This window comes from Polaromonas sp. P1_F1 (assembly GCF_056405795.1).
Map to the genome: position 1 here is coordinate 509153 of NZ_JBFUBJ010000003.1, position 55809 is coordinate 564961.

Sequence of the window (55809 nt, forward strand, 5' to 3'; positions counted from 1 at the left end):
GCAGCGAACTGCATATCTGCAACCCACATGGACATCAAATCCATCGCGGGTACCTGTAGAGGCGGCACCAACGGTTCGGCTCCAAATAGATACTTCTCGTACCCATCCTCCGCAAGGGCATTGGTGCCTTGGCGCGAGATCAGTTGATCAAAATTGAATGTCATAAAAATCCTCTTTTCTTGATACGCTGGTGCATTGCCTTGAGTCTGAGACAGACCCAAGTTCCGCAAATATCTGGGTGGCTAAAAAACTCTCCCGCTACACAGTCGTACTAAATCCGACAACCCTCTGATCCACATACCCGAGCGTTTTCCAAGCTCACTGTCGCTTGAGACTCTTCTGCTGCCCTTCGAAGTGCTTGCTCAAACACCTCGATCGGCTGAGCTCCTGATAGGGAAATTTTTGAGTTGAAGACGAACAGGGGAACACCACCGGTAATACGCTTTGCCTCGGCTTCATCGCGCTCTATTGCTGCAATTGATTCATACGAATCAAGATTTAGCCGCTCGCTGAGGATTCCTGATTGCAGGGCAATTTCCTGAAGCGGGTCACGATCGAATATGTTGAAGCCTTCAGAGGTAAAGGCGTGGAAAATCCGTTCAATGAGAAGGCCTTGAAGCGTGGGCGATGCAACAGACTTGACGAGCGCATGCACATTCGTGGTATCACCAAACTTCATGTTTGAGAAGTTGTAATTCAACCCATCCAGAGCCGCTTGTTTCGAAACCATGGCCATCAACTCCTCCGCCGCCTGAACACTTCCAAACTTCTTCGCAAGTGCAGCCTTAAATCCTATGGGCACCATCCCCGGAGATAGGCGATACGACTTGTATGTGGGGGCGACTTGGACTTCCTCTGCCAAAGCCTTAGCAACGCTCTCGAAACGTCGCTTGGCGATCCAGCACCACGGGCATACAAAATCCGACCAGATTTCAACTTTGACTAGCTTCACTTTTTTTCTCTCAAAAGAAATGCAACCCCATAAAACAAACCGATTACTTGGTAGTTTTTATATTCAAAAAAATGGGTGCACAGCAGGTAAATGATTGCCATTATGGCGCAACATTTCGATATTCCATGCCTTTATCGTACCAACTAGATGGTTTGTTTTTGTAGGTGGAATCCCTGAAACAAAAGAGTCGACATTGCGATATGTTCGGTCCCGTTGAGCAAAAAATGTCTCAACCTTTACGGTAATTTTCTAAAAATTGGAGTGTCGTTATGCAAATGAAATTAAAACTGACGGTAGTGGCCGCTCTCGCAACTTTGGTCGGCATGGCCTCGGCCCAGGATGTCGTGGTCAAGATTGGTCATGTGGCGCCTCTGTCTGGCTCACAGGCTCACTACGGCAAAGACGTTGAAAACGGTGCGCGCATGGCTGTTGAAGACCTGAACACGCAAAATATTGTTATTGGCGGCAAAAAAATCAAGTTTGAAATCGTTGCTGAAGACGACGCGGCCGATCCAAAACAGGGCACGGCTGCCGCACAAAAACTTTGCGACTCCAAAGTCGCCGGTGTGGTCGGTCACCTGAATTCGGGTACGACGATTCCCGCTTCCAAGGTTTACAACGATTGTGGTATTCCCCACATCACGGGCGCTGCAACCAACCCCAATCTGACCAAGCCCGGCTACAAAACCACCTACCGCATCATCGCCAACGACAACGCCCTCGGCGCTGGCCTGGCTTTCTATGCTGCCGATGCACTGAAGCTGAAAAAAGTCGCCATCATTGACGACCGCACCGCCTACGGCCAGGGCGTTGCTGAAGTCTTCAAGAAGACCGCTCTGGCAAAAGGCATGACCGTGGTGGACGAGCAGTTCACGACCGACAAGGCCACTGACTTCATGGCCATCCTGACCGCTGTCAAGGCCAAAAACCCAGACGCGATCTTCTTCGGCGGCATGGACCCACAGGGCGGCCCGATGCTGCGCCAGATGGAGCAGCTCGGCATGAGCAATGTGAAGTATTTCGGCGGCGACGGCATCTGCACGGCTGAGCTGGCCAAGCTGGCTGCCGGCGCCAAGACCATCGGCAATGTGGTGTGCGCTGAAGGTGGTGCATCGCTGGCAAAAATGCCAGGCGGCGAAGCCTGGAAAAAGCGTTACGACGCCAAGTACCCTGGCCAGTTCCAGTTGTACAGCCCGTACGCCTATGACGCCACCTTCGTTCTGGTCGACGCCATGAAGCGTGCCAATTCGACCGATCCAAAAGTCTACACCCCTGAGTTGATCAAAACCAGCTACAAAGGTGTCACAACCACCATCGGTTTCGAACCCAATGGTGAGTTGAAAAACCCGGCCATCACCTTGTATGTCTACAAAGATGGTAAGAAATCCGCTCTGAACTAAAACTCACTCGGAAACAAAAACCACCGTCAAAGGTGGCGTGCTGAATCGCCCCGGATTCTGAGGAGGCTCTTTTCTCTGAGAGGATTGAGCCATGAGCAAGACAACCAAGAAATTTTCACAGAAGTACGAGAGCGCGCTGTACGCATGGTGCGCGAGCACTGGGGCGATTACCCCTCACTGTGGACGGCCATCGAATCCATTGCCGGGGGTGCGGACAATTACTTGGACTGCTTTATGCCGGAAATCCAAGGCTCTTTCGGTACCCAATTAAGCGCTACCTGAAATCGGCCAACAGGCCCTCTTGAGGTGCGGGCGCGAGATGGTCGTTCATCTGATATTCATGCGCTGCTCACGCCGCTGTAACCCGGAGTTCAGAACGTGTTCATGCCGCTTTGGTGAACTCTAGTTCTCGCCGCAGCAACACAGGTTGCGGGCGGGGCTAAACCACTTCAATCAAAGAAATCCATGAAAAAATTTACCTGTATTGCTGTTGCCAGTTTCCTGATCGGAGGAGCCATCCTGCCGGCCGCAGCCAAGGGCCCGGTGGTCAACCACGCCATCTCCGAAACCGAGGTGCTGGCTGCTCAGCAAGCCTGGTGCAAGGCGTTGATCGATATCTCGACGGTGAACACCACCAGCGGCCAGCCGGCAGCCAAAGCCCTGGCCGAGAAAGTAATCGACGGTGCATACGGCTACCAGATGGGGGCGGTACTGTTCAAGCCGACCTTGACTGAGGTACCCCAGACCTTCCGCACTACCCGAGAGGGAGCGCTCTCCTATTTCGTGGGGGGTAACCCGGCATACCCCAAGGACACCGGCTTCGCGCTGAAGGGGTGGACCAAGTGCGAGATTTCCAATGCCGCCGTTTTCATCACCGGCGACTCAGCCAGCACCATGGGCAACGTGATGTTCACGGGCAAAGACGGCAAGGTGACCACCGTAGACAAGACCTGGGCCTTCGCCAAGGACGATGCGGGCAAGCTGCGCATTATCGTGCACCACTCCTCGCTGCCGTTTAGCGGCAACTGATCTGCCCGCACGGCACTCAAATCAGTCTGTCGTGGCATCCAACCGGTAACCAAAGCCGCGCACGGTCTTGATGAGCGCGAGCGCGTGACCTTCGTCGATCTTGGCGCGCAGGCGGCGCACATACACGTCGACCACGTTGGTCAGCGGATCCTCATTGGTGCCCCAGACGTTGGAGAGAATGCGTTCGCGGCTGTACACGCGGCCGGGCGCGCTCATCAGCAGCTCCAGGAAGGCCAGTTCGCGTGCCGTGAGCGCGATGGGGCGGTCTGCGCGGCTGGCCTGCATGCGCTCCAGGTCCAGCACCAGATCAGCCACCTGCAGGGTGCTGGCGCGCGAGCGTTGCTCGCGGCCCCTGCGCAGCAGGGCCTCGATGCGGGCCAGCAGTTCCTCAAACGCAAAGGGCTTGGTCAGGTAGTCGTCCGCGCCCAGGCGCAGGCCATTGACCTTGTCCTCGGTGTTGTTCAGCGCGCTGAGCATCAGCATGGGCATGTGGTGGCCTTCGGCGCGCAAGGTCTGGCACAACTCCAGGCCGCTCAGGCCGGGCAGCATCAGGTCTAGCAGCAATAGCACGCCGGGTTCGGCGCTGCGTGCCATGGCCAGGCCCTCGGGACCGGTGCGGGCCAACTCCACGCGGTAGCCTTCGGCACTCAGCCCGCGCACCAGAAAATCGGCCACGCGCGCGTCGTCTTCCACTACGAGGATGTTCACGACTGTCCTCCTTGCCGGGCACTTGTGGCATCCGCTGCTGAGCGTGGCTCGGCGGGCGCCAGCGGCAGCGCGATGCACACCACCGTGCCGTGCTGCGGCTCGCTTTCGATGTCGATGCGGCCCTGATGCGCTTGCACGATGGCTTGTGCAATCGACAAGCCGATGCCCGTGCCATCGGCACGGTGCGCGCGCGCCCTGCGGCCGCGCACAAAGCGTTCGAACACGCGAGGCAGCTCGTCCGCATCAATGCCGATGCCCTCGTCGCGCACCAAAATCTCCACAGCTCCCAGCGCGCTCCGCAGGCTCACGCGTACTGTGGTGCCACGTTCCGAATAGTGCACCGCGTTGTCCAGTACGATCACCAGCGCCTGGCGCAGCCGGTCAGCATCGGCATACACCGTGACCGCCCCACTGGACAGCGCATCAACTCTCTCGCCATCCTCTTTTTCGTCGGACAAACGAAAGAGAAGCTCAACCTGCACTCCATGTGATGAGCCCAGGGCGGCAGCCTGCTCCGCCGCATCGCCCAGCAAAGCGCGCAGGTCTACGGGGGTTGGCTGCATCACCAGTTGGTCGGCCTCGGCTTTGGCGATCAGCATCAGGTCACGGATCACATGGGTAAGCTGGTTCACGCCGCCCACGATGCGCGTCAACGCCTTCCGGTACTCATCGCCCGGTTTGTCGCCACCGCGCAGCGCGATCTCGGCCTCGCCGCGGATCGTAGTGGCGGGAGTGCGCAGCTCATGGCCGAGGTCGGCAAACAGTTGGCGGCGACGCTGGTCCAGGCGCTGCAGGGTGTCGTGGGCAGCGCTCAGTTCGCGGGTGCGGGCCTGCACGGCATCTTCCAGCCCGCGCCGTGCTGCATCGGCCTCGGCGCGATGCTGCTGCAGCTCTGCCGCCATGGCGTTGAAATGCTGGGCCACGCGGTCGAATTCGTCGTTGGAGCCGGTGGCCACGCGGTGGTCGAGCGCCCCGGCTTGCAGGGCCTGCGTCCCTTGCAGCAGACGGTCCAGCGGGCGCTGCAGGCGTCCCTTGAGGTGCAACGCCAGCACCACCGCAACGACCAGGGTGATGAGCGCCATGCCGACGGCCTGCGCCCGCAGCACGTCCAGCCCACGCTCGGTGGCGGCGCGCGCCACAGGCACGGCCGTGCGCTGGTGCGCAATGGCGCCGTTGATCAGCTCGCGCAGGTCGCGCCCGCGCGCCATGTCGAACACCTGGGTAAGTTCGGTCCAAAGGGCCGGAAAGTTGGCGCCTTTCTCCAGTGGCACCAGCTGCGCCAGCCGCGCCTCCACCGCCTGGATGTTGTCGCGCAGCAGCTCGGTCACGCCCACGAGCTGGGGCACCTCGGCCGGCATGCTCACGCCTTCACGGCGAGCTAATTCGTTCCACAACGCCAAGTCGCGTCGCACCAGGTCATCGAGGTTGGCGGCGCTGGCGTACATGGCAGCCACCAGGCGCTCGCGCTGCTCCGGCTGGGCATCGGTGTTCATCAGGCGCTGCATGGCCCATACCCGCAGTCGCTGCTTGTTGGCCGACAAATCCAGCAGTTCGGACTGGATGTCGCTCGCCAGGCGGCTGTGCTGGGCATAGTCATTGACGCGGTTGGCCCCCCAATACACAAAGGTGGCCTGGATACACACCAGGGCCACCAGGGCAGCAAATGCCAGAGAGAGTCGTGCGCGGTACATGGTGGGCCAGGAGAAAGGGGGAAGGCCTGAATTATGAGGCAGCGGTGAGGCAGTGATTTTTTCATCCTGACCTTCGGCTCCGCGGGTGCCACATCACCTTGAAGTGCTAGGCTGACTTTGGGCTGCTGCAGCCCCAGGGGGTCACTCTAAATTGAGTCAAACTTCAGCGGATTCATGCGCTGTTCGCCCATAGACAAAAACTATGCCATAAGCCATCAGGCCATACGTGGGCGAATCCTAGTGGCAACCCGAGCGAAACTCTATTGGCGTGCATCCAGCTTCCCGCCTGAAGAACTTGGTGAAGTTGCTGGAGTCGTCGAACCCCAACTCGTCTGCGATGCTGGCGACGGGCTTCCCTGTGTGCGCAAGCAATCGTTTGGCTTCCAGCGAAATCCTGTCCGCCACATACGCTTTGGCGCTAACCCCCGCGACACTCATGGTGACTCGAGTCAAGGTTCTGGTCGTGCAGCCGATCGCATCCGCGTATTGGGCCAGCGTGTGCCACTTGGCAAACGATTGATCCACGAGAAGCCGAAATCGCCGAAAGCGATCCAGCTCTGAAGGTTTGGCGTTGCTGCCGCTGCGTTGTTGCTGGTGCGCGAGAACCAGCCGAAGGAGAACGACGCAAAGCTGGTGCAACAACAAGGCCTCGGCCTCCGGCTTGCCGGCTTGCAAGCGCCCGTCCAGGTGCATCTGCGCGATGGATTGCCGCAGCACCCGCGCCTCGGCACTGTCGAGGGTGAGCTGTACAGGCAGCTCGGCCACTGCCTGAATCAGGCCAGGTTTGCGCGTTTTTCCCTGAGATGCAAAGAGTTGTTCAGGACGAAATAAAACAAGCCAGCCGTCCCAGGGCGTTTCGACGTCGAACTGCTCGACCTGAGACGGCTGCAGAAGCAGTGCAGTTCCGGGCCGACAGTGGATGGGTTCAAAGTCCACCACATGTGTGCACTCGCCGCGAGTGACAAAAATCAACTCATGGAATTCGATGCGGTGCGGGCTGCGCAGGTCCGCTGCAGGCGCACGAGCGCGCAGGTCCCGCATGGAAATGATCTCGATATCGAAGGCGTAGTCAGCCGGCGGCGCGTAGGCGATCCGCTCCAGCGTATTTCCCGTCTCCTTGTTATTTCGACTCATGTCCGATTATTACCATTCCCCGGCAGCTTTCCACCGTGACGGCAGAACGAATGAAACCTATAGTTTGTCCAGACGGTTCCTGGCGAAATGCAGGGCCGACACTCAACCCAGCTAACAGAGGAAGCCATGACCACCCCGATCGAAATTGCACAAAAGTACATTCAAGCCGTTCAATCCGGTGATCAAGCCGCGCTAGGCGCTCTGCTGGCGCCGCACATCGTGTGGCACCAGCCCGGACACAACCGTTTCTCCGGCACGCACCAAGGCCTTCAAGCCGTAGGAACCATGATCGGCGGAATGATGGAGATGTCCAAAGGAACATTTGCGATCACCCAAGCGCATCGCTACATGGCTAATGGCGCCTGGGTCACCGTGGAGCTTGAGTTCAAGGGGCAGCGCGATGGCTTGCTACTGTCCCAGCAAGGCATCGACCTGCTTCGCGTCGAAGAAGGCAAGATCGTTGAAGCCAGGCTGTTCTCGAGTGATCCCGAGCAGGAAGATGCTTTCTGGGGTGTCTGACTGTTGAATTCCGTCGAAATCTGACTCACTGGGGGTGCGGATAAATACTTGGACCGGTTGATGGGATGGGCGAAATCAAGGCAGCGGTGTTCGTCGCTGCAATGCTGCTGGGCATGGGCCTCTTCGAACTGCTGGAGCGACGCGCAGCGCTCGCGCCTCAGAAAGCTTGACCCATGAGCATGGCGTGGACCTGGACGGCCGTTGGCGCGACCGCGGCCGTGCACCTTCTGTACGAGGCGCTGCTCATCCTGCTCCAACGGCGCCAGCCTGAACGCCTCGCACGGGCGCGGCACGCCAGCTTGCGAGAAGAATGATTCCTCGCGGTCTCTGTCCAGAAAGAGTCGGAGAGCCGCCTTTTGCCGGGTGCATTGATCGTGGCCGACAACGCCGACCGGAGCCCGGACTACCTTACCCGGATGCGTTCGCCCGGCAGTGGCTACCTGTCCGTGTCGTTCGGCGAGGACGTGGAGTTATCGATGCGGCTTGGCTGCTGAATTCCGCTGAGGTCTGACCCGAGGGTAGATTTCGACGGTACTCAGCATATAAATGTATGCGACAGCATACAAATTGCACCCAATGTCTATCATGGGTGACATTGCTCGCTCCGGAGGGCCCACCGCCAGCTGCTGCAGCACCCAAGGAAGGTCAGCGCCAACAAGCGATCCCTACGCTGAACTGTTGACCACTCGGCTGGAATCCAGTCAGATCCGCCCAGCCTGGGCAAAAAAACTAGAACGAACTCAGCAAAGTGGGAACGTCCATTCCCAATGCTTTGCACCAGATTTCCAGCTCGACCACGTCCAGCCTTCTACTCCCTCGTTCGCACTTGCTTACCCAGGACTGGGTGACGCGCAATTTTTTGGCCAATTCAACCTGGGTCATGCCGCGTTCTTCCCTGGCAGCGCACAAAGCGGCAAGAAACTGCTTATAGCGCAAGCTGTATCGGGTTTTGAACATGTTAGCCATGGCTGGCCAACTATCCCGATTAGTGCAAAATAGTCTAAATTCGACTATTTTTACAATCCAACAGACGACTACCCCGCGAAAAATGACCAGGCGTAGAAAAAAGCTCACTCACCAACTCTCAATTCCTTGCAAAGATTTCTATGAAAAAATCCTTCAAAAGCCGTTTTGTCGTTGCCCTACTGGCCGCAGTTTCTTTGTCTGTCGCAGCCCAGGAGCTGTATGTTTCCAGCAGCGCCGAGCATCGTGCGTCAGCCGATGCGGTAACTGGCATGCCGCAAACCGCAACCCTGACGGCCGGCGGCTACCCCATCTGGCTGCCTGGCGAGGGCTGGACGCTCCTGTCTGCGACGCCGTCCAAAGGCTTACTGAATAAGGACAACCCGAGCACTGGTGAGTATGTTGTGAGTCGAACCAACTTTGTGCGCATTGAGCAAGGCGTAGTGCGTGACGTTCAAAGCGTGCGGGTTTCCCACGTCGAGAACAAGAAGCACACTTCCTGGACGAACCCAACGCCGTGCGGCGGGGGCGCAGGCGCTCAGGACATCTACGGCGTCGTGCTGAGTGCTGAACAACCGACGTTCACCCGCGGCACCAATTGCGCATTTGTCTCCGTTAACAAATACCAGTCCGGAGCGACGCCCGACATCACGCAACCGCAAAATGCAGCACCTCTTCAGAAACAGGCCATTCGTGTTGGGGTTCTCCGAGACGGCATGAACTCAAAGAAGCTTGACGTGACCTTTGACATCTTCCCGGATTCCGAAGGGTTCACCGGTGGCTGGAGCAAATCGGAAATTGCAGCCGATCCCATCAAGAGCCAGTTCATTGCCCACCTCCAAAGATGGGTGAAGACCCTTCAGGCTGCGGTCGACCAGGCGTATGAGGGCAAGCCCGACGCCTATAAAGAAATGGTGAGCTGGCGTGTCGGTGCCACGCTTTCAAAGCAGTAGTCGAAGGTCACCCCAGATTCTGCTGGAGCCCAGAGTGCTGTGAAATCCCCTGGCGAAATCGTTTTGTTCTGCGGCGACCCGCACGGGCAGTTTGGCCATATCCTGCGAACTGCCGACGAGTTGCGCGCATCAGCAGTCATATTGCTGGGGGACATGGAGCCAGTGCGGCCGCTGCACGAGGAGTTGGCACCGATTTCCGACAAGCTCTGGTACATCCACGGCAATCACGACACCGACAGCGAGCGCAACTGGGATCACCTCTGGGGCAGCAAGCTCGCAGACAAAAACCTCGACGGCCGGGTGGCGACCCTGCCCAATGGCATCCGGATCGCCGGCTTGGGTGGCGTATTTCGGGAAAGTGTCTGGTATCCCAGCCTGCCTACGCCACCAAAATTTCGCAATCGCCAAGAGCATATCCAGGCCACGCCGCAGCAGGACCGGTGGCAAGGCGGTGTGTCGCGCCAACACTGGTCCACCATTTATCCGGACGAACTGGATCGTTTGTCCTTGATGCAGGCGGACATCCTCATCACCCACGAGGCGCCGGGTTATCACCACAACGGTTTTGAAATCCTGGACACCCTGGCGCAAAGCATGGGTGCCAAGGTGACAGTGCATGGGCACCACCACGATAACCTGGATAGCTCCGACCGATGGGGTCAGCAGGGCTTCAGGAGTTTCGGCGTTGGCTTGCGGGGTATTACCGCCATCAACGCGGACGGAAACGCCGCCGTGATCGTCCCCGGCGAGCTGGATGCGCAGCGGGACTTCCGGCAAAAAATACCTGGACGTTTTCAAGAACGCGCCGCCATGAGCCCGATTCTCTTTCTTGACTTCGACGGGGTGCTGCATCCGGAGCCACTCATGGCTAAAAAAAAACTGTCTCAACTCCCTCTCGTGGAAGCAATCCTGCGGGACTTCCCTTCCGTCGAAATCGTCATTTCCTCAGACTGGCGCCTCGATTGGTTCAATGAAGGTGAAGCGGTTGCTGTATCGAACATGCGCCGGCATTTTTCCCCAGACATCGCCTCACGGGTCATCGGAGTCACGCCATTTTTAGGCCGGCGTGAATCGCGAGGTCTGGCTCCGCTGCCCTACCCGCGCGAGGCCGAATGCCTGAAATGGCTTAAATCGAATCGGCCAGCCTGGACTCCATGGATGGCTTTAGATGACCGCGCCTGGTGGTTCTCACCCGGCAGCGTCAACCTTATGCCGATCAATAAAGGCGTCGGATTCACGCCGTCCGATGAAGACGTGTTCCGCGAGCACCTGACGCGGATCACGAAACACCCGATGGACACCAGTAAGGAATATATGACCCTGTTTCTTGACTTCGATGGCGTCCTCCATCCAGACGTTTGCGATAGGGAGAGCCGGTTTTGTAACCGCGATCGGCTCCAGAAAATCCTGCGTGATTTCCCGGAAGTCGACATCGTGTTGACAACAACCTGGCGCCTTCGCTTTCCATTGGACTCTGCAGGCGACACCCTGAAGCATTATTTTTCTTACGACATATCAGAGCGCATCGTCGGAGTCACGCCTGACTCCAAGGATCTGGACCCTCGACAGTTTCCGGATGGCCTGGAGCTGTACCCGCGGGAATGGGAGTGCATCGCCTGGTTGCGTGCCAACCGGCCTTACAGCCCGCACTGGCTGGCCCTGGACGACAAGGCGTATTTGTTTCGGCCTTTTTGCAAGAACCTGCTGACCATCAATCCGGCGACAGGGTTTGTTAGCGCAGACGAGCGCCGGTTGCGCCAGCTGCTGCGCGAGCGAAAGGACATGCCATGATTGGACCAGATGTCGAACCTCCCCACCCAACCGTCGGCAGCGAGAACCGTGGCCGCTTTGCACATTTATATGGGGTGCTGACAGCCCAAGAAATGGCCGATCATCTGAAGTGTTCGCCGGAGGTGGTTTACGAACGCGCGGTTGCCGGTGAATTCATTTTCCTTTCGTCTCCAAACCGAGTCGATGACCGGCGCTATCCTGCGTTTCAGCTCAACGAGCGCCTGGACAAGTCACTGCTGACGCAAACCATCCAGAAATACCTAGAGGCCGATGTCAACTCGACCCTGCTCTGGAGCTTCTTGCGAAGCCCGCAGAAGATATACGCCGGTTTGACTCCCATCGAAATGCTGCTGGGCGGTATGCCGCCCGAATACGACACGCTAACGCCCGAGGAGAGGTCGGACGTATTCCTCGATGTGGTGGACGAAGAGATTTCGCGGGTGCGCTGGTGATCTCTGCTGCGGGCAATGATCATGTATGAATTCGCTGCGATCGGATTAGCGGTGCGTACCCGCCGCTCCGACATGGGTTTAACCCAGGAGCGTGTTGCCGACCTGTGCGGCTTGTCACCCACCACGGTGGAGGAATTGGAAAGCGGATCCATTGGCGAACTCGATTGGGCCCATGCAATTCGCCTGCTCTCGGTCTTAGGGCTAAGTGTCCTCGTCTCAAATCCACGGCCAACAAGGCGCCAGAGGGAGAAAGGAGAACCCGCGCTAGAGATAGCCGCACGCTCTGCGAGCACGAGCTATAGAGAAATACTCGATGCCGAGGGCCTGCGTGCGGCGATCCTCACTACAGAGTATCCAAAGAAACTAATGCCTTGTGTGCGTGCATTCCTGGAGGAGGCGTCCATCGCGTTGATCGCTGATGTGGTTGAGCAGCTACATCACGAAACCAGCGTCGATCGTGTCGAGTTGTGGCAATGCATGCGCGGCATGGCCAAGGCCGTTCACACGCGTCGAGATACTTGGTTGTGAGCCGCGCCTATTCAGCCGAGGAAACACCGGGCATCGCGATGAAGTGCAATGCGTTAGAGCGCGTCAAACTCATCCGCTCCATCCAGGAGCTCCTGCTTAAGTGATTTTGTACCCCGGAGCCGAACTACATTCTTCCCTGGATTTGGTGGCGCGGTGATGACTTTTCGAGGTGCCTTTGAGCGTACCTCCTTCGTATCGTATTGATTCAAAATCTCTTCCTCAATATCGCGCTGGTTTTTCTCGATCGCAACGGTCGCTGCTGCGATAGTGTTTGGTTCCTGCCTGCGATCAAAGGGGCACCAGAGATCTTCCCGCACCTTCCTTCCAGTGATCTGTTGCTTGAATAAAATCTCGATATCCTCGCGATGCACGGTGTACTTGGCGGATTTGTAGGCCTTGCGGATGTCAAGTATTCCCACCTCAGGATGTTTTCCTCGGCACCTGGCAATTTCATAGGCGGCGACAAGCAACGCGATCACGGCCCGCCTAATACCAAATGTGAGATGATGGATTTCAACTTCCACCTCGTCTACATTGAATGTGAAGACCTTCGGCGCTGTTTTCTTTAACTCTCTGAGATAATTTTTCCAATCCAGGGTGGAAACCTGCTCGGGCTCGAGGAACAACGGCTGTGTAAGCAGTCGATCACGATCCTCCTGTCGACGCCTTTTAAGTAAGTGGCCGAGGCTGTAGTTGCAGCAGTAGAGGAATGGCGGGCCTATTCCCCTCAACTGCAGGAGAATTTTTGTGACCCGGGCATTGGCATCACCCTGATTCGTGAATTGAAATTCATCCCCGAACATCATGCAAACGCCATCTCGCCAGGTAACTCTACGGGCTAGGCTCAATAGGTCCCCGTTATCCCTCGGCATATTGACTCTGTTTTGTCCAACGTTCGTCGAGCCGCCCGATTGACCGGGATGGTGCTCAGATTTCCACCCTAGATTCGGCCCAAGCAGATTGCGCATGGAAGATCCGTTTTTCAATGAGAGAAACCAGCATCGTCGCAACTCAATTCCGTGCAACCCAGGCAAACTTGCGTGAACTACCTGATCAAACAAGCGCTTTAGGGCCGCTAGCAATGCGCTTGTTGAATTGCACCGAAGTCTGACCCGAGTTTTCCATCGAATTTTGACCCACACTCTTTGTGAGCAGAAGGTGCTCACGATGTGGATAAGTTCTTGGTTTTCTCCTTTTTGGGCTGAGTCTTTGCAGAGCTGTTTTTGAATCGATAGCTGTCGTTTCCAGTCTCAAGGATATGACATCTGTGGGTGAGTCGATCTAGAAGAGCGGTCGTCATTTTTGCATCACCAAAGACACTGGCCCATTCTCCAAAGCTCAAATTGGTCGTAATTACGACACTAGTTCTTTCGTAGAGCTTGGAAAGCAAGTGAAAGAGGAGTGCACCTCCTGACTCGCTGAACGGCAGATAGCCCAGCTCATCCAGAATCACCAGATCCACGTACAGCCGCCGCGCGCTCACGCGGGGATCGCGACCTTGACGCTCAAATAAAGTAGCCATTCAGTGACACCAACCGATCGGTAAAAACACTAGCCCGCTAAAGGAGTTATAGGTTTAAAGAGACCGGATTTCGTCATAGAACGAACAAGATGAAACTGGCCCAAAGCCTCCGCGGCATCAATGTCCCCAAGTCGAGCAAAGTCGATCCGCTCCCAATCAGCTCGCGACACCTTCACTGAAAACAGGTACTCCTCCTGAACCTGCCCGGTCGCTGAACTTACTCGCTGGGAGTACCCTGAAAGCAAGACCTCTTGAGAGGTTGGAATCATTGCGAAAGCTTCGCCAAGGAGCCGAAATCCAATTGAGTGAATATGCTGCGCGTACAGCTTTTGAAGCTGCACTGGCCCGAGCTCCTTAATCGAAAGTCTGTAGCCTCTCTGAGGAACGGTCGCTGTCTTCTTCGGCATGTCCTCCGCCTCTGGAAGATCCACATCAAGCCTGACCGAAGTGCCTGATTCGCTAACTTCAAAAGAAACAAGGGTCTCTCTCGGCCAGCCAATGTCAAGCAGGACATTTCCAAAAAAAGACTCCACGGCCTCTTGCTCACCCCTTTGAACTCTAAAGAACAATTGCCTTCGCTCCTCTTCTAAGGCATCGAATTGGCGCTTGGCCTCTTCCCATTCATTCAACGTCAACTCGTAAGTTGCCATCGCATGACGATGCTCCGCGTTAACTCTTTCCACATTCGATCTAAAAAGTTTGGCAAAGAATCCTAGCGACCGGGGTTTCGGTGTCGTAGGCTTTGGTTCAGGAAACAGTTGCTGTTGAAAATGAGGTGGAGTCCTGGGGTCCGGCGTAGACAAGTGAAGTTGACTGACCGCATCAACCTGGTCGTTGATTCTGTCGCACGCCTGTTGGATCAGGCCGCGGATCGAATCACTTTTCTGTGTCTTTGCGGCGGCTATCAACGCATCTGACGCCGGGTTGCCAGATGAATCTCGGAAGCTGACAGTACCGTCGTCAGCGACTTCAACAGTGAGGCTGACGCGCTCCAAGGGTGCGCTTTGAGGACCTGCTACAGCGCTCCTAGCGCCAGAGGTCAACGATTGCCGAAATGAAAGCCCAGTACCGGGAATGCCAGTATTAAGGAATGTCCCGCGCTTTCCTATTCCAACCGACGCACCCCGAGGGCCCAGCGTCCAACTCGCGCAGCTCCCACTCAAGTTCAACCGTATGCCTGGTGCAAGCTTGATAGATTTTCTGAATCGCATATCCACTCCTCTATGCCCCCGTAACCCCGAATGGCACCTTGAGTCTGCACTTTAGTTTGGTAGCGGGCATCATCTACATGGAGTAGAAGGGAGAGGTATGGGGCTTGTCGGAAACCTTATTCCGCTACAGCCGCAATTCAACATACCGAAGCAGCCCCTCGCAGGCATCCTCCACCAGATCGAGCACATGCTCAAACCCGTCCTTGCCGCCATAGTAAGGATCAGGCACCACCGGGCTGTCATGCTTTAAACAGAACTCCGTCAACCTGCGTACCTTCCCGAGATGTTCAGCCGGACACTCTTCCTGAATCAAGGCCAGGTTGTCCCAGTCCATCGCCAGGATCAAATCGTGGCGCTCAAAATCCGAATCCGAAATTTGCCGAGCCCTCAGGCCTGACAGGTCGTAGCCGCGCTTGACGGCATGGGCTTGCGAGCGTTCGTCGGGCGGGTTACCGGGGTGGTAGTTGTGGGTGCCGGCTGAGTCGACCTGGATTTGATGGGCCAGGCCGCGATCTTTGACTTTTTGCAGGAACACGCCGTGGGCCGTGGGGCTGCGGCAGATGTTGCCCATGCAGACGAAGAGGATGGAGTAGCTGGCGGCCATGGCACCCTGTCAAGGCGTTGTTGGAGGCAACAGGATACGAAACTGGATTAGGTAGGGGGTTTTGACTTGAGCACCGCCCAGATAAGTCGGACCGATAGCCAGGTTGACCCATCTGTCAGGCATGTCAGTAGTGGCAATAAAGGAAGTTATGTAGCTTCCGAACGAAGTACACAAAGACGAAAAGCTTTCCTCCCCCTGGTCTACGGCAGCTCGAATGTTCGCCCCATAGTTGACTTGCAGCTTGTGGCCTGACGGCAGGCAAATTGCAAGCCGGCGTGACTTGGCCTGGGGTCCGGAACTCATGAGGTATCTGCCTCTTAGATCATGCGGCACGACGTAGCCGCGATCCATAACTCCGATTGAATCAGGCTCTGAGGCGAGTGAGTAAAACAGTACCTTGCCGGTCTCGCCTGGCACGGCTGTCTGGCTTGTGATTCGACACTGCTTCTCCCCTCGGTACGCGGTATCAGTGAGAGTGCTTCCCTGATTCTCAAAGTCGCAGGCATATCCCTCTCTGACTTCCAGCACGAAAGGCTGCGATTCGGGCTGGTCTTGCTGTGCAGAGGCCGGCCTGCAAAAGGCCGCCGCCAGCAAACAAAGCGTCAAAATCAATGGATGCATACCGCAGCTTTCATGAAGGGACCTGACTGCCAGGTTGCCTGGATGATAACGACAGCGGCCTCCAAACCATGGTCACGAGGACTATCCATCCACCCCCACCACTAGGCCAGACGGCCCATAGCCACAGGCACTCCATCCGTATACAGTCCATTGACGGAGACAACCATGCAATGCTGATGACCTGCATAGGAGGCCCGCTTCACGGGCTGCAAGTAGGAATTGCCGACGACGCCCTGGTGTATGACGTACAGGGCAGCAGGCCGCGTGCGCGTTATTTGCGGCAGGTGCCGTCGCAGTACTACGATCCCCGGGCCGGCCATGCCGACTCTGTGGCGTTTTTTGCGTTGAGTTCGTTGAGCGGGATGGAGGTGACCGATCTGATCATCGCCCACCTGGAAACTTTTCAGCCCGTGCCGGTTGCGTCAAAGCCGGCCTGACGGCTTCACGGACATCCCAAAAAGCAGGCAGAGAAGTTAGCCCGGCGCTAACCCGGCGTTAACCTGGCGCCATAGGCTGGGTGGCCTGCGCGCCTGGAACTGCCGGATGAGCACGCTGCCCGCGCTCCTGCGTCAGTGCCAGGTGAAGCTGGTGCAAGGCGCCCACACACTCCAACACGGTGGACTGGACCAGCTCCGCGGCCTCGCCGGCCTGCGAGTTGGGTGCTGCTGCGAGTTTTTCACCGACGCTGAGCATGAGCCTGGCCTTGACGGCGCCAAACAGCGCGTCCCAGTCGGCGATCGCGATGTCCAGCGGGTGGTCGGGTGTGAGCGCTTCGAGCTGCCGCTCGGGAAGCGAGGCGAGATGGGCGTCGTCAGCGCCCTCGCCGCCTCCTTTGGCCCAGTCGCGCAGAACATCCAGCGCAGCGGCACTGGTGGCGGGCAGCTCGCATCGGGACTCCTTCATGAGTTCAGGAGAGCTCAGCATGGTCAGCGCCGAGCGCGCCAGCAGCCTGATATTGGGAGGGGGTGAGGAAGCAAGCCGGATCATTTCAGAACCCTCGCTAAAGGAGTTGCATGGCGCTGCAACAGCGGTTGGGCGCTGCGCCTTCAAAGGTTCGCAATATCGCCGTACGCTCCTTTCTAGGCGGCCCTAGGCGATCCGTCCGTGCGGTAACGCACATCGGCCGCAAAAGGTTTTCAGGCCGTGTCGCGGGCCGCAGTTGAGCTGAAACAGGTAAACCGATGCTTTTGCCTGACAGACAGGCCCCCGCCATCCCAAAGCCGCCCCTCAATGCAGCAATTGGGTATAGGTTTTCCGGTCAGCCGCGTAACAGCTGCATGCCGCGGCTTCCAGGCCGCCGCGGTCAAGAACCTTCAATTCACCACGGTGGTATTCGATCAATCCACCGCGCTGCAGCGCGCTGGCGGCCGACGTGATGCCGACGCGGCGCATGCCCAGCATGTAGGCCAGAAATTCGTGCGTCACATGAAAATTGTCGGAATGCGCGCGGTCCTGACTCATCAGCAGCCATCGGGCCAGGCGCTGGCTCGTCAGGTGAAAACGAAGGCAGGCGGCTGATGCGGACTGCTGCGCCATCAAGACATAAAGGTAGCGGTTCAGGCCGCGTTGCAACGAAGCACTGCGCGCCAGCTCGCGCCGGAAAACGGCGGTGCTGATCCGCCAGGACGCCCCCGCGCCCTGCACCACCGCATGCACCGGCGCGGTGACAACGCCCAGCACCAGTTGCGCACCCAGCATGCCTTCACGCCCCACCATGCCAACCTCCACCCCCGGGCTGCCTTCCACCAGGGCCACAAGGGAAATGAAGCTTTCGACCGGGAAATAGACGTAACGTGTGGGTTTGCCGGGTTCGCACAGCACTTCAGCCAGCGACAGCTCGACGGGCTCGCAGACGGCGAGCAGGCGCAGGCGATCCTTGCGAGGGAGAAGCTCAATGAGGTGGTTTTCGACAGGGGCCAAAGCGGCTCTCCGGTGTAGGCGGACCCCGGGGAGTGCCGGGTCACGGACAAGGCCGCGCTACTGTCGTCAGTTCAATTCGGTGCCCCAGTATGCATGAGGTGCTGCCAACGCCACCGTGTGCCAGCGCACACAGCACACAACAGGCCGCACACCGGGATGCTAGGAGGCGAGTTTTTCGGGAAGCAAGCGGTCGTATTCCTTCTTCACCACGGCATAACATTCACAGGTGCGCTGCTCCAGCCCCGGTCGGTCCAGCACCGTGATGCGGCCGCGCGAATAGCGGATCAGCCCGAGGTTTTGCAGCTTGGTCGCGCCTTCGGTCACACCTTCGCGGCGCACGCCCAGCATGTTGGCGATCAGCTCCTGCGTCATCACCAGCTCATTGCTTTGCAACCGGTCGAGGCTGAGGAGCAGCCAGCGGCACAGCTGCTGGTCGAGCGAATGGTGGCGGTTGCACACCGCGGTTTGCGCCATCTGCGTGATCAGTGCCTGGGTGTAGCGCAGCAGCAGGTGCAGCACCGGCGCGCGCTTGAACTCGTCCTTGATCGCCTGCGCCTTGAGGCGAAAGCCCTGGCCGGCGCTTTGCACGACGGCGCGGCTGGGTGTGGACTCCCCGCCCATGAACAGGGAGATACCCACGACGCCTTCATGGCCGACGACGGCAATCTCGGCCGAAGAGCCGTTTTCCATCACATAAAGCAGCGAGACGATGGCCGTGGTGGGAAAGTACACATGGTCCAGTGTGGTGCCCGATTCGTAGAGAACCTGGCCCAGCGGCATGTCGACCCATTCCAGTTGCGGCAGCCAGCGCTGCCACTCTGCGTCTGGCAATGCGGCAAGCAGCTCGTTGTCTTTGGGGTTGGAAGAATGGGCCATCGAGAGACACTCCGGGGCGGATCTGGCTTCGAGTTGGGCCTCTGGCAGAGATCTCGCACCGTCTTCGAAGTATAGGCACTAACGGCCCCCCGGTATGTGCGCTACCGCACAAACGAAAGTTCCCCGGCAAAGTCCACCTCCGGGGCTTTTGTGGGCCTCGGTACTACCGGCTCACCTCTTCAACCGCCTCGGTGGTCTGCAAGGCATGAACGGCGATCTGTTCCGACATGAGCGCCAGTGAGGCCAGCGGGTAGGTGCCGCTGATGATGCCCCTGAAGGCGACTTCTGCGGCCACGGCGTCCTGGCCCAGGCCTTCGGTGGCGGCGATGATGCATTCTTCAATGCCGCCCAGCCCGGCGTCGCCGAACAGGTCTTCGCCTTCATAGGTCACGCGGTATTCGTACTGGGTCTTGTCAAAAGAGTCGATGTTAAAACGGACGATCATGGCGGCTCCTCTCGCGCAACTGCGAATGGTTCAAAAAAATGCTACAAAATCAATAGCTGCTTGCGCACGACCCTATTGGTCTACAGGCCAAAATGACTTAAAACGCCCTGCCCGGCAACACGCCCGCCAGCAAAGCAGGCCGTCAGCAGGTAGCCGCCTGTGGGCGCTTCCCAGTCCAGCATTTCACCGGCGCAGAACACGGGCTGGGGCACAGCAGCCGCAGCACCCAGCTGTAGCTGCGCATTCAGGCCCTCAAACATCACGCCGCCCGCGGTGCTGATGGCTTCATCCAGCGGCCTGGCCGCGGTGACGCGCACCGGCAGCGCCTTGATGCCGGCGACCAAACGCACGGGATCGGCGATGGCGTCCTTGCCCAGCAGCTCGTACAACATGGCGGCCTTGATGCCGTCGAGGTTCAAACGGCTTTTGAGGTGACTGGACAGCGAGCGTGAGCCGCGCGGGTGGCGCACCTCCACCAGCACCTGCTCGGCGGTCTTGGCGGGCAGCAAATCGAGCAGGAAGGTGGCGCTGCCGTGTTCAGCAATCTCGTCACGCAGCAAGGAGGAAGCGGCATAGATCAGGCTGCCTTCGACACCGGTGGCAGTGGCGACAAACTCGCCCTTGCGGCTGAAGCTGCGGCCATGTGAATCGGTGAAGCTGATGGCCACGGACTTGAAAGGCTGGCCGGCAAAGCGGCTGGCGAAGTGCTCTGTCCAGCCGGTGTGCGGCTGTGGGCTTTTACCCATGAGCTCCTGCAGGAATTCGCGACGGGTCTCGCCGGCATCGCCAGCCGCCTCTTCAAGCTGCGCCGGGCTGTCCGCGCGTGCGGCCACGTCGAAGCCGCAGTTGGACGGCAGCAACGGCGCTATTACCACGCCGCGTGCGGCCAGCAGCGGCACCCAGGCGCCGTCAGAGCCCAGCCGGGCCCAACTGCCGCCACCCAGGGCCAGCACCACGGCGTCGGCGTGTGCCAGCACCTCGCCGGCCGGCGTTGCAAACTTCAGCGCTCCGTCATCGGCCCAGCCCAGCCAGCGGTGCCGCATGGAAAACTGCACGCCGGCCAGGCGAAGGCGGTGCAGCCAGGCGCGCAGCAGCGGCGCCGCCTTCATGTCTTTGGGGAACACGCGGCCCGAGCTGCCGATAAAGGTTTCCACGCCCAGCGCTTCTGCCCAGGCACGCAGCTCGGCCGGGCCGAACGCGGCCAGCAACGGCTGCAGCTGTGCAGCGCGCTCGCCATAGCGGCTCAGAAAAGCCTCGGGTGCTTCGGAATGCGTGAGGTTGAGCCCGCCCTTGCCGGCCAGCAAAAACTTGCGCCCCACCGAAGGCATGGCGTCATACACCTCGACCTTCACGGCGGCACCGGCGGTAGCCAGCACCTCGGCGGCCATCAGGCCGGCGGGCCCGCCGCCGATCACGGCAACACGCAGGGGGCCGGCAGGCGGCGGTTTCACGGGAGAGGCTGAATCGTTCAAAAGGTGTTCCGTCTGCTCGCGGGGGCGAGCCAGGGTGAAATTGGAGAAATCAGGGCCAAACAGCCACTGCCTTCCTGAAAGGCATCAAAAATAGCGCTTCGCAGGCGAATGTGTTTGCTCTGTTTTTGATAGCTGCTTGCGCCCGACCCTATTGGCCTACAGAGCTAAATCGCTTAAAAATAGGGGCCAGGTACAGGTTAGGCGCCGATGGGCGGCATGCGCCAATTATCACAGGCCGCACCTTGCCGGCCCACGCGCTGTGCATTACATGGGCGGCGCAAAACCATCGCGGCCGACGATGACGCGCAGCGCGGTCGGCTTGCCGGCTTTTTCCTGCGCCGTGATCATCACCTTGGCACCCGGCACCAGCAAGGCGTTTTCATCGGCCTTGCCGGGCTTGAAGGACACCACCGGCACATCCGGCGGAACAATCACGGTTTTCTCGCCGTCCTTGTAGCGCAGCGTAAGCTTTTGCCCGCCGGGCACCGACGTTGGCGCCGCCGCCAGGTCGGCCACGGTGGCGTTGGTCATGGTGCTGTCGGGCCGCAAATCCCAGGGGCGGTGGCCCTCGCCGGCGCCGCGCGCGGCTTCGGGGAACACCAGCACCTCCAGTGCCAGCTGGCTGCCGTCGGGCTGCGGCATGCCGGCGGTGCCGATGTAGCTGCCGGGCTTGATGTCAGCGAGCGACAGCGGGTACACCTCGGACACGTCCATCTCGGCCGGGCGCACCAGCGTGATCACTTCGCCGCTGCGTTCCCTGATGGTGAGGCTGGTCGCATCGACTTTTTCAATCGTCGCGCGCAGGCGCACCGTGGGATTGGCAGGTGCTGGGGTTTGCGCCCATGCCAGTGGCAGGACAGCCAGGAAGGCTAGCGAAGCGGCAAGTTGCTTGAACATGATGTTTCTTTCTTCAGGTCGGCGAATAACACGGGGTAGAGCGTGAGCCGTGTGAGATCAGTCCACCTCGACCACAGTTCCCCGCCCTGTCAGAAAAGCCGCCTTCACCGGCGCGCCGGGGTATATCAGCTGCACCGCCGCACGGTAGTCCTGCAGCTGCGCCACCAGCGCGGGCTGCAGCTCCGGCGCCACGGCGGATTTGTAGTCGAGCACCCACCAGTGGCCTTCGTGGCCGGCGTCCTTGCGCTGCACCAGGCGGTCCAGCCGCAAGTCTTTCCCGGCGTAGACAAGGCCGACTTCGTTGCCTTGCCAGGCCACGGCTTGCGGGTTCCAGGCCCAGGCGCCCTCACCCGCCAGAATGCGCCTGGCCAGCGCAGCCGCCTCAGCCGCCTGCGCCGGGCTGAGGCGAAACTCGCGCGCCGCGGCCTTCACTTGTTCCGCCGACAGCGCACCGCCCCATTCCAGCAGGCGGTGCATGGCTTTGCCGATGCGCGCCTTGAGCGAATCTTCATCAACGCGCACCGCAGCGGGCTCGGAAATCGCCATGACCTCGGGCAGTTCAGGCAACTCGGGCAGGTAGAACACGCCCGCGTCGGCCGCATCGAGATGGACGGCTGCAGACTCATCCGCGACCGGCGCAGGCAGCTCGCCCACCAGTGCGTGCAGGCGCTGCCACCAGCTTTCGGTCGTCACGCGGTGCGGCTCTATCGATGAAATGACCAGCGTATGGCGGGCACGCGTCAGCGCCACATAGAGGGCGTTGAGCTCTTCCCGCTTGCGGGCGGCCTGCTCGCTGGCCAGCGTGTCGGCGGCGCAGGCCGGCGGGCGGCTTTCGCTGACCAGGAAGACGAACTTGCGTGGTTCGGTCGCCTCGCCGGGCCAGTCAACCAGCACGCCCATGCTGTCTGCGTTGCGCTCGACCGTGTCGGTGTCCAGCAGCAGCACGGCTTCGGCTTCAAGGCCCTTGGCGCCGTGGATGGTCAGCAGCCGGACCGCCTCGCTGCTGACAGCTGCCGGCGCCTGGGTGCCGCCGGCCTTGAGCGCGCGCACAAAACCATAAGGCGTGGCGTAACGCCCGCCGTCGAGTGCCAGCGACACACCCAGCAGCGCGCGCAGGTTGGCCAGCACCGCGCTGCGCTGCGCCGCCGGGGCGGCAGCGCCAAAACGCGCCAGCACATCGCCGTCGTCGTAAATGCCCTGCAGCGCATCGTGTGGCGGCAAACGGTCCAGCCAGCTTTTCCATTTGGTCAAAATGGGCCCCAGCCCTTTCAAATCGGACGCAAGCAGCTCCTCTTTTTGTAGCAGGCTGTACCAGGGCTGATGGTGCTCGCGCTGCAGCAGCGCCAGCTGCACCAGGCAATCGTCAGCCAGCCCGAACAGCGGCGAGCGCAGCGCGCGCGCCAATGAAAGGTCGTGCTGCGGCGACACCAGCACGTCGAGCAGCGCCACCACGTCCTGCACTTCGCAGCAGTCGATCAGCTCGGTTTTCTCGCCCACCTGCGCAGGGATGTGCAGCGCGCGCAGCTCGTCCTGCAGCGGCAGCAGGCCGGCGCGCTTGCGCGAGAGAACCATCACGTCCTGCGGCCTGAGGCCACCGGCTACCTGTTCTGAAATCCAGGCAGCGGCCTGGCGCGCCTCGCGCGTGCGCAGGGTTTCCTCGGGCAACTCACGCGGCGTGGTCAGGCTGTCACGCCAGCCGGCGGCCAGCGGCGAGGCTTCCTCTTCGTCCTTGTTGCGTGCAATGGGCGGAAGCCGGCCCACGGCGCCGGCGAGGCCTGAAGCCGTGGTGTGTTCGCGAAAACCGTCATAGCCGTCGGCCTCCCGTGCCATGGCCATGGCCGAGTTGACGGTGTCGATCACGGCCTCAGCGTTGCGCCGCGTATGGTCGCAGCTGAGCAAGTCACCGCCCAGGCCGTGCACCACAAAAGCCTGCGCAGCGCGGAACACCTGCGGCTCGGCACGGCGGAAGCGGTAAATGCTCTGCTTGGGGTCGCCCACCAGAAACACGCTGGGGGCGGTGCCCGCACCCGAGTATCCGATGAGCCAGGCATACAGGGCCTGCCACTGCAGCGGGTTGGTGTCCTGGAATTCGTCAATCATCAGGTGGCGGATGCGCGCGTCCAGCCGCTCCTGCACCCAGCCCGACAGCACGGGGTCAGCCAGCATCAACAGCGCGGCGCGCTCGACATCATTCATGTCGACCCAGCCGCGGTCGCGCTTCAAGGCGGTGAACTGGGCGATCAGCACACGCGTCAGCCGCGCCATGCGCTGCTGGTACAGCCAGGCATCGTGCTGCTGGCGGGCTGCCACCACGCGCAGCACCAGATCCTGCGCAATGCGCACCTGTTCGATGCCGACGATTTTTTCGCCGAACTTGCGCGGCGTGCCCTTCTCGGTCAGCAGGGCCGCAATGGCCGCCGGGAAGTCTCCGGCCGTCAACGCCTGCTCCAGTTCCACGCCTTTGGCCGAAAAAGTCGGCGCGCTCGCGCGGCCCAGCGCGATGGCGGCGTCCCTCAAGGTTTGCCGGTGAAAACGGTTGGTGCTGAGCAGCTCTTCGGGTTCATCAAGGCCGCCAAATTCAGTGAACTGTGCACTGAAGGCTTGTACCGAGGCGTCGATCACGCCTTTTTCATCAGCCAGCGTGAACTCGGTGCGCTTGTCGAGCGCGGCTTGCAAGGCCTTGTCGGCCTGGAAACGCCCATACGCCAGCACCACCGCCTCAAAGTCAGCCTTGAGTGACGCGTCAACCGCGACGGCCGCATAAAACCGCCGCCACACCAGCGCGCGTGCCGGCGCATCGTCTTCCAGCAGCTCGTAGTTCACCGGCAGCTCCAGGCGCTGCAGCACCGCCACCGGCGCACTGCGCAGCAAGGCTGCAAACCAGCTGTGAAAGGTACGAATCTGCACCGAGCGGCCGCTGGCCAGAATGGAGCGATATAAATTTGATAGCTGCTCGCGCAAGGCCTGTGCGGACTTCAGGCCTTTTTGGCTTGAAAAATCGACCCTGACGCCGCGCATTTCCAGCTCGCGCTGCAGGGTGGCGTCGTCGGCGTGGGCAAAGGCCTTGAGCCAGTCATCCAGACGCTCGCGCATTTCACCGGCAGCCTTTTTGGTGAAGGTGATCGCCAGAATCTCGTGCGGCAGCACCTGCTGCCCCGGTGCGGCCGTGGCCCCGTCCAGCAAGGCCCGCACGATGCGTGACACCAGCATCCAGGTCTTGCCGGCGCCGGCGCAGGCTTCCACCGCCACGCTGCGCCGCGGGTCGCAGGCGATGGCGTAGAAGGCATCGGCGGAGAGCGGCTCGCCGTTGCATTCGTAGGCGGCGGCGTGAGCGATGTGGGTTTGGCCGGGAGCGGTCATTGGCTCATCCCCCGCGCAGTTTCTTCGTCTGGATTCCAGAAGTCCTTCCGGCATAACCCGCGGGCCGCGCAATAGTCGCACGCCTTGCCCTCCCCTAATGCCGGCAGCGCCGCCCCGCGCGAGATGCGCGCCATGTCGGTCAAAATGCTGTCGATGAGCTCGTCGCGCAAGCCGACGATCTCGGCTTGCTCATAGGTCTTGGTCGGCTCTTTTTCGCCGAGGTTGACGTAGGCCGCGGCCAGCGTGTCGTCGCTCATCAGGGCGGCATAAAAGGCAAGCTGGGTGTCTTCATGGCCGTTCTTGATGCGTTCGGCCGTGGTCGTGCGCGGCTCGGTCTTGTAGTCGATCACCAGGGCGTGCCCGTCAGGCTGGCGATCAACGCGGTCGAGCTGGCCGAGCAGCGTGAGCGTGCCGACAGGCACTTCGCGCCAGACTTCGGCTTCGTCGAAGACCGCGCCGGTGGCTTCGTGGTCGGCCAGCCATTTCAGATAGCCCTCGCGCACACCGGGCCAGGCCGCGGCAAAGGGCAAAAACTCGCTGTCGCTGAGCGCCAGCTCTTGCGTGGCGCGCTCCGCTGCTATGTTTAGCATAGCTACCCGCGCTGATAGATCGGGGGTTGGTGCCGCTTTGAGTGCCTCATGGAAATGCCGCAGCAGGCTGTGCAGCCAGTTGCCGAAGTCGCGCTTGCCCAACTCGCTTTCGAGCTCTTCGGGCTCCTGCAGCCTAAGCTGACGCAGCGCAAAAAAGCGGTAGGGGCAACGCCGCAGGTCTTCGTACGCGCTGGCAGAAAGCCGGATGACGGGCAAGGCCTCGCCGGTCGGGAAGGGATACGGCGTCGGCTGGGTTGCCACGGCACGCAGGCTGCGGGGGTCGGTGGCCATGCGCTGTACTGCTTCCTCGTCCTGGTCCAGCAGCAGCTCCTGCACAAAGCCGCTGGGGATCAGGTGTTCGCCGGATTCACTGGTGCGCCAGAGCACATCGAGATGCGGCATGTGCAGGGCATAGTGCCAGGCCTGGCGCTGGGCAGCGGCAAGCACTTCCCGCGACGGCAGGCCCAGCAGCTCGCGTTGGCCGGGCGTCCAGGGACCGGGAGGTTCTGGTGACACCGGCAGGCGGATTTCATCGCAGCCGGGCAGCACCACGGCCTGCATGGGGCGGCCCAGCAGCTGCGGCAGCGGCAGTATGACCACCTGCTCCGCGGGCGGATGCGCCGGGGAAAACTTGCCGCCCTCCAGCGCCTGATTGGCCCACTGCGTGAAGTCATGCAGCCGCATCACCGGCGATGCTTCGAATTCGGTCTCGGCGCCTTCGTGCAGGCGCAGCACGTCCAGCACCGTCTGCCCGGCTTCGTCCTGCGCCAGTGCGTCCCACTGCCCCGCCGACTGCAAAAGGGTGCGCAGGTCGCGCAGCCACATCGCCAGCGGGCGGGCACGGCTGAAAGGGCTGCGCAATGCGTTCACCTCGCGCGCCAACGGGCCTGTTGCCGCAAAGGCTGGCGGCAAGATGGCGTCTTCCGCAAAGTCCGGCAGGTCGCGCCAGGCGCGCACGCCGGTCTTGCGCAACTCAGTCTCGGCGGCGGTGACCAGCGCGGCGTCAAACGCCGGTGCGTTTTTCAGCCAGTCCAGCACGGCATCCGTCGACGCGTCCCAGGGCATGGCGCGCAGCAGGCTCATCAGAGCGGCGGCGGCGCGAGTGGTTGAAAGCTTCCAGCCGGTTTCATCGCGCATGGCGATGCCGCGCTCAGCGAGCATGGCGCCGACACGGCGTGTGAGTTGCCGGTCCTGCGCAATCAGCGCAACCGGGCTGCGGCCTTGCGCCAGATGCGCCAGCACGCAGGCGGCGGCGCGGCCCGCTTCGTCTTCGGCGTCTTGCGCAATGTGCAGCGCGGGCGGTGCCGAGGGCTCTTCGAGTGAGACGCACAGCGGGATGGAAACCGACCGGTCGCCGAAGTGCGCCTTGAGGGCCTCGGTAAGCGGGTCGGCCTGAAAGCCTTCCAGCACGGCGAGCAGCTGAGGTTTCGCCTGGAAAAGGCGGTCCGTGGGATAGGCGGACGCCGCCGCCCAGGCCAGCGCAATGCGCCCCACGGCAGCTTCGAGGGCCAGCACCGGCGAATCCAGGCCTGCTCCCAGCGTTAGCGCCAAGCGCTCGCTCCAGGCGCGGCGAGCGGCCGGCACGACGGCTGCGGCCACACCGGCCAGGCTCCACGCCGCTTCAACCAGCCGGCCCGCCAGCGCATCCTGCTGGGCGCCCAGGCCCGCGCGGCCCAGCAGCGATGCGGCTGTGAGCATGTCGACCGCCACATCCATGCGCAAATCGTCGCCTGAAGGCACATACGAGCCGAGCGTGCCGCCCAGGCCGCTGGCCCAGTTCATGGTGGTTTCAAAGCGGGGAACAAAAAATGTCTCGCCTGCCTGCGCAGCCCAGGCGCGGCGCGCCTGCTGGATCAGCTGGGCATAGGGCAGCAGCACCACGGCTTCTGCGGGATGGACGCCGCGCGCCTGCATCGCTTCTGCAAGCCGGCCCATGGCCTGGTGCCAGCACAGCGCATCAGGCGCGGACCATGCGGCATCAGAGGTTGGAACGGGTGGCATACAGAGGTTGGGGAAAAGAGGTTGGCAAGAAAGAAATGGGGCCGGAAGCCGCAAATTGAATAATCTCTATCGGCGCCATAGCCCCCGCGCGCCCGACCCGGCCACTTGCTTTCTGCCACAATGACTACAACTTTAGCCGTACCGTATCGTAACCATCCTAAACAGACAAAGGAGCCGCCATGGCGAGCGAACTGATCAAACATACCACCGATGCCACTTTCGAAGCCGACGTGCTGCAAGCCTCCAAACCCGTGCTGGTGGACTACTGGGCTGAATGGTGCGGTCCGTGCAAGATGATCGCGCCGATTCTGGACGAAGTGGCCACCGGTTACGACGGCCGCCTGCAGATCGCCAAGATGAACGTCGACGAAAACCGCGACATTCCCGCCAAGTTCGGTATCCGCGGCATCCCCACCCTGATGCTGTTCAAGGACGGCCAGCTGGCCGCCACCAAGGTCGGCGCCATGAGCAAGGCCCAGCTGACCGCCTTCATTGACCAGCAACTGGCCTGAGGTTTTTCGCGCTGGAAGGGAAGCACGGCGCACCGCCGCTTCCCGACCGGCGCAGGTCCCCCGGCCGCTGGCCGGACGCAGGAAAAATGCCTTGATTTCCTGCATGAATTTCCTGTCATAATGTGCTTTATTCACCAGACGGCACTCGCTGCCTGGTTCGAGTTCCCGGTTTGTAAGCCATCTTCTGCGGCTTCTTTTCAAACCTCCCCCGTTTCCATCAATGAACTCCGCAAGGAGTAACTCCATGCACTTAAACGAACTCAAGGCACTGCACGTGTCTGAAGTCCTCAAGCAGGCCGAAGCCCTTGAGATCGAAAACGTCGGCCGTATGCGCAAGCAGGAGCTGATGTTCGCCATCATCAAAAAACGTGCAAAAACCGGTGAGACCATCGTGGCCGACGGCGTGCTGGAAGTGCTGCCCGACGGTTTCGGTTTCCTCCGTGCTCCGGATTCAAGCTACACGGCCAGCACCGACGACATCTACATCAGCCCCAGCCAGATTCGCCGCTTCAACCTGCACACCGGCGACATGATTGAAGGCGAAGTGCGCACCCCCAAGGATGGCGAGCGCTACTTTGCCCTGAACAAGCTCGACAAGGTCAACGACGGCCTGCCTGAAGACAACAAGCACAAGGTCATGTTCGAGAACTTGACCCCGCTGTTCCCACGCGAGCAGTTCAAGCTCGAACGCGACATCAAGGGCGAAGAGAACCTGACCAGCCGCATCATCGACATCGTCGCGCCTATCGGCAAAGGCCAGCGCGCCCTGCTGGTCGCACCGCCCAAGTCCGGCAAGACCGTGATGATGCAGAACATCGCCCACGCCATTACCGCCAACTACCCTGAAGTGGTCATGATGGTGCTGCTGGTGGACGAGCGCCCTGAAGAAGTGACCGAAATGCAGCGCAGCGTGCGCGGCGAAGTGATCTCCTCCACTTTTGACGAACCCGCCGCACGCCACGTGCATGTGGCCGAAATGGTGATCGAACGCGCCAAGCGCCTGGTTGAACTCGGCAAGGACGTCGTTATCCTGCTGGACTCCATCACCCGCCTGGCCCGCGCCTACAACAACGTGTTGCCTTCATCGGGCAAAGTGCTGACCGGCGGTGTGGACGCCAACGCACTGCAGCGCCCCAAGCGCTTCTTCGGTGCGGCCCGCAATATTGAAGAAGGCGGCAGCCTGACCATCATCGGCACCGCGCTGGTAGACACCGGCAGCCGCATGGACGAAGTGATCTTTGAAGAATTCAAGGGCACCGGCAACTGCGAAATCCACCTGGACCGCCGCCTGTACGAAAAACGCGTGTTCCCGGCAATTCACCTCAACCGCAGCGGCACCCGCAAGGAAGAGCTGTTACTTGCACCCGAAATCCTCCAAAAGTCGCGAATTTTGCGTCAATTCATGTACAACATGGATGAAATCGAATCCATGGAGCTGATGCTCAAGAACATGAAAGCGACGAAGAACAACCACGAATTCTTCGACATGATGAGGCGGGGCGGCTAGAACGTGGCCCCCACGGTCGCTCACTTCGTGTAGCTTCCTGCCCCCCGAGGGGGCCGCCCGCCTGCGGTCTGGCAAAGCCAGTCCCGCGGCTCATACTGGATTGAAGATCCAGGGCGCAACCAGTGGGGTATTTACCAGCGGGGGCCGAGGGTCCGGCTTCGCCGGCCCAAGGCGCCGCCCCTTGAGGGGGGAACAAGTTACACGCAGTGAACTTGGACGGGGGTGCTATAATGTGCGGCTTAGCGGAAAGTGCCCAGGACTGGCTTGGTGTGGCTCCCGCAACGAATAAGGAAAGATCATGAAAGAAGGCATTCACCCCAACTACCGCGAAGTTTGTTTCCTGGACCTGTCCAACAACTTCAAGTTCGTCACCCGCTCCTGCGTGAACACCAAAGAAATGGTGAAGATGGACGACGGTCGCGAACTGCCCCTGTACAAGCTCGATACGTCCAGCGAATCGCACCCTTTTTACACCGGCACACAAAAATCCGTGGACAACATGGGTGGCCGCGTCGAGAAATTCCGCAACCGTTTCGGCAAGACCGCAGCCAAAGAGGCCGCACCCGAAGCTGCGAAGTAAGCTGCCGGATAAGCTGCGAAAAAACTTTCGCCAGCCTGCAAAAAAGCAGCCTGAAATTCAGGCTGCTTTTTTTTCGGCAAAATTTGCCAGGTTACGCGATGTGCCTCAGGCTGGTTTGACGCAGAATCACCCGTAGCCAGGACTGAACGACCCGACAGCAGCCGCGCTCCCTTTCGATCTCCCAGATCTATCCGACCCATACGTTTTGAATAAACCGTCTCCTGCCATCATTGCCCAGTCCGCTGTGCGCCGCCTGCCGCGACTCGCACTGCTGCTGTTTTGCGCAGCCTATGCGCTGCCGGGTTTTCTGGGGCGTGGCCCCTGGAAAAACGAAGACATTGCTGCGTTTGGCGTAATGCGTGAACTCGCCTCCATGGCGGGCAACTGGCTACGTCCACAGTTGCTGGGCCAGGTCACGGAATTCGATGCACTGGCACCGTATTGGCTGGGTGCCATCGCCATCAAGGTTTTCCCCTTTCTGGATCCGGCATGGGCTGTGCGCATTCCATTTGTGGCACTGCTCGTGTTGACGATGCTGGCGACGTGGTACGCCGTTTACTACCTGGCGCGTAGCCCGCAAGCCCAGCCAGTCGCCTTTGCTTTCGGCGGCGAGGCCAGTCCGGTCGACTACGCCCGGGCTATCGCCGATACCGCCCTGCTGGCGCTGATCGCCAGTCTTGGCCTGGCGCAGCTCTCCCATGAAACCACGCCGGCCCTGGCCCAGCTCGGGTTCACGGCGCTGGCCTTTTACGCCATGGCAGCAAGCCCCTACCGTGCGGCCACCAAAATCCTCGGCCCGGCATTCGGTCTGCTGATCGGGCTTGCAGGACTCGCCCTGAGCGGTGCTCCCACACTGGCATTGCTGATTGGCATGGGCGGGGCACTGGTGGAATGGACTCACATGCGCTGGGGCACCGGCCAGTCCGATCCTGCAGCCAGGCAACAGTCCTGGCACTGGGTGCTGCTGATCACCGGCATCACGCTGCTGGTAGCGCTGCTGGCCCATGGGTTGGACCTGTGGCGCTGGAGAATTCACCTGCCGGGCGCAGACGGTCAGTCCGCCCTGAAAGACTGGCGCAGCCTGGGTCGCCTGCTGCTGTGGTTTACCTGGCCGGCCTGGCCGCTGGCGATGTGGACACTTTATCGCTGGCGCAGGCAGCTGGCCAGCCGCCATGTCGCCTTGCCATTGTGGTTCGCCGCGATGGCCGTGGCCGCCACGCTGACGACCACAGCCTCGGACCGCAGCCTGCTGCTGAGCCTGCCGCCGCTGGCAGCGCTGGCTGCCTTCGCGCTCCCCACACTCAAACGCAGCGTGGCCTCGCTGATTGACTGGTTCACACTGCTGTTTTTCACCGGCTGCGGCATCATCATCTGGGTGGTCTGGATTGCCATGCAGACTGGCGTTCCGCGTCAACCCGCAGCCAACGTCGCCAAACTCGCACCGGGGTTTGAACCCAGCTTCTCGTGGCTGGCGTTTCTGGCCGCACTGCTGGCCACCCTGGCCTGGGCCTGGCTCGTCAAATGGCGCGCCGGCGCGCAGCGTGCGGCCATCTGGAAATCGCTGGTACTGCCTGCCGGCGGCGCCACCCTGTGCTGGCTGCTGCTGATGACGCTCTGGCTGCCCCTGCTCGACTATGCCCGCAGCCTTGCGCCCCTGTCGCGCCAGATCGCAAATCTCGTCGACAAAAGCGCCTGCGTTGAGATTTACGGCGTAGGCAGTGCGCAGGCCGCCGCGCTGCAGTACCACGGCGGGCTCGAGCTCCGGCAAGCCGGAACGCAGGCAAGCTGCCCCTACCTGATTGTGGATGTCGAGGCGCAGCCAACGCTCAGCCGCGTCGTTAATTTGCCCGATTGGGCCTTCCAGGCGACGGTGCGCCGACCCACGGACAAGACGGAAAACGTCCTGCTGTTCAAGCGGGTGGGCCTTCCCCGCCCGAACTCAAGAACCAGCCCTTGAGCGAACTCAAGATCATCAGCCAGCACGCGGGCACCGTGCTCGTCGGGCAACTGGCCGTCATGGCCTTCGGTGTGGCCGACACGGTGATTGCAGGCCGCTACAGCGACGAGGCCCTGGCCGCGCTGTCGGTAGGATCGGCGCTTTACATCAGTGTTTACGTTGGCCTGATCGGCATTGTCCAGGCGCTGCTGCCCATCTGGGCCGAAATGATGGGCGCGCGCCGCCATGAGGCGGTAGGTGCTTCGCTGCGCCAAAGCATGTACCTGTGCGGTTTTATCGTGGTGGTGGGTATGGCAGCTATGCTCTTCCCCGGCCCCCTGCTGCGCTGGGCACAAGTGCCTGAACTGATGCGCGATGAGGTACAGCGTTACCTTGCGGTGCTGGCCTTTGCGTTCGCACCATCCCTGCTGTTTCGCATCTACAGCACCTTCAACCAGGCACTGGGCAAGCCGCTGTTGGTCACCTGGCTGCAGGTCGGCGCCCTGCTGGTCAAGATCCCCCTGTCTATCTGGCTGGTGGCCGGCGGTGCCGGCGTAGAACCCATGGGCGCTGTCGGCTGCGCATGGGCCACGCTGATTGTGAACTACCTGCTGCTGGCGCTGGCCATCCTGATGCTGCGCACACAGACGCTGTACCTGCCCTATCGCATCTGGCAACGCATGGAACGGCCGGACTGGCTGCAAATAGGTCACTTCGCCAGGCTCGGCATTCCCGGCGGCCTGGCTTATCTGGTGGAAGTGACGTCGTTCACGCTGATGGCACTCTTCATCGCCCGCCTCGGCACCGTGGCCTCCGCAAGCCACCAGATTGCATCCAGCGTGGCCGCGGTTCTCTACATGATGCCGCTGTCCATGGCCATCGCGTGCAGTGCCCGCGTTTCGTTCTGGATAGGCGCAGGACGCCCGGATTACGCAAAACGCGTGGTGCTGCTGGGGCTGAAGCTCACAGGGCTCGCGGCGCTGACACTCGCGGCCGTGGTTTCAATGGCCGGCCCCGTGCTGGCAGGCTGGTACTCCGGCAACCCGGAAATCGTCGCGCTGGCCTCCGCTTTGCTGGTGTGGGTTGCGTTCTATCACGTCGCCGATGCAACACAGGCCCTGACGGCCTTTTTGCTCCGCTGCTACCGCATCACCATTGCGCCGCTGGCCCTTTATGGCGTGCTGCTATGGGGCCTTGGGCTTCTGGGGGGCTATCGTCTGGCTTACGACGGCATTGCAGGCCAGGCCGCGACGCAGTCCGCCAGCAGTTTCTGGGCGGCCAGCACGCTCGCCATTGGCCTCGTTGCGGCATGTTTTCTGGCTCTGTTGTGGCATGCAGTCAGGCGCAGCCTGAAGGTGACTCAAACTGGTTGAGTCCGGCGAACGCGCACGACGGGAAAAATGATGGAAAAGCAGGAGCCGTGCCCCGGTTCACTTTGAATGTTGAGCTCAGCACCGTGACGCTGGGCGACATGTTTGACGATGGCAAGGCCCAGGCCGGTGCCCCCGGTTTCACGCGATCGGCTGCGGTCGATACGGTAAAAACGTTCCGTCAGGCGTGGCAGGTGCTCAGGCGCGATACCCGGCCCGGTGTCCTTGACCTTGAACTCACCACGCCCGTCCTCCAGCAGCGCCCAGCTGACGCGGACCAAACCGCCCTCCGGCGTGTAGCGCACTGCATTGGTTACCAGATTGGACATCGCGCTATAAAGCTCGGTCTGTACCCCGGCGATTTCGGTGCCTGGCCCCTGGTCAAATTCCAGCTGGTGGCCCTGCGGCGCAATCACCAACGACAAGGCCCTTGCCTCCTGCTCTGATTGGGCCATCAGCGCACTGACGGTCATCCAGTCACTGGCGCCCGGAAACGGGCTGCCTTCCAGTCGCGACAGGGTCAGCAGGTCATTCACCAGCGTCTGCATGCGCTGCGACTGCTGCGACATCAGCGCCAGGTAGCGGGCACGCTCCGGCTCCTTGAGCGGCAGCGTTTGCAAGGTTTCGATAAAACCCGACAGGACTGTCAATGGCGTGCGGATCTCATGCGACACATTGGCCACAAAGTCGCGACGCATGGCTTCTGCCAGCTCCACGGCCGTGATGTCCCGCGACAGTAGCAGCTTGCGGTTTTTGCCATAGGAATGCACATGCACCGACAGCTTCACCGGGCGGGCCGGCGTGCTGAAGTTGCCCGGGATCACCACGTCGTGCGAGAAATCACCCGCTGCCATATAAGCCTTGAAGGCCGGGTCACGCACCAGGTTGGCGATGTGCTGCAGCACGTCGCGCTGGGCGTCAAACCCGAAGTGCTGGCTGGCCATCTGGTTGCACCACTCGATACGGCCTTGCGCGTCGAGCAGCACCACGCCGCTCGGCGAGGCCTGCATGGCCGCCAGGAATTCATCGAGGCGCGCCTGGCTTTCCTGGAACTGTTGATCGCGATTCTTGAGCAGCCGGCGGGTCCGGTCCGCTACCTCGCCCCATACACCGGGAAGGCTGGGGGCGCTGCCGGCCGTCACGGCCGGTGTATCGTTGTTTTGTTCGATGCGCAGCCAGCGCAGCAGGCGGCCGATGTAGAAGCTGTCGATGACCAGCCAGACCATAGCCCCCACAGCCAAGCCTATGCCCAGTCCGAAGGTCAAGCCGTTTGCGGTGCGCGCCCAAAAGCCCAAACCGCCGCCAACAATCATGCAGGCGGCAAAAACAATCCACCGATTGATCATGCGCTGGATTGTGCCGCAGCGACCGGGTTGTTGGCGGCCATCGCCGTCAGCCGGTAGCCGGCGCCGCGCACAGTTTCCACCATGGTGCCCGCTGCGCCCAAGGCCTCACGCAGACGCTTGACGTGGACGTCGACGGTGCGCTCTTCAATGAACACGTGGTCGCCCCACACCTTATCGAGCAGGGAGCTGCGGCTGTGGACGCGCTCGGCGTGTTTCATCAGGTAGTGCAGCAGCTTGAACTCGGTCGGGCCCAGCTTGAGCTCCTGGCCCAGGTAGGAAATGCGATGCGTGGCGGCGTCCAGGACCAGCCCGCCGACGGTCACGCTGTCGTTCACCGACTCGGGAGCGCGGCGCCGCAGCACGGCACGTATGCGCGCCAACAGTTCCTGGGTAGAAAACGGCTTGGTGATGTAGTCGTCGGCGCCGGCATCCAGCCCGGCCACCTTGTCGGGCTCGTCACCGCGTGCCGTCAACATGAGGATGGGAATGCTCTTGGTACGCGCCTGCTTGCGCCAGTGACGCGCCAACGCCAGGCCGCTTTGCCCCGGCAGCATCCAGTCGAGCAGGATGGCATCGGGCAACACAGCGTCGAGTTCGCGCTGGGCCGACACACTGTCTTCCGCCACCACGGGGTCAAAGCCACCATGCCGCAGGTTGACGGCAATCAACTCGGCAATGGCTGGCTCGTCTTCAACAATCAGTATGCGTGGCAGGTGTTTCATTCCGTCTTTACTTTACTGCGGATTCAATCTGTTCCATCGGCGTGTGCCGCACGTCGGCGCCCTTGACGATGTAAATGATGAATTCTGCGATGTTCTTGGCATGGTCGCCCACGCGCTCGATGGCCTTGGCCACAAACAGCAGGTCCAGGCTAGGCGAAATCGTGCGCGGGTCTTCCATCATGTAAGTGATGAGCTTGCGCACAAAACCGTCGAATTCCTGGTCGATCTGGTCGTCTTCCTTGAGGATGGAAACCGCGACCGCGGTGTCCAGCCGGGCAAAAGCATCCAGTGCCTTGCGCAGCAGGCCGGAAGCAAGCTCCGCCGCGATGCGCAGGTCGGACGAAGGCAGGGCACGGGCCGATCCGCTTTCTATGATGGACTTGACCATGCGGGCAATCTTCTCGGCCTCGTCGCCGGCACGCTCGAGGTTGGCTGTGGTCTTGGAAATCGCAATCAGCAGGCGCAGGTCGCGAGCCGTAGGCTGGCGCCGCGCAATGATGGACGACAGCTCGCGGTCGATGTCGATTTCCATCGCGTTGACGCGCGATTCGGTTTCGATCACCTGGTTGGCGCTTTCGGCGCTGAACTGGGACAGCGCATAGATGGCCAGGCGAATCTGCGACTCGACGAGGCCACCCAACTCCATCACGCGCGAAGAGACGCCGTTGAGTTCGCTGTCAAACTGGGTCGATAGGTGTTTATCAGGCATGTGTGCTCCCTAATCCGTATCAGCCGAAACGGCCGGTGATGTAGTCTTCGGTTTCTTTACGTTTTGGCTTGAAGAACAAGTCTTCGGTTGCGCCAAACTCAACCAGGTCGCCCAGATACATATAGGCGGTGTAGTCGCTGCAGCGGGCCGCCTGCTGCATGTTGTGCGTCACGATGACTACCGTGTATTCGTTCTTGAGCTCGGCAATCAGCTCTTCCACCTTGGCGGTGGAAATAGGGTCCAGCGCCGAACAGGGCTCGTCCAGCAGCAGCACTTCAGGCTTGATGGCGATGCCGCGGGCAATGCACAGGCGTTGCTGCTGGCCGCCCGAGAGGCTGGAGCCGCTCTGGTTCAGCTTGTCCTTGACTTCCGTCCACAGCGCGGCCTTGCGTAGCGCCCATTCCACGCGCTCGTCCATGTCCGAAGCGTTCAGGCTTTCGAACAGTTTCACGCCAAAGGCGATGTTGTCGTAGATCGACATCGGGAACGGCGTCGGCTTCTGGAACACCATGCCGACCTTGGAGCGGATCAGCGCCACGTCTTTTTTGGACGTCAGCAGGTTCTCACCGTCGAACATGATTTCACCTTCAGCGCGCTGCTCGGGGTAGAGCTCATACATGCGGTTGAAGATGCGCAGCAGCGTGGACTTGCCGCAGCCCGAGGGGCCGATGAAGGCCGTGACCTTCTTCTCGGGAATTTCCAGGTTGATGCTTTTGAGGGCGTGGAACTTGCCGTAGTAGAAGTCGAGGTTCTTGACCGAAATTTTCGATTGTTCGCGTGATGCAGTAGGGGTATCCATCTGTGACCTTGTTGTGTTGTGTGGTCTAAAGGAAAGGCGTCAGCCTGTCAGTTTTTGGCACGTGTCAATACACGCGCCAGGATGTTCAGGCCAAGCACTGCCATGGTGATCAGGAATACGCCTGCCCATGCCAGTTGCTGCCAGTTCTCATAAGGGCTCAGTGCAAACTTGAAGATCGTCACGGGCAAGCTCGCCATGGGCTGGCTCAGGTCAGACGTCCAGAACTGGTTGTTCAGCGCCGTGAACAGCAGCGGCGCCGTTTCACCGGCAATCCGCGCCACGGCCAGCAGGATGCCGGTCGTCACGCCGGCACGTGCGGCGCGCAAGGTGATGCTGGTGATGACTTTCCATTTCGGTGCGCCCAAGGCGTAAGCCGCTTCACGCAGGCCTGGCGGCACCAGTTGCAGCATGTTTTCCGTCGTGCGAATCACCACGGGAATAACGATCAGTGCCAGCGCCAGGACACCGGCCCAGCCCGAATAGGATTTGAACTGCGACACGACGACCGTGTACACAAACAGGCCAATCACGATGGATGGTGCAGACAGCAGGATGTCGTTGACGAAGCGCGTCACGGATGCCAGCATGCCCTTGGTGTTGTATTCGGCCAGGTAGATGCCCGCCATGATGCCGATCGGCGTGCCCACAAAAGTGGCCAGCAGCACCATCAGGAAGGAGCCGTAAATTGCGTTGGCGATACCGCCCTCTTCATTGGGCGCCGGCGTCATCTGGGTCAGGGTTGCCCATGAAAGACCGCCCACGCCCAGGCGAATCGTTTCCCACAAAATCCATGCCAGCCAGAACAGGCCAAAGGACATGGCTGCGAGGGAGAGGACCAGCGCAATCCGGTTGACCCGCTTGCGGCGGGCAAACTTGGCCAACCGCGCATCGTGCATCACGGCGCTCATGTTTTCACCCCTTCACTTTTTCGCAGTTGGGCCAGCAGCAGCTTGGACAGCGACAGCACGACAAACGTGATGAAGAACAGCACCAGGCCCAGGTAAATCAAAGCAGCCTGGTGCAGGCCCTCGCCGGCTTCAGCGAACTCGTTGGCCAGCGCCGACGTGATGCTGTTGGCCGCCTGAAAGAGGCTCAGCGAATCGAGCTGGTTGAAGTTGCCGATGACGAAGGTCACCGCCATGGTTTCGCCCAGCGCACGGCCCAGGCCCAGCATGATGCCGCCCACCACACCGGCCTTGGTGTAAGGCAGCACGACTTTGGAGACAACTTCCCAGGTGGTGGAGCCCAGCCCATAGGCGGATTCCTTGAGCAAAACCGGCGTGACCTCGAACACGTCCCGCATCACCGAGGCGATGAAAGGAATGATCATGATGGCCAGGATGATGCCGGCCGACAAAATGCCGATACCCACAGGAGGGCCAGACACCAGCGCGCCCAGATAAGGCACGCCGCTCAAAAGGCTTTGCAGCGGCTGCTGTACGTAGGTGGCCAGGATGGGGCCGAACACCAGCAGGCCCCACATGCCGTAGACGATGGACGGCACGGCGGCGAGCAGTTCGATGGCGGTGCCCAGGGGCCTTTTGAGCCATGCGGGTGACAACTCGGTCAGGAACAGCGCGATGCCGAAGCTCACCGGCACCGCGATGAGCAGTGCGATCAATGACGTGGCAATGGTGCCGTAAATCATGACCAGTCCGCCGTACTCGCCCTTGACAGGGTCCCAGACGCTGCTGGTGAGGAAGCCGAGGCCGTATTTGCTGATCGCTGGCCACGCCCCGATGACGAGGGAAACCAGGATGCCGGCCAGCAGGGCCAGTGTCAGCCAGGCCGCGCCCTGCGCAGCCCAGCCGAAAAGCCGGTCTGCCAGGGGGCTTCTGCGCACAGTGCCGCCAGGAGGAGGATTGGTCATATCGCGTCCGGTCGCTTTTGCCGGGTGGTCAAAAGCGGCCCGGCTAGCCGGAAGTGTAGAGGACACGTGAGAAACCCCTATGGTATGTAACGACTGCGGAAAATCAGCTTGTTGCGCTTGTTGCGCTTATTTGTAAGCGACAACCTTGCCCGAGGTGTCCTTGATGTCGCCCCAGGCTTTTTCAATGATGGTTTTCACGGCGGCAGGCATGGGCACATAGTCCAGGTCGTCGGCAGTTTTGTCGCCGTTTTTGTAAGCCCACTCAAAGAACTTGAGTGAAGCAGCGGCCTGGGCAGGCTTGTCCTGGACTTTCTGCATCAGGATGAAAGTAGCGCCGGTGATGGGCCACGAATCCTTGCCAGGCTGCTCGGTCAGGATCTGGTAGAAGCTCTTGGACCACTCGGCACCTGCGGCGGCGGCCTTGAATGCGCCATCTTCAGGCGACACGAAGTTGCCAGCGGCGTTCTTCAGCTGGGCAAAAGTCATCTTGTTTTGCTTGACGTAGGCGTATTCCACATAGCCGATCGAATTAGGCAGACGGCCGACGAATGCCGCCACGCCTTCATTGCCCTTGCCGCCAGCGCCTACGGGCCAGTTCACTGCGGTGCCCTCTCCCACTTTGGACTTCCACTCGGCATTGACCTTGCTCAGGTAGTTGGTGAAGATGAAGCTGGTGCCGGAGCCGTCGGCGCGGCGCACCGGTGCGATGGCGGCGTCAGGCAGGGGCAGCGTGGGGTTCAGGGCCTTGATGGCCGGGTCGGTCCACTTGGTGATCTTGCCAAGGTAGATGTCGCCCAGCACCTGGCCGCTCAGCTTGAGCTGGCCGGGGGTGATGCCCTTGATGTTGACCACAGGAATGACGCCGCCGATCACCGTGGGGAATTGCATCAGGCCCTTTTTGACCAGTTCTTCATCTTTCAGGGGGGCGTCGGAAGCGCCGAAATCAACGGTTTTGGCTTCAATCTGGCGCAAACCGGCGCCGGAACCGACCGACTGGTAGTTGATCTTGACGCTGGTGGCCTTGTTGTAGTCAGCCGCCCACTTGGAATACAGGGGGGCCGGGAAGCTCGCACCGGCGCCGGTCACGTCCTGGGCGGCGGCGAGCGTGGCAAGCGACGTCAGGGCAAGGCCTACTACGGTAGTCAGGGAAGCTTTAAAAGTCAGGTTCATCAGAACACCTCTTGGGTTGGGATTGGTCGAAACTGGTTGGGATTGATCGGGAAGATGCGTCGACTGTAGAAATCTTGTGTGACAAGGATGTGACAAATATGACAGCCTCCCGGCGGGCTGCCGCCCCTCTATAGCGTCACAAAACCTTCAAATTACCGTCACGAATCTGTCATCGGGCTCTCCTACCCTTGGCCTCGTCTTAATCAGGATTAATCAGGAGAATCTTTCATGTTGAACCGCCGCTTTCTGGTCCTCGCTACCGCTGTTGCCGCCCTCGCCGGCTGCGCCACCACCTCCACCCCGGTGTCCGTGGCAGACACGATTGCCACCCAATCGCAGCTCAGCACCCTCAATGGCCTGGTAGCCAAAGCCGGGCTGACCGACACACTCAAGGGCACCGGCCCTTACACCGTATTCGCACCCACCAACGCGGCTTTCGCCAAAGTGCCGGCCAAAACCATGGACGAGCTCGCCAAAGATCCGGCCAAACTCAAGGCGGTTCTGGCCTACCACCTCGTTCCCGGCAAGGTGATGGCAGCTGACGTCAAAAACGGCAACGCCAAAACCGTCAACGGCGCCAATGTGGCGCTCTCCAAGGCCGGCGAATTCGTCACCATCGAGGACGCCATGGTCCAGACCGCCGACATTTCCGCCACCAATGGCGTTGTTCACATTGTGGACAGCGTGCTGATTCCGCCCGCCAAATAAGCCCACGGGTGCTGGAACGGGTCAAGCCGGAAGGTTTGACCCGTTTTCTATTGAATTTGTGCAATTTCGTGCTCCAGACCTTATGGAGCCTGCGCAAGCAGCTATTGTTTTAGTAGCAATCCGTGCACGGCAAGTCGCCTCGCACCGGGGAACATCCATGCCAGCTCAAATGCCTTTAGTTAGTCGCCGCCGGCTGCTTCGCCGCGCCGGCCTGGTTGCCGCAGCAATTGCGAGCCCAGCCTGGGCCCAGCCCGGCAAGGGCGCTTCATCGCGCAGCATCGTCGTGGCCCAGCCGGTTGATTTTTCCCAGGCCCAGCAGGATGTCTCCAAGGACTTCCTGATCGGCTCACGCGCCGCCTGGCAGGACATCAACCTGCGCGGCGGCGTCCGCGGCAGGCAGGTCCAGCATCTGGCACTTGAAACGGACGGCACCCCCGCAAGCCTGCGCGCGGCACTGGACTCGGTCAAGGACAACCCCGCCTGCATGGTGCTTTCCGGCAGTGTCGGCGACCAGGTTGCCAGCCAGATCGTGGCGCTGTCCCGCCAGGGCGGGCTGGGCATCCCCCACGCTGCCCCGTGGCTGCAAAACTCCAGCCTCGAGATCGACGACAAGACCTTTCCCATCTTCGCCGCGCGCCAGGAACAGATTGCCTATGCGCTCAAAAGCCTTTCAACCATGGGCCTCAAGGAGCTGGGTGCGATTTACGCCACAGCACAGGATCACGCTGCCTATCACGCGGATGTCGAGCGCATTGCCCTGGACATGCAACTGAAGCTGCAGCCCTTCAAGGCAACAGACGACCTGCGCGCGCTGGGCCAGAAACTCACGCCCCGTACACCCGCAGTGCTGCTTTTTGTGGGCGGAACGCCGGAGCTCGCCGAATTCACCCAGGGCCTGGAAAAGCAGGCCCGCCAGCGCTATGTCGTGGCGTTGGCCGATGTGAACCTGCAAACCATGCTGCAGATGGGCGCTGCGCGCAATACCCCGGTCATAGCCACCCAGCCCGTGCCCCTGGTCAATGCCAGCCTTCCGGTGGTCAGAAGCTACCGTGAAACGCTTTCGCGCCTCTTTGACGAACCGCCCACACCCCTGAGCCTGGCAGGATTCATTGCAGCACGCTACACCTACGAAGTGCTCAATGACGTCGACGGCGCCCTGAACCGCCAGAGCGTTCTCGCCGCCTTTCAGCGCCGCACAAAGTTCGATGTCGGCGGATTCAGCATCAGCTTCAATCCCCAGCGCAGAAGCGGCACCTACGTCACGCAAAGCATGATGACCGTCGACGGCCGGTTGATCGGCTAGGCACCCAGAAATGCTGATGAGAGTCCCGCGCGATGGCTATGTTGGGAGCTTAAACTCAGGTATGCAAAATGGAACGCTGCTCGCCGCTGTAGACCTCGGGTCCAACAGCTTTCGGCTGGAAATCGGCCGCTTTGATGCCGGCCAGATTCACCGCACCGAATACCTCAAGGAAACCGTTCGCCAGGGCAACGGGCTGGATGCCGACCGCAACCTGACCCCGGAAGCCATGCAGCGCGGCTGGGACTGCCTGGCGCGCTTCGGTGAACGGCTGGCCGGCTTCAAGAAGTACCAGGTTCGCGCCGTCGCCACGCAGACCCTGCGTGAAGCGCGCAACCGCGAAGAGTTCCTCGCACGCGCCCACAAAATCCTCGGCTTTGCCATTGACGTCATCCCGGGCCGCGAAGAAGCCCGCCTGATTTATCAGGGTGTTGCCCACCTCCTGCCCCAGTCCGATGAACGCCGGTTGGTGGTGGACATCGGCGGGCGCTCCACCGAAATGATCCTCGGCAAGGGGCTGGACGCGAGGACCATGGAGTCTTATCGCGTCGGCAGCGTGGCATGGTCGATGAAGTATTTCCCCGACGGGCAGTTCAACCCGCGCGCCTTCCAGACGGCAGAGGTCGCCGCCAAGGCGGTGCTTGACGAAGCCGTCAATATCTACCGCGCCGATGCGTGGGACACCGCCTATGGGTCTTCCGGCACGATTGGCGCCGTTAGCGACGTACTGACAGCCTCGGGCTGGCCCGCGGGCATGGTCACGCAAGAAGGCCTCGACTGGCTGCTGGACCGGCTGCTCAAGGCGCAAAGCGCCGATCGCCTCAAGCTCGACGGCATGAAAGACGACAGGCGCGCCGTCATAGGCGGCGGTGTGAGCGTGCTGAGGGCCGTGTTCGATCTCCTGGGCATCGCGCAAATGGAAGCCGCACAAGGCGCCTTGCGCCACGGTGTGCTCTATGACCTGGTGGACCGTGAGCAGGATTTGACCGATTTGCGCTCTACCACCGTGCAGCGCCTGGCCAGCAAATTCAATACCGACAACGCACAGGCCCAACGCGTCAGCAAAGTCGCCAGGCAGTTGTTCGTCATGGCCGGCAAGGGCATGCCCGCTGCGGAATCTGCCCGCTTCCAGCGCAAGCTGGAATGGGCCGCAGAGCTGCACGAGATCGGCAGCCAGATCTCGCACAGCGACTATCACAAGCATGGCGCCTACATCCTGGACAACGCCGACGCGCCGGGCTTTGCCCTGCCCGAACTGCATCGCCTGAGCCTTCTGGTGCTGGGCCACCGCGGCAAGCTGCGCAAGCTTGAAGTCAATTTCGAAGACCGCGTGTTCGTCCAGCAACTGCTGTGCCTGCGCCTGGCCGTCATCCTCTGCCACGCCCGGCGCGACCCTGACCTCAAAGGCCTCCAGCTCGAAAGCAGCGCCGAGCCCGGAAAGATTTTTGTACTGAACTGCCGCGCCGGCTGGGCGCAGGCCTTCCCGCAATCGGCCCATCTGCTGCAGGAAGAAGTCCTGGCGTGGCAAAAAACGCCGTGGACGCTGGTTGTGCCCGGCCCCTGAGCACCCTCCTTCTGCCACGCCAGACCAGGCCTTGACGGTTTTTAAACAAACCGTATAAACTATATATACGGTTTATTCGACCGCTCACCAAAAAGGATCAATCCATGGCAACCCGCAAAAAAGCAACTGCAAAACCCGCCGCACCGGCACCTAAACCGGCCGCAACGCCCAAGGCACCCGTGAAAACCGCCGCCAAGCCCGCCCCGAAAAAATCGCCTCCTGCCAAGGCCCCGGCCGGCAAAGGCACGGTCAAGAAAGCCATCGTGAAAAAGGCCGGCGCCAAAAAGCCTGCGGCAAAACCACAAGCCAGCGCCAAAACCGCCAAAACCGCAAAGCCGGAAAAAACCAAAAAGCCCAAACTGGTTCGCGACAGCTTCACCATTCCGAAAACCGAATACGTGGTGCTTGACGGCCTGAAGCAACGCGCCGCCAAACTGACCCGCCCCGCCAAGAAAAGCGAACTGCTGCGCGCGGGCATCAAGCTGCTGGCCACCCTGTCCGACGCCGCCTTCCTGACGGCGCTGGAGCAGGTCCCCGCCATCAAGACCGGCCGGCCTACGCTTGGTTCTTAAGCCACGCAAAGGAACTGCAGGAGCTCCCAGCTTTCATGCCAACTAACGTTTGACACGAGCGGTGGCCGCAAGCATGCGAAGCTTGCTTGCGGACGTCCCCTCGATGAGGGGGGGGCCCTCAGCGGGCTACACGTGGCGACCGGGAATCTGGTTTACGCCTCCGCTGCCAGCGGCCAGCCGATTCGGGCAGCACGACGAAGACTGGATTGAACGACCAAGCGGTGGAACGGGGCGATGACAAGAATATAGAGACGACCCAGGCGGTTGTGGCAATGGACCACGGTTGATAAAGTCAGGTTGCGTTTGCCTCCCGGCAACGGCTGACTGGAGCAGAGGACAGAAAGCCTGAAGTCCAGGTGCTTGTCGTCTTCTCCAAAGACAACTTCGGTCGGGCTTGTGCCGTAGATCTTGAAGATGCCAAGACGGCCTGTTTTGCCCTGCGCTTCAAGTGAAGTGAGTTGCCTGGCGGTTTTGAGGCCGACCCTGCCGACGACCGCATCCCGGACCGACATGAGGGTACCAACCCACGGTGCCTGATGGGAAAAGATGAACCTCGCCAGCAGTTCGGGATTGGTCGACGCTCCGGGTGGAAGCTCGATCGAGTAGGCATCTGCGAGATTCGTCGATGCGTAGGCTCTGGTAACTGCCGACTCTGGAGGAAGCGATACAGGCGTTACGCGGTGCTGTTGGGTTGACATGTGTTCGAGCCAGTAGTTGGGTTCTGAGGTCTAACGTTTGCTATGAGCGGCGGCTGGAGGCAAGCGAAGCTTGCCGGAAGACGTCCGCTCGACGGAGGGGTTAGGCACCGCTCTTTGCATGCCTCGACCTTGCGTGAGCGAGCGTTGCCCAGTATGGCGCCAGAAGAGTGACGAGAAGGACGACAGGCCAGAGGTTACCGCCTTTGAACGTATACGCGGCGAGCAACTCAGGCCAAGGCTTGTGCTGGATGTAACGCCCGAAGCCGAACTCGAAGGCCAGTGTCAGGCACAACCAAAGAACGCCTACAAACGCACTTTGCTTGACCAAGATTCCTTGCTCAATGCGAACAAGGACATAGGCGACCAGCGCCACGCACACGCAAAGCAATACACCGCTCAGAACCAAACCGCCGGCCCTGCCAAGAGAAGGAATGAGAACCGCCTCTCGCAAAGCGCCATTTGCCACTGCCAGGCACAGTATGAGCACCCAGGCTACGAGCGACTTGAGCAGCAGCATGGGTCCGCCTTTCGGCGCCTAACGTTGGAGGCCAGGTGACGCCGAAGGCGATCGCCTTTGGGCCGACGGAGGAAACCTGCTGCATGCCGAGGCAACCATACCGCTTTCACTTGCATGCCGAACGGTGATCAACAGGAAAGGAGCATGCATAGTGTTTCAACTGCCAAAAAGCAAGAAAGCCGCGACCAGAGCCAACCCAACGAGCCCAACGGCAAATGCTTTTCCAGCGAATGACGGCCTAAAAGTGAGTTCAGACGGAGGAGGCGAACCAAGAGGCATCCATCCCCGAATAGTTCCAACCCCAGCGCCGCACTGATGGCAGCTTGTGGCATTGGTTCCAATGACCTCTCCGCAAGATGAACAAAAGGACATATGGTTTAACGCCGAGCTGACCGGCACGCTTGCGTGACAGCGTCCAGCGTTGTGTTAAACAAACTCGTCCTTTTACCACTGCACAAATGTCGCACCAAGTCCTCCCAAAGAAAGCGAAGCAATTGCAAGAATTGCAGTCAATTTCCACTCTTCTGAATTGAAAATAGACCAGGGCAATTTGTACTGCCTGTACGTCAACTCTTTCCCGTACCGCTTGTGACACCGACCCACGACAATTTGGCCCCCTATCACCCAAATGGCGCCCGCAATGACCAGCAATATAGCGCCTAGAGCATGCATCGAATTCCTTAGAACTGGCGAATCAAAAGGATTGCTTAACGTAATGTATGCCGCAAAACCTGCGGCATAACCTGGCGGTTGCGATCTAATCTGGACATAAGAAACTGGATCAGGCCCTGGAACGGCGGTATTTGCACTATAGCCTTGGCACCGGGAAAACTTACCTGTATTGGGTCCGTTTTTTTGTCCGCGGGCAGGCTTTGAGTGTGCTGCTGTTTCAGAGAACTTCAGGCGACTGCACGGTCACCACGACGGTCTGGTTGAGGCCATCCCGGTCGCGGCTGCGAAGCCACCAAAGCGCACCCTTCTTGACCGGGCATTCGCTTTCCTGCAAGCTGAGCAGCTGCGCGATGGCCTGCCCCAGGTTGGGCTGGTGGCCCACCACCAGAATCGGCGACCTGGCCGACGGCCATTGCACCAGTTCCAGCAGCTGTTCAACCGTGGCGTCGGGCGCCAGCTCACTGCGGATTTTGTATTTGCGTCCCAACGCCAGCGCGGTCTGCTCACAGCGCCGTGCCGGGCTAACGAAAATGCGCGCGCCTTCGGGCAACTGACGGTCCAGCCAATTGGCCATGCGGGCCGCCTGCTTCTCGCCCCTTGACGTCAGTGAGCGCTCAAGATCGCTTCCGCCCTGCGGGTCACCCTCGGGCCAGTCTTCTGCCTCTGCATGGCGCCACAGGATCAGGTCCATGTTATTTTTCCTGGTGATGGGGAGCCGAATAGCGTGCCATCAAGGCCGCTTGCGCACCGTGGCGCGGGGCATCGCCCTGCGGGTTCACGCGCAGGTAAGTGCCGTCAGGCTGCAGATCCCAGGCGTCGCGCCCGTCATGCAGGTAGGCCACCAGGCACTCGTCGATGATGCGCTGGCGCAGAACGGGGTCGGTCACAGGCCAGGCCAGTTCAACCCGGCGCAACATGTTGCGGTTCATCCAGTCGGCGCTGGAAAGCAACAAGGTTTCCTCTTCAGCACAGCGGAAATAAAACACCCGTGAATGCTCGAGGAAGCGGCCGATGATGGAGCGCACTCGGATGTTGTCCGTGACACCGGGAACCTGCGCCGGCAGCATGCACGCGCCGCGCACAATCAGGTCGATCTTCACGCCGCGCTGCCCCGCCCTCACCAGCGCCTGCATCAGGTCTTCGTCGGTCAGCGCGTTCATCTTGGCCACGATGCGCGTGTCTTTGCCTTGCAAGGCGGCTTCGCCCAGCGAATCGATTTTCTCGATCAGCTTGCGGTGCAGCTGGAACGGCGCCAGCAGCAAATGGTGTAGCTTGGGCAGGCGGCTCTGGCTGGCCAGGTGCACGAACACGTTGTCGATGTCAGCCGTCATCAGCGGGTCGGCCGTCAGGTAGCTCAGGTCGGTGTAAAGGCGGGCCGTGCGCGGGTTGTAGTTGCCGGTGGAAAGATGGGCATAGCGCACCAGGTGTTTGCCTTCGCGCCGCGTCACCAGCAGCATCTTGGCGTGGGTTTTGAGGCCCACCACGCCGTACACCACCTGCGCACCTATCGACTCCAGCATTTCCGCCCAGTTGATGTTGGCCTCTTCATCGAAGCGCGCCTTGAGCTCCACCACCACCGTCACTTCCTTGCCGCGGCGCACCGCTTCGCGCAACAGCACCATCAGCTCCGAGTCGGTGCCTGTGCGGTAAATGGTCTGCTTGATTGCCAGCACTTGCGGGTCGTTAACCGCCTCGCGCAGGAAGGCGAGCACGCCGTCAAAACTTTCAAAAGGCTGGTGAATGGAAACGTCGCCTTCCTTGAGCCGCTCAAAGAACGACTGGCCGAGCTGCAACTGGGTGGGGTAACACGCGCTGTAGCCGGGGAAGAGCAGTTTGGGGTCATTGACCAGGTCCACCAGTTGCGTCAGCCGCACCAGGTTGACGGGGCCGTGCACCCGGTACAGGGACTGCGTCGGCAAGTTGAATTGCCTGAGCAGGAAGCTGGCCAGGTATTCCGAACAGCCCGCAGAAACCTCCAGCCGAACAGCCTGCCCGTAATGGCGTTGCTCCAGGCCCTGGCGCAAGGCGGTGCGCAGGTTCTTGACGTCGTCTTCATCCACGGCCAGGTCAGAATGCCGGGTGACGCGGAATTGCGAAAACTGCCCCACTTCGCGGCCGGCAAACAACTCGGCCAGGTGTGCCCGGATCACGCTGGAAAGCGACACGAACAGCCGGCTCTTGTCCTTGCCGTGCGAAGGCATATGAATCAGCCGCGGCAACACGCGCGGCACCTTGACGATGGCAATGTCGTTGTCGCGCCCAAAGGCGTCATGACCGCCCAGCCGCACGATGAAGTTGAGCGACTTGTTGGCCACCTGCGGGAACGGATGCGAAGGGTCCAGCCCGACTGGAATCAACAACGGCCGCACTTCCCTTTCGAAATATGCTTTCACCCAGCGCCGCTGGGCCGCATTGCGCTCGCCGTGCGAGACGATGCGTATGCCCTGCCGCTCAAAGGCCGGCAGCAGCTCGTCGTTGTAGAGCGAATACTGGCGCGCCACCATGTCGTGGGCTGCCGCAGAAAGTGCGGCGAAAGACTGCACCGAATACAGCGCTTTTTGTTCATTGGCCTGCGCCGCCGTCAGGTGGGGCGCGGTCCGGACTTCAAAGAACTCGTCCAGGTTGGACGAGACAATGCAGAGAAACCTCAGCCGTTCCAGCAGCGGCACGTCCGGGCGCCTGGCCCAGTCCAGCACCCGCTCATTGAAGGCAAGAATGCTGTGGTCGCGGTCCAGGAACTGGACGGGTGGCGCAGCGGCTGCCACCGAGGCGGGTGAAGTGGGCATCAACAAGAGTGGTCTTTGTCATTAACAACAAGTCACAGTGTTGACGTGTTTCATGACAATGGCGTGACAGTACTTTTGACTGATGGTGCACCCGCCTGAAAAGGCTGGCAAGTACCGCTCATGGCGTTGTTGTGCCCGGCGGTTACGAGGAACGACTCGAAAAGCTGCGCCGCATGGGCCCAGCTGAAGTCCAGCGCGCGCAAACGGGCTTCATGGCGCGGCACAGCCAATGCGCTGTAACAAGCCTGTTGCAAATCTTCATGCATGACACCGCCGTGACAGCTTCCATCGGGCTTTCCAAGCACCTCCAGCGGGCCATCGACCGGGTAGGCGGCTACCGGTGTGCCGACTGCCATGGCTTCGAGCATCACCAGGCCAAAAGTTTCCGACCGGCTGGGAAAGGCAAACACATCGGCCGCCGCGTAGACCTTGGCCAGCTCATCCCGGGGCAGAACACCCATCCAGCGGACCTGCGGATAACGCTCCTTGAGCGTTGCCTCCAGGGGCCCTACCCCGCAGACCACCTTGGTCCCCGGAATGTCCAGCCTGAGGAAAGCCTCGATGTTTTTCTCATACGACACCCGGCCCACAAACAACGACACCGGCCGCACCACCGTCCCCATGGGCGGGTACAGCCGCGCTTGCGGCTCAAAGCCGAAAAGCTCCGTGTCCACGCCGTGCGTCCAGCTGCGCAGGTTCTGAAAGCCCCGCTGCTCCAGCATGCGCAGCACGCCATGGGTAGGCACCATCACGCCCGACGAGGGCCTGTGGAAATGGCGGAACAGCGCATAACCCCAGGACAGCGGAATCTTCAATGCCGCATGAAGGATCTCGGGGAACTTGGTGTGAAATGCGGTGGTGAACTTCAGGCCGCGCTTGAGGCAATAGCTGCGCGCAGCCCAGCCCAGCGGGCCTTCGGTGGCAATGTGGATGGCCTCAGGCGCAAAGGCATCGAGCTTTTCGGTCAGGCCGCGCTTGGGGCGTACCGCCAGGTCAATACCGGCATAACCCGGGCAAGGCCGCGTCTTGAAGAGGCCAGGCTGGATCACTTCCACCTGGTGCCCCAACTCCTGCAGTTCACGCACCAACTCCACCAGGGTGGTGACCACGCCATTGACCTGCGGTTGCCAGGCGTCCGTTACAAGAGCGACCCTCATGCGGTCACCGTGGAAGCTACATGCCCGCGGCCCTGCGTTTCATGCGCGGGCGCCCAGTGCACCAGCTCGAGGGTGCCGTCGAAGTTTTCCACGAGCGCGGTGCGGCTTTCCACCCAGTCGCCGTCGTTGCAGTACAGCACGCCGTTGATGTCGCGCATCTCGGCGCGGTGGATGTGCCCGCAGACCACGCCCTGGTGGCCGCGGCGGCGGGCTTCATTGGCCACGGCCTCTTCAAAGTCGGTGACGTAATTGAGCGCGCTCTTGACCTTTTGCTTCAGGTAAGCCGACAGCGACCAGTACGGCAGCCCCAAACGGGCGCGCAGGCTGTTGAGGTGGCGGTTGAGTTTGAGTGTGAATTCATAGAGGTTGTCGCCCACGTAGGCCAGCCATTTGGCGCACTGCACCACGGCGTCGAAGTAGTCGCCGTGGATGATCCACAGCTGCCGGCCGTCGGCGGTGGTGTGCACGGCTTCATCGATCACCTCGATGCCGCCGAACTGGTTGCCAATAAATTCACGCGCAAACTCATCATGGTTGCCCGGCACATAGACCACGCGGCAGCCTTTGCGGGCGCGGCGCAGCAGTTTTTGCACCACGTCGTTGTGCGACTGCGGCCAGTACCAGCGGCGGCGCAGCTGCCAGCCGTCGACGATGTCGCCCACGAGGTACAGGTTGTCGCTCGGGTGGGCCTTCAAAAAATCCAGCAGCGCGACCGCCTGGCAGCCGGGTGTGCCCAGGTGGATGTCGGAAATGAAGATGGTGCGATAGCGCTTGCGCAGCGAGTCGTCGTCATCGCCATCACGATCGTCGTTGTTCGCGACTAAGCCATTGCCCAGCGCGCCCATGGCGTCAAACATGCTGCGCATCAGGCCTCCGAAGGGCTGCCCGACACAGGCCTGCCGGAAAAATGCTTGAGGTAGCGCGGCGGCAGGTCGGCGATGCGCATCATCATGGGCAGGTCGGCCGAATTGAAGTCCGGGTCCCAGGCCGGTGCGCCCAGCACCTTGGCACCCAGACGCAAATAGCCCTTGATCAGCGCGGGCGGCTCCACGTCCAGCGTGTCGTCCAGCTTTTCCACCGGCAGCGCCAGGCGCGGCGTCACGCGGTATTCAATGGGTGCCAGATGCGTTTGGCGCACCTGGCGCCAAATGCTGGCGGCCGCATGCCCGCTGGACACACCGTTGTGCTGCATCGGGATGCTGGCGCAGCCGATCATCGTGTCCAGCTGGTTGCGGACCATGAACTCAGCCAGCGCACCCCACAGCGCCAGGATGACGCCGCCGTGGCGGTGGTCGGCATGCACGCAGCTGCGGCCCAGCTCGACCATGCGCTCACGCAGGGAGCGCAGGCGGGTCAGGTCGAACTCGGTGTCGCTGTAGGTACTGCCCACGCGCTTTGCCTGGGTGGGCGTCAGCACACGGTAGGTACCTATGACTTCCTGGCTGTCGGCATCGCGCACCAGCAGGTGTTCGCAATAGTCGTCAAACAGGTCCACATCGTGGCCTGGCAACGTCTTCGAGAGGTTCGCGCCCATTTCGAGCGCAAAGACCTGGTACCTCAGGCGCTGTGCCTGCCGGACCTCGTCCTGGTGCCGGGCCCAGCTGACCGTGATTTTCCCCACGGCAGGCCTTTGAACAACGGCGGGAATGACAGCATGACCGCTTTGATGAAGTGACCCCCGTGGCATTGCGACTGGCGACAATGCAAAGGTGGGATTGGGCAGTTCTTTCATGGCTAACTCCTTGTTTCCTGGTGTCTCAACAACTTCAGCAACTCATCAACTCGGCAATTCAGCAACTTCAAATCGCGCTGTAAAAAAGCCCCAAAAAAGGGGCTTTGACTCTCAATCACCGGCGGTCAGCGAAACCACCTTGTCGCGTCGCCCCAAACCGGCGGCCAGCATCGGCCGCGCATTCGAAAGACCCTCAAGCCAGGGCCGGGTGCCCGCCTTGAAACGCAAGCCGCCAGGGCTGTTTGCCAGGGCTTGTGCGGTGCAGCGCAGGATGCGCAGGCACTGCTTGTTGAAGTCCTGGATGCCGCTGCTCAAGGTGCGGCTGGGGCCCTGCGCTTGTCCGTCATTCATCGGGTGCTCCGTCATGCTGGTCATGGCGTGATTCTGGGAGCCGGGGGTGACGCGTTCGTGTCAGTTCAATGGCAGTTGTGTGACACGGGAAGAAATTCGCGTCGTGTGGCGGGCACGCATCGGCCGCCTGCGCAGCGCGTTTAAGAGCCCAACGCGTACCTGGTTGCCAACAGCACTTCGAGCCTCTTTGTTATGGCCTCGCATTCGTCCGCCTCCAGACGGCTGAACTGAGCCGCCCAGGTTTTGGATGAAGCAAATTTTGGAAACTGCGGTGGTTCGCCCCATTGCCAATCGGGGTGACTCGCTTTTGGGCTTCTTCCGAAGATATGCAGATGCATTTTCCGGTGAAGCTGGGGGGTTTTTGGTCCGGGTGGATGCGCCAGTTCGTTGAGCGCGTTGTTACCGGCCTCCCAGTAGTTCAGGCACCCTCCGGCGAGCTGGGGCAGTGTTTCCAGCATGGCTCTTGCGGTGGCTGCGACCAGGCAGGCCCATAGCGCCAGTTCATCGGGGGTCAGTTCACTTCTTTCCCACACCGGCCGGGGCGGATTGACCAGCAAATGTCCGCCATCGCTTCGATGGTTCATCGGGCTGACTGGTAACGCGACCGTGCCCCCGGCGCAATTGATGAGTGTGTGGTGAATGTCCAAGTGAAAATCTCCAAAAGAAGAGGGAATGAAAAAAGTGGTATCGGATGCGCGCTCAGTTGCTGCGCTGCCTCAGGCAGGCCATGGCGGTGACCGAAAGAAGAAGTGCAGCAACGCCGTAAATCCATGCGGAGGGCACGATGGGCAACAACAGGCCGGCCAGCACCGGGCCTGCGCCGGCGCCCATGTCGCGCCAGACCGAGCGTGTGGCGAGAGCCTGTATGCGTCCGGGCCCCGGCGTGCGCAGTGCAACCAGCGGCGGCAGCAGCGGCAACAGCAAGGCACGCAAAACCACAATGGCAAGTGCGCAAGTCCACAGCCAGCCGAAACCAAAGCCCACCAGGGCAACAGAAGTGAGCACGGAGAAGGTCACCAGAAGAACTTCGACGCCATGCTTTTCAGCCATGTGTCCGCCGGCAGAACTCAAGACAATTTCCGCCAGGTAGCGGACCGACAGCAGAAGCCCGGCCACGATGACCGGGTTGCCGGGCAACAGGTCACGGCCCAGATAAGACAGGCCGATGATGAAGAGGCCGTCCAGCACCAGGCCTTCCGTGAAGGAAAAGATGTCCAGCCCGCCCGGAAGCCTGATTCCTGTTTTTCGTGGTGCCGGCTCGGCATGCGCGGCGGTTGGCAGCTGCCGCGAGACGAGCAAGGCACTCAACGCAACAGCCGCGAACAGGAAAAAAATAACTTTGGGGCCAAACCAAAGCGCACACACCCCGCCCAATGGCAAAGCAAGCATGGGCCCCAGTGCCGTGAATGCGCGGGACCGCCCTGCCCGACGCGCAGCGCCCGCCGGTTCGGCAGTGGCCAATGCCTGGGTGGCCAGGTTCAGGGCTGCGAAGGCCAGGCCCCACAAGAGCCGCAAGAACAACAGGGCGACGAACCCGGTCAGCATCGCGTAGCCCAGTGCGCACACCGCGGCCGCTAGCGCCGCCAGTGAGCAGGTGAGCCGTTCACCGTTGCGGGCGTAAAACCTTGCCACCGCTGCGTAGCCCGCTATTCGCACCAGGCGGTTGGCGGCCAGGAGAATGCCCGCTTCGGGCAAGGTGACGCCAAACGCAGGAGCGAACATCGGCAGGAGCAGGTAGAGCACCGTGTCCCCCGGAAGTGAGAGCCCGAGCACCATGGCGGCATGGCGCGAGTTGCGGTCGGAAGTAGAAGCCGTGATCTGTTGCATGGCTTGTATGGTGCGCAGGGCCGCCTCTCCCGACAAACGATATTAGTGCGCGGCACGTGTGAGAAAATTGCACACATGTTGCCTCGCCTGCCTCCGTTGAACGCGGTCCGTGCTTTCGCTGCGGCGGCGCGCCATCAGAGTTTCAGCCGGGCTGCCCTGGAATTGCATGTAACGCACGGCGCCATCAGCCGCCAGATCAAGGCGCTGGAAACCTATCTCGGCGTGGACCTGTTCGAGCGGAAAACACGGCAAGTTCTTCTGACGGCAGCCGGCCATCAGTTCCATACGCAAGTGGGCCCCGCACTCGAGCAGATTGGCGCAGCCGCCGAATCACTCAGGGGTGGAACGCCATTGCGCGCCGTCAAGATCAACGTCCGGCCCACGTTCGCGGTGCGCTGGCTGATTCCAAGGTTGTCAGCGTTCGTGGCGAAGCACCCTGACATCGAACCGCAGGTGATGACCAGCACCTTGCCGCCAGACAAAGCGGTGGATGAATTCGATCTGGCCATCCGGCGGAGCACCAGGGGGTGGCCGCTGGCGATGCAGATTCATCCATTTCTGGAGGACGAAGTTCTTGTTGTTGGGTCGCCCGCATTGTTTGCCAGCCGCCCCGTCACCGGCCCGCACTCTTTGGCGTCCCATGTCTTGCTGTTATCCAAATCGCGCAGCCACGATTGGGAGAACTGGAAAAAGCAGGTGAACGCGCCAGAGTTGAATCCAGCCAGTTGCCTGCAATTTGATCATTTGCACTTTGTGCTTCAGGCCGCCGTCGACGGGTTGGGTTTTGCCTTGGCGCCGGTATCGCAAATTACCCATGACATGGCGGCGGGACGGTTGATAAGCCCCTTGCCGGAATTGCGGATGGCGCTGGGTCGCCACTATTTTGGCCTTGCGCCCAATGCCGCCCCGGAGACGCAGCAGTTTGCGCAGTGGCTGATGGATGAACTGAACGCCGCGCCTTCAGCGGAAGATTGAGACCGGCAGCGAAGCGCCGCGCCGCGTAGGAGATCACCGACCTTTTTTCGGGAATGCCGCGCGCGAAGCGCCCTGCCCCGGTGCAGTATTTTCAAGCTCTCGCGATCACAGCGATCACAGCGATCACGGCGAAGAAAACCCAGCCAAGGAGAACCGACATGCCCAGAGGCGACAAATCTGCCTACAGCGACAAGCAAAAGCGCAAGGCTGAACACATTGAAGAAGGCTACGAAGACCGCGGCGTCGGCAAGGAAGAAGCCGAGCGCCGGGCCTGGGCCACCGTCAACAAGGAAACTGGCGGCGGCAAAAAGTCGGGCTCGGGCCGCGGCAAGGCGGAAAACCATGCACCGTCCCGCAAAGGCGGGCGCCTTGGCGGCGCAGCCGCAGCTTCCCGCAGTGCGGAAGAGCGGTCAGCCTCTGCCAAAAAAGCCGCCGCCACCCGCAAGCGGAATGCGGCCAGGAAATAGCCCCGCCGGGTGTGTTCCGGCTGCAGGCGGTCGAAATGGCTGCGCACGGCGCGGCGAAATCGCTATTGTTTTGATAGCTGCTCGCGCCCATCCATATTGCCTCGAAGGGCTAAATTACCCCTAAAAAACGGGCCCTCAAGGCACCCAAAAAGGCGCTTAGGCAGAGGAAAAACATCGAAATGCTCAAAAACTGCCGTTTTTTTGCCTGTTTCGGACATCAAATCGCGCTCAAGCCCAATAGGGACCTGCGCGAGAAGCTATAGAAAAGATAGCAAATCAAACAGCACCCAGACAGTGGAAGCAGCAACTACCTCGGCCATGGC

General features: G+C 60.9%; 54 protein-coding genes and 2 pseudogenes (1 of these 56 running past the window's edge). 20 read left to right on the forward strand and 36 right to left on the reverse strand.

The annotated features are described in order from the left end of the window. A protein-coding gene (locus AC1DZE_RS11705) for a MalY/PatB family protein (RefSeq protein ID WP_477700064.1) crosses the window boundary here: on the reverse strand, positions 1-164 show its beginning. The gene continues 1039 nt to the left of window position 1, outside the view; only the first 164 of its 1203 coding nucleotides appear in the window; its start codon is at positions 162-164; its stop codon lies beyond the left edge, outside the window. 107 nt (positions 165-271) lie between these two features. Continuing rightward, a complete protein-coding gene (locus tag AC1DZE_RS11710) occupies positions 272-952 on the reverse strand; it encodes a DsbA family oxidoreductase (RefSeq protein ID WP_477700065.1) in 681 nt (226 codons plus the stop codon). Positions 953-1221: 269 nt separating this feature from the next. On the opposite strand from AC1DZE_RS11710, the gene AC1DZE_RS11715 reads away from it, so the two are divergent. Together AC1DZE_RS11715 and AC1DZE_RS11720 are read left to right on the forward strand one after the other, a co-directional pair. Beyond that, positions 1222-2352 carry a branched-chain amino acid ABC transporter substrate-binding protein gene (locus AC1DZE_RS11715; RefSeq protein ID WP_477674550.1) on the forward strand — a complete coding sequence of 377 codons (1131 nt, stop codon included), beginning with the start codon at positions 1222-1224 and terminating at the stop codon, positions 2350-2352. Positions 2353-2817: 465 nt separating this feature from the next. Next, complete coding sequence (locus AC1DZE_RS11720; protein WP_477674325.1) at positions 2818-3381, forward strand: hypothetical protein; 564 nt, start codon at positions 2818-2820, stop codon at positions 3379-3381. A 21-nt stretch (positions 3382-3402) separates the two neighbouring features. Here AC1DZE_RS11720 and AC1DZE_RS11725 read toward each other — a convergent pair whose 3' ends face one another. The 3 genes from AC1DZE_RS11725 to AC1DZE_RS11735 all read right to left on the reverse strand — a co-directional run bounded on the left by AC1DZE_RS11725 (position 3403) and on the right by AC1DZE_RS11735 (position 6914). After that, on the reverse strand, positions 3403-4089 hold the full coding sequence (locus AC1DZE_RS11725) for a response regulator transcription factor (RefSeq protein ID WP_477674324.1): 687 nt from the start codon (positions 4087-4089) through the stop codon (positions 3403-3405). Then, the gene (locus tag AC1DZE_RS11730) at positions 4086-5780 is read right to left on the reverse strand and encodes a sensor histidine kinase (RefSeq protein WP_477700066.1); all 1695 of its coding nucleotides are present in this window, start codon (positions 5778-5780) and stop codon (positions 4086-4088) included. Before AC1DZE_RS11730 ends, AC1DZE_RS11725 begins: the two co-directional genes overlap by 4 nt. 237 nt (positions 5781-6017) lie before the next feature. Next, the gene (locus AC1DZE_RS11735; protein ID WP_477700067.1) at positions 6018-6914 is read right to left on the reverse strand and encodes a helix-turn-helix domain-containing protein; all 897 of its coding nucleotides are present in this window, start codon (positions 6912-6914) and stop codon (positions 6018-6020) included. 126 nt (positions 6915-7040) lie between these two features. Here AC1DZE_RS11735 and AC1DZE_RS11740 point away from each other — a divergent pair, with 126 nt between their 5' ends. After that, on the forward strand, positions 7041-7433 hold the full coding sequence (locus tag AC1DZE_RS11740; protein ID WP_477700068.1) for a nuclear transport factor 2 family protein: 393 nt from the start codon (positions 7041-7043) through the stop codon (positions 7431-7433). Positions 7434-7777: 344 nt separating this feature from the next. Next, positions 7778-7927: pseudogene (locus tag AC1DZE_RS11745) on the forward strand (O-methyltransferase); the annotation flags it as partial. A 235-nt stretch (positions 7928-8162) separates the two neighbouring features. Here the strand turns inward: AC1DZE_RS11745 and AC1DZE_RS11750 are convergent. Next, positions 8163-8390 (reverse strand): helix-turn-helix domain-containing protein, encoded by a 228-nt coding sequence (locus AC1DZE_RS11750; protein WP_477673150.1) that lies wholly within the window; start codon positions 8388-8390, stop codon positions 8163-8165. 149 nt (positions 8391-8539) lie between these two features. Here AC1DZE_RS11750 and AC1DZE_RS11755 point away from each other — a divergent pair, with 149 nt between their 5' ends. From AC1DZE_RS11755 to AC1DZE_RS11770, 4 genes are read left to right on the forward strand one after another with little or no spacing between them, the layout of a single operon-like run. After that, on the forward strand, positions 8540-9349 hold the full coding sequence (locus AC1DZE_RS11755; protein ID WP_477673149.1) for a hypothetical protein: 810 nt from the start codon (positions 8540-8542) through the stop codon (positions 9347-9349). A gap of 39 nt (positions 9350-9388) precedes the next feature. Then, positions 9389-11140, forward strand: a complete 1752-nt coding sequence (locus tag AC1DZE_RS11760) for an HAD domain-containing protein (RefSeq protein ID WP_477700069.1) — start codon at positions 9389-9391, stop codon at positions 11138-11140. Next, the gene (locus tag AC1DZE_RS11765; protein ID WP_477700070.1) at positions 11137-11592 is read left to right on the forward strand and encodes a hypothetical protein; all 456 of its coding nucleotides are present in this window, start codon (positions 11137-11139) and stop codon (positions 11590-11592) included. The genes AC1DZE_RS11760 and AC1DZE_RS11765 overlap by 4 nt, the downstream gene beginning before the upstream one ends. Positions 11593-11613: 21 nt before the next feature. Further along, positions 11614-12120, forward strand: coding sequence for a helix-turn-helix domain-containing protein (locus AC1DZE_RS11770; RefSeq protein ID WP_477700071.1), 507 nt, complete (start codon positions 11614-11616; stop codon positions 12118-12120). Positions 12121-12173: 53 nt separating this feature from the next. On the opposite strand, the gene AC1DZE_RS11775 is transcribed toward AC1DZE_RS11770, so the two are convergent. The 5 genes and pseudogenes from AC1DZE_RS11775 to AC1DZE_RS11795 form a co-directional block, all read right to left on the reverse strand. Continuing rightward, positions 12174-12926 carry a hypothetical protein gene (locus tag AC1DZE_RS11775; protein WP_477700072.1) on the reverse strand — a complete coding sequence of 251 codons (753 nt, stop codon included), beginning with the start codon at positions 12924-12926 and terminating at the stop codon, positions 12174-12176. A gap of 356 nt (positions 12927-13282) precedes the next feature. After that, a pseudogene (locus AC1DZE_RS11780) lies at positions 13283-13618 on the reverse strand (ATP-binding protein); the annotation flags it as partial. Between the two features lie 53 nt (positions 13619-13671). After that, entirely contained in the window at positions 13672-14853 is a 1182-nt protein-coding gene (locus tag AC1DZE_RS11785; protein WP_477700073.1) for a DUF4236 domain-containing protein, read from the reverse strand. Between the two features lie 124 nt (positions 14854-14977). Then, a complete protein-coding gene (locus tag AC1DZE_RS11790) occupies positions 14978-15457 on the reverse strand; it encodes a low molecular weight protein-tyrosine-phosphatase (protein WP_477700074.1) in 480 nt (159 codons plus the stop codon). A gap of 9 nt (positions 15458-15466) precedes the next feature. Beyond that, positions 15467-16078, reverse strand: a complete 612-nt coding sequence (locus tag AC1DZE_RS11795) for a hypothetical protein (protein WP_477700075.1) — start codon at positions 16076-16078, stop codon at positions 15467-15469. A 176-nt stretch (positions 16079-16254) separates the two neighbouring features. On the opposite strand from AC1DZE_RS11795, the gene AC1DZE_RS11800 reads away from it, so the two are divergent. Continuing rightward, positions 16255-16515: a hypothetical protein gene (locus tag AC1DZE_RS11800; RefSeq protein ID WP_477686522.1), complete on the forward strand. Its 261-nt coding sequence runs from the start codon at positions 16255-16257 to the stop codon at positions 16513-16515. 58 nt (positions 16516-16573) lie between these two features. On the opposite strand, the gene AC1DZE_RS11805 is transcribed toward AC1DZE_RS11800, so the two are convergent. From AC1DZE_RS11805 to AC1DZE_RS11840, 8 genes are all read right to left on the reverse strand, one after another. Continuing rightward, positions 16574-17002: a hypothetical protein gene (locus AC1DZE_RS11805; protein ID WP_477700076.1), complete on the reverse strand. Its 429-nt coding sequence runs from the start codon at positions 17000-17002 to the stop codon at positions 16574-16576. A 303-nt stretch (positions 17003-17305) separates the two neighbouring features. Then, complete coding sequence (locus tag AC1DZE_RS11810; RefSeq protein WP_477670877.1) at positions 17306-17998, reverse strand: Crp/Fnr family transcriptional regulator; 693 nt, start codon at positions 17996-17998, stop codon at positions 17306-17308. Between the two features lie 159 nt (positions 17999-18157). Beyond that, positions 18158-18874 carry a Crp/Fnr family transcriptional regulator gene (locus AC1DZE_RS11815; protein ID WP_477700077.1) on the reverse strand — a complete coding sequence of 239 codons (717 nt, stop codon included), beginning with the start codon at positions 18872-18874 and terminating at the stop codon, positions 18158-18160. A gap of 163 nt (positions 18875-19037) precedes the next feature. Further along, a complete protein-coding gene (locus AC1DZE_RS11820) occupies positions 19038-19319 on the reverse strand; it encodes a hypothetical protein (protein ID WP_477673176.1) in 282 nt (93 codons plus the stop codon). An 80-nt stretch (positions 19320-19399) separates the two neighbouring features. After that, positions 19400-20791 carry a TIGR03862 family flavoprotein gene (locus tag AC1DZE_RS11825; RefSeq protein WP_477673177.1) on the reverse strand — a complete coding sequence of 464 codons (1392 nt, stop codon included), beginning with the start codon at positions 20789-20791 and terminating at the stop codon, positions 19400-19402. Between the two features lie 264 nt (positions 20792-21055). After that, positions 21056-21688, reverse strand: coding sequence for a hypothetical protein (locus AC1DZE_RS11830; protein WP_477673178.1), 633 nt, complete (start codon positions 21686-21688; stop codon positions 21056-21058). Between the two features lie 57 nt (positions 21689-21745). Beyond that, entirely contained in the window at positions 21746-25048 is a 3303-nt protein-coding gene (locus tag AC1DZE_RS11835; protein ID WP_477700078.1) for a UvrD-helicase domain-containing protein, read from the reverse strand. Then, positions 25045-27639: a PD-(D/E)XK nuclease family protein gene (locus AC1DZE_RS11840; protein ID WP_477700079.1), complete on the reverse strand. Its 2595-nt coding sequence runs from the start codon at positions 27637-27639 to the stop codon at positions 25045-25047. Before AC1DZE_RS11840 ends, AC1DZE_RS11835 begins: the two co-directional genes overlap by 4 nt. A gap of 179 nt (positions 27640-27818) precedes the next feature. Between AC1DZE_RS11840 and trxA the strand changes: the two genes are divergently transcribed. The 5 genes from trxA (at position 27819) to AC1DZE_RS11865 (ending at position 33547) form a co-directional block, all read left to right on the forward strand. Further along, positions 27819-28151: a thioredoxin TrxA gene (gene trxA, locus AC1DZE_RS11845; protein ID WP_077594529.1), complete on the forward strand. Its 333-nt coding sequence runs from the start codon at positions 27819-27821 to the stop codon at positions 28149-28151. A 244-nt stretch (positions 28152-28395) separates the two neighbouring features. After that, positions 28396-29658 (forward strand): transcription termination factor Rho, encoded by a 1263-nt coding sequence (gene rho / locus AC1DZE_RS11850; protein ID WP_348050341.1) that lies wholly within the window; start codon positions 28396-28398, stop codon positions 29656-29658. A 298-nt stretch (positions 29659-29956) separates the two neighbouring features. Beyond that, positions 29957-30238 carry a type B 50S ribosomal protein L31 gene (locus AC1DZE_RS11855; protein WP_457278651.1) on the forward strand — a complete coding sequence of 94 codons (282 nt, stop codon included), beginning with the start codon at positions 29957-29959 and terminating at the stop codon, positions 30236-30238. A 205-nt stretch (positions 30239-30443) separates the two neighbouring features. Further along, complete coding sequence (locus AC1DZE_RS11860) at positions 30444-32195, forward strand: hypothetical protein (RefSeq protein WP_477670883.1); 1752 nt, start codon at positions 30444-30446, stop codon at positions 32193-32195. Beyond that, positions 32192-33547, forward strand: coding sequence for an MATE family efflux transporter (locus tag AC1DZE_RS11865; RefSeq protein WP_477670884.1), 1356 nt, complete (start codon positions 32192-32194; stop codon positions 33545-33547). Before AC1DZE_RS11860 ends, AC1DZE_RS11865 begins: the two co-directional genes overlap by 4 nt. Here AC1DZE_RS11865 and phoR read toward each other — a convergent pair. From phoR to pstS, 7 genes are all read right to left on the reverse strand, one after another. Beyond that, a complete protein-coding gene (phoR, locus tag AC1DZE_RS11870) occupies positions 33535-34890 on the reverse strand; it encodes a phosphate regulon sensor histidine kinase PhoR (protein ID WP_477672625.1) in 1356 nt (451 codons plus the stop codon). The two genes, AC1DZE_RS11865 and phoR, sit on opposite strands and share 13 nt — an antisense overlap. Beyond that, the gene (gene phoB, locus AC1DZE_RS11875; protein ID WP_431096707.1) at positions 34887-35612 is read right to left on the reverse strand and encodes a phosphate regulon transcriptional regulator PhoB; all 726 of its coding nucleotides are present in this window, start codon (positions 35610-35612) and stop codon (positions 34887-34889) included. The genes phoR and phoB overlap by 4 nt, the downstream gene beginning before the upstream one ends. A 7-nt stretch (positions 35613-35619) precedes the next feature. Next, on the reverse strand, positions 35620-36321 hold the full coding sequence (phoU, locus tag AC1DZE_RS11880; RefSeq protein ID WP_411879881.1) for a phosphate signaling complex protein PhoU: 702 nt from the start codon (positions 36319-36321) through the stop codon (positions 35620-35622). Between the two features lie 19 nt (positions 36322-36340). After that, the gene (gene pstB, locus AC1DZE_RS11885) at positions 36341-37120 is read right to left on the reverse strand and encodes a phosphate ABC transporter ATP-binding protein PstB (protein ID WP_457278655.1); all 780 of its coding nucleotides are present in this window, start codon (positions 37118-37120) and stop codon (positions 36341-36343) included. A 47-nt stretch (positions 37121-37167) separates the two neighbouring features. Continuing rightward, the gene (gene pstA, locus AC1DZE_RS11890; protein WP_477670887.1) at positions 37168-38028 is read right to left on the reverse strand and encodes a phosphate ABC transporter permease PstA; all 861 of its coding nucleotides are present in this window, start codon (positions 38026-38028) and stop codon (positions 37168-37170) included. Beyond that, on the reverse strand, positions 38025-38990 hold the full coding sequence (pstC, locus tag AC1DZE_RS11895) for a phosphate ABC transporter permease subunit PstC (RefSeq protein WP_477670888.1): 966 nt from the start codon (positions 38988-38990) through the stop codon (positions 38025-38027). The genes pstA and pstC overlap by 4 nt, the downstream gene beginning before the upstream one ends. A gap of 126 nt (positions 38991-39116) precedes the next feature. Then, positions 39117-40160, reverse strand: coding sequence for a phosphate ABC transporter substrate-binding protein PstS (gene pstS, locus AC1DZE_RS11900; protein ID WP_477700080.1), 1044 nt, complete (start codon positions 40158-40160; stop codon positions 39117-39119). A gap of 228 nt (positions 40161-40388) precedes the next feature. Here pstS and AC1DZE_RS11905 point away from each other — a divergent pair, with 228 nt between their 5' ends. The 4 genes from AC1DZE_RS11905 to AC1DZE_RS11920 all read left to right on the forward strand — a co-directional run bounded on the left by AC1DZE_RS11905 (position 40389) and on the right by AC1DZE_RS11920 (position 44304). Further along, positions 40389-40868 carry a fasciclin domain-containing protein gene (locus AC1DZE_RS11905; RefSeq protein WP_477670890.1) on the forward strand — a complete coding sequence of 160 codons (480 nt, stop codon included), beginning with the start codon at positions 40389-40391 and terminating at the stop codon, positions 40866-40868. A 169-nt stretch (positions 40869-41037) separates the two neighbouring features. Then, positions 41038-42171: an ABC transporter substrate-binding protein gene (locus tag AC1DZE_RS11910; protein WP_477700081.1), complete on the forward strand. Its 1134-nt coding sequence runs from the start codon at positions 41038-41040 to the stop codon at positions 42169-42171. Positions 42172-42232: 61 nt separating this feature from the next. Continuing rightward, positions 42233-43732: an exopolyphosphatase gene (gene ppx / locus AC1DZE_RS11915; RefSeq protein ID WP_477700082.1), complete on the forward strand. Its 1500-nt coding sequence runs from the start codon at positions 42233-42235 to the stop codon at positions 43730-43732. Positions 43733-43836: 104 nt separating this feature from the next. Further along, on the forward strand, positions 43837-44304 hold the full coding sequence (locus AC1DZE_RS11920) for a hypothetical protein (RefSeq protein WP_477700083.1): 468 nt from the start codon (positions 43837-43839) through the stop codon (positions 44302-44304). 152 nt (positions 44305-44456) lie between these two features. Here the strand turns inward: AC1DZE_RS11920 and AC1DZE_RS11925 are convergent, their stop codons facing one another. The 10 genes from AC1DZE_RS11925 to AC1DZE_RS11970 all read right to left on the reverse strand — a co-directional run bounded on the left by AC1DZE_RS11925 (position 44457) and on the right by AC1DZE_RS11970 (position 54044). Next, complete coding sequence (locus tag AC1DZE_RS11925; protein WP_477672921.1) at positions 44457-45002, reverse strand: DUF2867 domain-containing protein; 546 nt, start codon at positions 45000-45002, stop codon at positions 44457-44459. A gap of 100 nt (positions 45003-45102) precedes the next feature. Continuing rightward, a complete protein-coding gene (locus AC1DZE_RS11930) occupies positions 45103-45519 on the reverse strand; it encodes a hypothetical protein (protein ID WP_477670895.1) in 417 nt (138 codons plus the stop codon). Positions 45520-46408: 889 nt separating this feature from the next. Beyond that, complete coding sequence (locus tag AC1DZE_RS11935; protein WP_477670896.1) at positions 46409-46882, reverse strand: SixA phosphatase family protein; 474 nt, start codon at positions 46880-46882, stop codon at positions 46409-46411. Between the two features lies 1 nt (position 46883). Then, positions 46884-48977, reverse strand: a complete 2094-nt coding sequence (ppk1, locus tag AC1DZE_RS11940; protein WP_477700084.1) for a polyphosphate kinase 1 — start codon at positions 48975-48977, stop codon at positions 46884-46886. Between the two features lie 50 nt (positions 48978-49027). Then, positions 49028-50134, reverse strand: coding sequence for a glycosyltransferase family 4 protein (locus AC1DZE_RS11945; protein WP_477672923.1), 1107 nt, complete (start codon positions 50132-50134; stop codon positions 49028-49030). Then, complete coding sequence (locus AC1DZE_RS11950; RefSeq protein WP_477700085.1) at positions 50131-51000, reverse strand: UDP-2,3-diacylglucosamine diphosphatase; 870 nt, start codon at positions 50998-51000, stop codon at positions 50131-50133. The genes AC1DZE_RS11945 and AC1DZE_RS11950 overlap by 4 nt, the downstream gene beginning before the upstream one ends. Further along, complete coding sequence (locus AC1DZE_RS11955) at positions 51000-51866, reverse strand: GNAT family N-acetyltransferase (RefSeq protein ID WP_477674785.1); 867 nt, start codon at positions 51864-51866, stop codon at positions 51000-51002. The genes AC1DZE_RS11950 and AC1DZE_RS11955 overlap by 1 nt, the downstream gene beginning before the upstream one ends. 111 nt (positions 51867-51977) lie before the next feature. Beyond that, the gene (locus tag AC1DZE_RS11960) at positions 51978-52241 is read right to left on the reverse strand and encodes a hypothetical protein (protein WP_477667213.1); all 264 of its coding nucleotides are present in this window, start codon (positions 52239-52241) and stop codon (positions 51978-51980) included. 116 nt (positions 52242-52357) lie between these two features. Next, positions 52358-52864: a hypothetical protein gene (locus AC1DZE_RS11965; protein ID WP_477674379.1), complete on the reverse strand. Its 507-nt coding sequence runs from the start codon at positions 52862-52864 to the stop codon at positions 52358-52360. A 52-nt stretch (positions 52865-52916) separates the two neighbouring features. Then, the gene (locus tag AC1DZE_RS11970) at positions 52917-54044 is read right to left on the reverse strand and encodes an MFS transporter (RefSeq protein ID WP_477700086.1); all 1128 of its coding nucleotides are present in this window, start codon (positions 54042-54044) and stop codon (positions 52917-52919) included. 75 nt (positions 54045-54119) lie between these two features. Here AC1DZE_RS11970 and AC1DZE_RS11975 point away from each other — a divergent pair, with 75 nt between their 5' ends. After that, complete coding sequence (locus tag AC1DZE_RS11975; RefSeq protein WP_477700087.1) at positions 54120-55019, forward strand: LysR substrate-binding domain-containing protein; 900 nt, start codon at positions 54120-54122, stop codon at positions 55017-55019. A gap of 158 nt (positions 55020-55177) precedes the next feature. Beyond that, complete coding sequence (locus tag AC1DZE_RS11980) at positions 55178-55486, forward strand: plasmid stabilization protein (RefSeq protein ID WP_477648835.1); 309 nt, start codon at positions 55178-55180, stop codon at positions 55484-55486. The last annotated feature ends 323 nt before the right edge of the window (positions 55487-55809 follow it).

Bases quoted from the DNA above. Each gene is read 5' to 3' on its own strand.
- AC1DZE_RS11715 (WP_477674550.1), top strand. From the start codon at position 1,222: ATGCAAATGAAATTAAAACTGACGGTAGTGGCCGCTCTCGCAACTTTG.
- AC1DZE_RS11720 (WP_477674325.1), top strand. From the start codon at position 2,818: ATGAAAAAATTTACCTGTATTGCTGTTGCCAGTTTCCTGATCGGAGGA.
- AC1DZE_RS11730 (WP_477700066.1), bottom strand. From the start codon at position 5,780: ATGTACCGCGCACGACTCTCTCTGGCATTTGCTGCCCTGGTGGCCCTG.
- AC1DZE_RS11735 (WP_477700067.1), bottom strand. From the start codon at position 6,914: ATGAGTCGAAATAACAAGGAGACGGGAAATACGCTGGAGCGGATCGCC.
- AC1DZE_RS11740 (WP_477700068.1), top strand. From the start codon at position 7,041: ATGACCACCCCGATCGAAATTGCACAAAAGTACATTCAAGCCGTTCAA.
- AC1DZE_RS11750 (WP_477673150.1), bottom strand. From the start codon at position 8,390: ATGTTCAAAACCCGATACAGCTTGCGCTATAAGCAGTTTCTTGCCGCT.
- AC1DZE_RS11755 (WP_477673149.1), top strand. From the start codon at position 8,540: ATGAAAAAATCCTTCAAAAGCCGTTTTGTCGTTGCCCTACTGGCCGCA.
- AC1DZE_RS11765 (WP_477700070.1), top strand. From the start codon at position 11,137: ATGATTGGACCAGATGTCGAACCTCCCCACCCAACCGTCGGCAGCGAG.
- AC1DZE_RS11770 (WP_477700071.1), top strand. From the start codon at position 11,614: ATGTATGAATTCGCTGCGATCGGATTAGCGGTGCGTACCCGCCGCTCC.
- AC1DZE_RS11775 (WP_477700072.1), bottom strand. From the start codon at position 12,926: ATGATGTTCGGGGATGAATTTCAATTCACGAATCAGGGTGATGCCAAT.
- AC1DZE_RS11785 (WP_477700073.1), bottom strand. From the start codon at position 14,853: ATGCGATTCAGAAAATCTATCAAGCTTGCACCAGGCATACGGTTGAAC.
- AC1DZE_RS11790 (WP_477700074.1), bottom strand. From the start codon at position 15,457: ATGGCCGCCAGCTACTCCATCCTCTTCGTCTGCATGGGCAACATCTGC.
- AC1DZE_RS11795 (WP_477700075.1), bottom strand. From the start codon at position 16,078: ATGCATCCATTGATTTTGACGCTTTGTTTGCTGGCGGCGGCCTTTTGC.
- AC1DZE_RS11800 (WP_477686522.1), top strand. From the start codon at position 16,255: ATGACCTGCATAGGAGGCCCGCTTCACGGGCTGCAAGTAGGAATTGCC.
- AC1DZE_RS11805 (WP_477700076.1), bottom strand. From the start codon at position 17,002: ATGCTGAGCTCTCCTGAACTCATGAAGGAGTCCCGATGCGAGCTGCCC.
- AC1DZE_RS11815 (WP_477700077.1), bottom strand. From the start codon at position 18,874: ATGGCCCATTCTTCCAACCCCAAAGACAACGAGCTGCTTGCCGCATTG.
- AC1DZE_RS11820 (WP_477673176.1), bottom strand. From the start codon at position 19,319: ATGATCGTCCGTTTTAACATCGACTCTTTTGACAAGACCCAGTACGAA.
- AC1DZE_RS11830 (WP_477673178.1), bottom strand. From the start codon at position 21,688: ATGTTCAAGCAACTTGCCGCTTCGCTAGCCTTCCTGGCTGTCCTGCCA.
- AC1DZE_RS11835 (WP_477700078.1), bottom strand. From the start codon at position 25,048: ATGACCGCTCCCGGCCAAACCCACATCGCTCACGCCGCCGCCTACGAA.
- AC1DZE_RS11840 (WP_477700079.1), bottom strand. From the start codon at position 27,639: ATGCCACCCGTTCCAACCTCTGATGCCGCATGGTCCGCGCCTGATGCG.
- trxA (WP_077594529.1), top strand. From the start codon at position 27,819: ATGGCGAGCGAACTGATCAAACATACCACCGATGCCACTTTCGAAGCC.
- rho (WP_348050341.1), top strand. From the start codon at position 28,396: ATGCACTTAAACGAACTCAAGGCACTGCACGTGTCTGAAGTCCTCAAG.
- AC1DZE_RS11855 (WP_457278651.1), top strand. From the start codon at position 29,957: ATGAAAGAAGGCATTCACCCCAACTACCGCGAAGTTTGTTTCCTGGAC.
- phoR (WP_477672625.1), bottom strand. From the start codon at position 34,890: ATGATCAATCGGTGGATTGTTTTTGCCGCCTGCATGATTGTTGGCGGC.
- phoB (WP_431096707.1), bottom strand. From the start codon at position 35,612: ATGAAACACCTGCCACGCATACTGATTGTTGAAGACGAGCCAGCCATT.
- phoU (WP_411879881.1), bottom strand. From the start codon at position 36,321: ATGCCTGATAAACACCTATCGACCCAGTTTGACAGCGAACTCAACGGC.
- pstB (WP_457278655.1), bottom strand. From the start codon at position 37,120: ATGGATACCCCTACTGCATCACGCGAACAATCGAAAATTTCGGTCAAG.
- pstA (WP_477670887.1), bottom strand. From the start codon at position 38,028: ATGAGCGCCGTGATGCACGATGCGCGGTTGGCCAAGTTTGCCCGCCGC.
- pstC (WP_477670888.1), bottom strand. From the start codon at position 38,990: ATGACCAATCCTCCTCCTGGCGGCACTGTGCGCAGAAGCCCCCTGGCA.
- pstS (WP_477700080.1), bottom strand. From the start codon at position 40,160: ATGAACCTGACTTTTAAAGCTTCCCTGACTACCGTAGTAGGCCTTGCC.
- AC1DZE_RS11905 (WP_477670890.1), top strand. From the start codon at position 40,389: ATGTTGAACCGCCGCTTTCTGGTCCTCGCTACCGCTGTTGCCGCCCTC.
- AC1DZE_RS11910 (WP_477700081.1), top strand. From the start codon at position 41,038: ATGCCTTTAGTTAGTCGCCGCCGGCTGCTTCGCCGCGCCGGCCTGGTT.
- ppx (WP_477700082.1), top strand. From the start codon at position 42,233: ATGCAAAATGGAACGCTGCTCGCCGCTGTAGACCTCGGGTCCAACAGC.
- AC1DZE_RS11920 (WP_477700083.1), top strand. From the start codon at position 43,837: ATGGCAACCCGCAAAAAAGCAACTGCAAAACCCGCCGCACCGGCACCT.
- AC1DZE_RS11925 (WP_477672921.1), bottom strand. From the start codon at position 45,002: ATGTCAACCCAACAGCACCGCGTAACGCCTGTATCGCTTCCTCCAGAG.
- AC1DZE_RS11930 (WP_477670895.1), bottom strand. From the start codon at position 45,519: ATGCTGCTGCTCAAGTCGCTCGTAGCCTGGGTGCTCATACTGTGCCTG.
- AC1DZE_RS11935 (WP_477670896.1), bottom strand. From the start codon at position 46,882: ATGGACCTGATCCTGTGGCGCCATGCAGAGGCAGAAGACTGGCCCGAG.
- ppk1 (WP_477700084.1), bottom strand. From the start codon at position 48,977: ATGCCCACTTCACCCGCCTCGGTGGCAGCCGCTGCGCCACCCGTCCAG.
- AC1DZE_RS11945 (WP_477672923.1), bottom strand. From the start codon at position 50,134: ATGAGGGTCGCTCTTGTAACGGACGCCTGGCAACCGCAGGTCAATGGC.
- AC1DZE_RS11950 (WP_477700085.1), bottom strand. From the start codon at position 51,000: ATGCGCAGCATGTTTGACGCCATGGGCGCGCTGGGCAATGGCTTAGTC.
- AC1DZE_RS11955 (WP_477674785.1), bottom strand. From the start codon at position 51,866: ATGAAAGAACTGCCCAATCCCACCTTTGCATTGTCGCCAGTCGCAATG.
- AC1DZE_RS11960 (WP_477667213.1), bottom strand. From the start codon at position 52,241: ATGACCAGCATGACGGAGCACCCGATGAATGACGGACAAGCGCAGGGC.
- AC1DZE_RS11970 (WP_477700086.1), bottom strand. From the start codon at position 54,044: ATGCAACAGATCACGGCTTCTACTTCCGACCGCAACTCGCGCCATGCC.
- AC1DZE_RS11975 (WP_477700087.1), top strand. From the start codon at position 54,120: ATGTTGCCTCGCCTGCCTCCGTTGAACGCGGTCCGTGCTTTCGCTGCG.
- AC1DZE_RS11980 (WP_477648835.1), top strand. From the start codon at position 55,178: ATGCCCAGAGGCGACAAATCTGCCTACAGCGACAAGCAAAAGCGCAAG.